This window comes from Mesorhizobium sp. WSM4307 (assembly GCF_007003945.1).
Taxonomy (GTDB): Bacteria; Pseudomonadota; Alphaproteobacteria; order Rhizobiales; family Rhizobiaceae; genus Mesorhizobium.
Map to the genome: position 1 here is coordinate 1 of NZ_VFTB01000017.1, position 56,982 is coordinate 56,982.

Sequence of the window (56,982 nt, forward strand, 5' to 3'; positions counted from 1 at the left end):
AGATCGGCCGCATCCTCGCCGACGCCGGCTATCGCGGCCACAACGCACCGCAGAGCCACAAGCTCAGGGTCTTCACCGCGGGCCAGAAACGCCGCGTCACCCCAGCCATCAAGCGCCAGATGCGACGGCGGTCGGCGGTCGAGCCCGTCATCGGCCACATCAAGAGCGAACACAGAATGGGCCGCAACTACCTCGCCGGCCAGCAGGGCGACACCCTCAACGCCATCCTGGCCGCCGCCGGCTACAACTTCTCCCTCCTGCTCAGGTGGCTGAAGGGGTTTTTGTCGCTCTTGATTGCCCTGCTTCAAATCCGGCCGAAGCCGGTCGCCGCTTAGGGCTCGGATTGTTCACGGTCGACGATTTGATGCGGTAGTCGCCTATGAGCGGTCAAAACGAACGCAGCTGGTTCGCCGATCGACCAAACGGCGAGCGCACTGTGCTTTGCTCAGACCGCCACCGAGTGCCTCGCCGTTCCCCCTTTGAAATATGTATCGAACTTGGCCGCGATGGTTCGAATGAAGGGGCGACTTTCAGTCCGTACGAGGAAACTGTCACCATCGAATTCAAGCGCTCGGGCAGGATCGTGGAGTGCGATGGACCTCGAGCGATGAAGGAGCTGCTCGCCGGCTTTGCCGAACCGCTCCACCAGGTCGACTGCCGAGAAGGCAAAATCACACATCAGCCGCTCGATGATCCAGCCACGGACGCGATCGTCGTCGGAAAGGGCAACGCCGCGGACGGCAGCCAACCCGCCATCCGCAACCATGCGCCCGTACCCGGCAGTCGAAGCCATGTTCTGCACGTAGCCTTGGCGAAAACGACCGATGGACGAAGGGCCAAGTCCGATCAGTGTCGGGCAGCGATCCTCAGTGTAGCCCTGAAAATTGCGATGCAAAACCCCTGCGCGGGCCGCTATGGCCAGCGCATCGTCGGGCTTCGCGAAATGATCGAGTCCTATTGCCTCATATCCCTTGGCGACAATTGCCCGCGCCGCGAGTTGAGATTGGGCGAAACGCTCAGTGGGACTCGGCAGCCATGCCTCGTCGATCATCGTCTGATGCTTCTTGAACCAGGGCACATGTGCGTAGCCGAACAGGGCCATCCGGTCTGGCTCCAAGGTCAGTGCCTGCGCCACCGTGGAACAGATCGTCTCGCGTGTCTGATTCGGGAGCCCGTAGAGCAGGTCCAGATTGACCGATTCGACGCCCCGCGAACGAACCCCGTCGACGACTGCCTTGGTCTGCAAAAAACTCTGCTCACGATTAATTGCTTTTTGCACTTGCGGATCGAAATCCTGCACGCCGAGGCTCGCCCGCGTTACGCCGATTTGAGCAAGTGCATCAAGGCGCGCCTTGTCCATGTCGTTGGTTTCGATTTCGATGCTGACCGTAGCATCCGGGAGAAGGTCGAAGCTGTCCCGCAAGGCCGCTCCAAGAGCAACCATATCATCGGGCCTCAGAATAGTTGGCGAACCGCCACCGAAGTGGATTGCACGGACATGTGCCTTGCCGCTCACCAGACCGGCAATCGTGACGATTTCGGCATTCAGCGAGCGCAGATAAGCGGCCACCGGCTCATATTGGTGCGTCTGCTTGGTGTGGCAGGCGCAGAACCAGCAGAGCTTGTCGCAGTAAGGAATGTGCAGGTACAGCGAGATTTCGTCGCCGCTTTCCAGCGTCTCCAACCAGCCACGGTAAATGGCAGCATCGATCCCCGAATGGAAATGCGGCGCCGTCGGATAGCTGGTGTAGCGTGGGACGTTCTCGCTGAGTTTGACAGCTATTTCCGATTGCATCTCGCGTTCACCGTGTTGCCCGCCGGAACACTGCACGCATCGCTGAAGCAGACCCTGATCTCGATCAGCCGCGCTCATGGACAAACCGCCGCAGGATTTCTCTACCCTGGATGGGTATCCTGCCGGCAGTTAGGATCGGGTAAGGCGAACGCATGACCTTTCGGCAAGACATTCATAGTTCCGGCATTCCTGTTCTTTGCTTCCCTTGCGAGGCACGGCGTCGCGGTGTCTGCGGTGCGCTCGATCCAGACAATTTGGTTGGGCTCGCCAAGACTTGCTCGCGTCGCCGGATCGAGTCAGGAATGGAGTTGACCGGCGAGGCACAGAACGTCGACAGCTACTCCAACGTGCTTTCAGGCGTGGTAAAGCTATCAAAGAGCCTGTCGGATGGGCGCCAGCAGATCGTCGGTCTCCAGTTTGCACCGGATTTTCTGGGACGTCCTTTCAAGGAGGAAAGCTCGATCAATGCGGAAGCGGCAACAGCAGTCACGCTGTGTTCGTTTCCGCGAGCGGCCGTCGAACGGATGATGAAGGCGTCACGGGAATTCGAGCATCGCCTGCTCAAACAGACGCTGAATGAACTCGATGAGGCGCGCGAGTGGATGGTGACGCTGGGGCGCAAGACAGCTCCGGAAAAGGTGGCGACTTTTCTCCTCATGATGGCCCGGAATATCGATTCCAGTCTCGATGCGGCTTCCGGGTCGGCCTCCTTCGATCTGCCGCTGACGCGTGCCGAAATGTCTGATTTCCTTGGAATCACCAGCGAGACCGTGAGCCGCCAACTGACGCGATTGCGGGCTGACGGGGTGATTCGGATTGAGAACGCACGCCATGTGACGGTGGACAGCATAAGCCGTCTGGAGAAGCGCTGTGGCGGCGGACGCGAGCGGCCCTAAGCGGCGAGGCCATGTCGCATGACTCCGGGGCGGGCCGTGTTTGCCTTTTAATGCGATGTCGCCGCGCCTTCGACGAAGCGGCGTCACGGTTGTCGAGACAAACAGCTTTCGGGCTTTGATAGGAACGTGACCAATCGCCAGGTGTGTTTCGGCACATACCGGCGAAGCATGGTCCTTAATCTGCCACGGCTCGGCGGAACGATCGCGTTCGTTTCCAATGGGATCCGAACAACGTTTGGCAGGGCATCGGCAATAGCATCCAACGCGCGCAGAGCCTCAGCTTTCGCCTCAGCGATCGCGTCTGCGCCCGCCCAACCCAGGGAACGCCTTCCATGAGGGAGTGAGCCCGCGCTGCGTTCCTCGTTCATTCGCCACCTGCTGATTGCGCCGCACAAAATCGTGCGGCCTGACATAGATCAGGGCGAGGGGGCGGCGGCTGCGCGATTAGTGCGCTGCGGATTTGGCATCCACCAGATTCGAGATCGGGATCTGCAATGAAATTCGGCACAGAGATCGTCCTTCTAAGCGTGTTCGCTTTTGCGGCCCTGGTGGCCGCCGGCTTCGGCGTGGATGAACCTTTCCGCCGACACATGTGGGTGTTGTTCTTCGCAGTGGCTGGTTTCACTGCGATCCTGTTGCGCAACACGGAGTTCAGGCCAGCAGCTCCGATTGACCCATCCGCTTACATGGATGGTCCGATCCGCTACGGCGCGATCGCCACCGTGTTCTGGGGTGTCGTCGGCATGCTGGTCGGCGTGGTGATCGCGCTGCAGCTCGCCTACCCCGATCTCAACATCCAGCCCTGGTTCAATTTCGGTCGTTTGCGGCCGTTGCACACATCCGGTGTCGTTTTCGCCTTCGGCGGCAACGCGCTGCTTTGCACGTCTCTGTATGTCGTGCAGCGCACCTGCCGCGCGCGCCTCTTCGGCCGTGATCTCGCCTGGTTCGTCTTCTGGGGCTACCAGCTGTTCATCGTCATGGCCGCGACCGGCTACCTGCTCGGCATCACCGAGGGCCGCGAGTACGCCGAACCCGAATGGTATGTGGATGTCTGGCTGACCATCGTCTGGGTCGCCTACCTCATTCTGTTCCTTGGCACGATCCTGAAGCGCAAGGAACCGCATATCTACGTGGCCAACTGGTTCTACCTGTCGTTCATCGTGACCATCGCGATGCTGCATGTGGTCAACAACCTGTCCATACCAGTCTCGTTCCCGGGCTCCAAGAGCTACTCCGCCTTTTCAGGGGTCCAGGACGCCTTGACGCAATGGTGGTACGGCCACAACGCGGTCGGCTTCTTTCTCACCGCCGGCTTCCTCGGCATGATGTATTATTTCGTGCCCAAGCAGGCGAACCGGCCAGTCTATTCGTACCGGCTGTCGATCGTCCATTTCTGGGCTATCATCTTTCTCTACATCTGGGCCGGGCCGCATCACCTGCACTACACCGCCTTGCCCGATTGGGCGCAGACGCTCGGCATGGTGTTCTCGATCATGCTGTGGATGCCGTCCTGGGGCGGCATGATCAACGGCCTGATGACGCTGTCCGGCGCCTGGGACAAGCTGCGCACCGATCCGATCATCCGCATGATGGTGATGGCCGTCGCCTTCTATGGCATGTCGACCTTCGAAGGCCCCATCATGGCGATCCGGGCGGTCAATTCGCTGTCGCATTATACCGACTGGACCATCGGGCACGTCCATTCGGGTGCGCTCGGCTGGGTCGGCATGATCTCGTTCGGCGCGATCTACTACATGGTCCCGAAGCTCTGGAACCGTCAACGGCTCTACTCGCTGAGGCTCGTCACCTGGCACTTCTGGCTGGCGACACTCGGGATCGTCGTCTACGCCGCGGTGATGTGGGTGTCCGGCATCATGCAGGGCCTGATGTGGCGCGAATATGGCGAGCAGGGCTTCCTGGTCTACTCCTTCGCCGAAACCGTCGCCGCCATGCACCCCTACTATGTCCTGCGCGCCATCGGCGGCGCCATGTACCTCTCCGGCGCCCTGATCATGGCCTGGAACATCACCAGGACCATCCTCGGCCACCAGCGCGAGGAGGAGCCGATGCCGAGCCCCGTCGCCATCCGACCTGCGCGATCAGGAGCCAGGTAATGGGCTTGATGGACAAACACGCAATCATCGAGAAGAACGCCACGCTTCTTCTCGTTGGCTCGCTGCTCGTGGTGACGGTCGGCGGCATCGTCGAGATCGCGCCTCTCTTCTATCTCGACAACACGATCGAGAAGGTGGAAGGCATGCGCCCCTATTCGCCGCTCGAACTTGTCGGGCGCAACATCTATATGCGCGAGGGCTGCTACCTCTGTCATAGCCAGATGATCAGGCCGTTCCGCGACGAAGTTGAGCGCTATGGCCACTACAGCCTGGCTGCCGAGTCCATGTACGATCACCCCTTCCAGTGGGGATCGAAGCGCACCGGGCCGGATCTCGCCAGAGTTGGCGACCGCTACTCGAATGCATGGCATGTCGCGCATCTTACCGACCCGCGCTCGGTGGTGCCGGAATCGATCATGCCGAGCTATGGGTTCCTGAAAGACACGCCGATCGACGTGAAGGATTTCTCGACGCATCTGGTCGCCAACAGGCTTGTAGCCGTCCCTTACACCGATGACATGATCGCCCACGCCAATGCGGATCTGGCGGCGCAGGCCGATCCCAATGCCGACACATCAGGCCTTGAGGCGCGTTACCCAAAAGCCAAGATCGGCGACTTCGACGGCAACCCGCAACAGGTCACCGAAATGGATGCCCTGCTCGCCTACCTGCAGATGCTTGGCACACTGGTCGACTTCAAAAATTACGACGAAGCCGCCGGCTACCGCTGAGGAGAACGCTGATGACCTACAATTTGATGCGGGCGTTTGCCGACAGCTGGGGCCTGGTTGCGATGGCGCTGTTCTTCGTGGGGTGCATCGCCTTTGCCCTACGCCCCGGCAGCCGAAGGCTGGCCGACGAAGCGGCCCGCATTCCGCTCGAGGACGAGTGATCATGAGCGACGAGCATATCGATGAAATCTCTGGCGTCTCGACCACCGGCCACGAATGGGATGGTATCCGGGAGCTGAACAACCCGCTTCCCAGATGGTGGGTTATCACTTTTTACGTCACCATTGTCTGGGCGATAGGCTACACCATTGCCTATCCAGCATGGCCTCTGTTGCACTCGGCGACAACGGGTGTGCTCGGCTATTCCAGCCGCAACGAGGTCAGGAACGAGCTGACCGCGGCTGAGGCCGCCAAGGGCAAATATATCTCGGCGGTGGAGTCCAAGAGCGTCTCGGAAATCGCCGCGGACGACGGCCTGCGCGAATTCGCAATCGCCGCCGGTGGCGCCGCTTTCAAGGTCAATTGCGTACAATGTCATGGCTCCGGCGCCCAGGGTTCCAAGGGCTTTCCCAATCTCAACGACGACGACTGGCTGTGGGGCGGCAAGGCCGAGCAGATCCAGCAGACGATTACGCACGGCATCCGCTTCGCATCCGATCCGGACACGCGCCTGTCGGAAATGCCGGCCTTCGGCGACATCATTACCGCCGACCAGATCGCACAAGTCAGCGCCTACGTGGCCAGCCTTTCCGGCAAGGTCCGCGATGCAAGTCTGATCCAACCCGGCGCCAAGGTCTTTGCCGAGAATTGCGTGGCCTGTCACGGCGACAATGCAAAAGGCAACAGGGAATTCGGCGCCCCCGACCTGACCGATGCGATCTGGCTCTATGGATCCGGTGAGACAGCCATCGCCGCACAGGTCCGTGCGCCAAAACAGGGCGTCATGCCGGCCTGGGTTGGCCGTCTCGGCGAGATCAAGGTCAAGGAACTTGCAGTTTATGTCCATTCGCTTGGCGGCGGAGAATAGGAATGGAAGGTCCTATTCTTCGGTCCCCCCTGCCAAGCGGACGAGGCCCGGCGTGAGCCGGGCCTCGACACCATCCCTAATGCGATCTGCACAACCCGGCAAGGCTATCCTACGGCGAGGCTTTACGACAGGTGCCCCTGACATTGGCTGGGAAAGTGGAGTTGCACATGCGTGACAAGACGCAGTTGACAGGGCTCGAAACAGAAACTGTCAATTCCGCCAAAACCCGCAAGCCGCTTTATGCCGCGCGTCAAAAGATCTTTCCGAAGCGCGCCTCGGGCAACTTTCGTCGCTTCAAATGGCTGGTGATGACGATCACACTTGGCATCTATTACCTGGCTGCGTGGCTGCCTTGGGCTCGCGGTCCATTTGCCCCGGACCAGGCAGTCCTGCTCGATCTCGCGAACCGGCGCTTCTACTTCTTCTTCATCGAGATATGGCCCCAGGAATTCTTCTATGTGGCCGGCCTCCTGGTCATGGCGGGCGTCGGTCTTTTCCTGATCACCTCGACTGTCGGCCGTGCCTGGTGCGGCTATGCATGCCCTCAGACGGTGTGGGTCGATCTGTTCCTCGTCGTCGAACGTGCGATAGAGGGCGACCGTAACGCTCGCATGAAACTCGATGCAGGCCCCTGGACCGCCCGCAAGCTGATGCTGCGCTTATCGAAGCACGCCGTCTGGCTGGTCATCGGTGCGGCGACCGGCGGCGCCTGGATTTTCTATTTTGCCGATGCGCCGACGCTGGTTGGCGAACTCTTCACCGGCACCGCGCCACCCGTCGCCTACATCACTGTCGCCGTGCTGACGGCTACCACCTACACGTTCGGCGGTCTGATGCGCGAGCAGGTCTGCACCTACATGTGCCCATGGCCGCGCATCCAGGCAGCGATGCTCGACGAAAGTTCTCTCACCGTCACCTACAATGACTGGCGCGGCGAACCGCGTTCTCGCCACGCCAAGAAGGTCCTTGCCGCAGGGCTGCCGGTCGGTGACTGCGTCGACTGCAATGCCTGCGTCGCGGTCTGCCCGATGGGGATCGACATCCGCGATGGCCAGCAGATGGAATGCATCACCTGCGCGCTGTGCATAGACGCCTGCGACGGGGTCATGGACAAGCTCGGCAAGGAGCGCGGGCTGATCTCCTATGCGACACTGTCCGACTACAACGCCAACATGATGCTGGCGACCGCGGGCGGCTCCAGTTCAGTCAACCCGTCGCAGGTCAGGACCGCTGATGGCCTGTTCTCCGACAAGGTGGCGCATTTCCATATCCGCAAGATCTTTCGGCCACGCACCTACGTCTACATGGGTATCTGGTCGCTGATCGGCCTGGGTCTGCTCTATTCGCTGCTGACGCGCGATCGGCTCGAAGTCAACGTGCTGCATGATCGCAATCCGCAATTTGTCACGCTGTCCGACGGCTCGATCCGCAACGGCTACACCGTCAAGCTGCTCAACATGATCCCCGAGCCAAGGACGATCGTTGTCGCGATTCAAGGCTTGCAGGGCGCCGAGATGAGCGTGGTCGGCGACGACATCCCGGAAGGCCGTTCTTTTGCCATTCCGGTCGAACCCGACCGCCTGAAAATGCTGAAGGTCTTCGTGCGCCAGCCGGCGGATCAAATCCAGGGCACAGCGCAGACCTTCAAGTTCCGTGTCGAGGACAAGGCGAGCTTCGAGGCGGACGAATACACCGCCACCTTCAACGCGCCGGAGACTGCCAGATGACCGCTAACGCTGAAAAACCCCGCGTATTCACCGGCAGGCACATGCTGGCCATCATCCTAGCCTTTTTCGGGGTGGTCATCGCGGTCAATCTGACGATGGCAACGCTCGCCAACACGAGCTGGACCGGCCTTGTCGTCGAAAACACCTATGTGGCGAGCCAGCAGTTCAACAAGAAGGCCGAGGAGGGGCGGGCGCAGGCAGCGCTCGGCTGGACCGGCAAGCTGACCATCGCATGGGGCGAGGTCCGCTATAGCCTTACCGACGCCGTCGGCAAGCCGATTGCCTTGCATGGCGTCAAGGTGCTGTTTCGCCATCCCGCCTACGAGAAAGAGGACAAGGCGGTCAACCTCGCCCTCGCCTCCGGCCAGGAATTCGCAGCCCAGCACATGCCGAAGGATGGCGTCTGGATCGTCGAAGTCGACGCTGACGCCGGTCTGGCCGAGCCCTACCGCGAAGTCCGCAGGATCATGATTTCCCATGGAGCGCTGAAATGAGTTGTTGTGCACCGGGCGCCGAAATGGCGCTTGATCTGGGCAGCACCACGTCGGTCCTGCCGTCTAGTCAAGAGATCAGGCTGGCGAGCCGATCGCTTGGAGATGATCTCCGCCAAACCGATCTTTCGGTGCCGAGCGTTCATTGCGCAGCTTGTATCCAGACGATCGAGACGGCGTTGGGAACGCTCGATCGCGTCGAGAGCGCCCGCGTCAACCTGTCGACGAAACGGGTCTCGGTCCGCTGGCGTGGCGACGAGGTTCCACCGTTCGTCGCCGCGCTTGGACGGCTCGGCTACCAGGCGCATCTCTTCGCCCCCGAGATTGATGAAAAGGACAGGACGCTTTCGGAGTTGATCCGCGCCGTCGCGGTTGCCGGGTTCGCGGCGGGCAATATCATGCTGCTTTCGGTCTCTGTCTGGTCCGGGGCCGAAGGGGCTACCCGCGACCTGTTTCACTGGGTCTCCGCATTGATCGCCATCCCAGCGCTCGCCTTCGCCGGCGGCATCTTCTTCCGCTCGGCCTGGAATGCACTGCGCCACGGCCGCATGAACATGGACGTGCCGATCGCGGTCGGAGTGTCGCTCGCTTACGCCATGAGCCTCTATGAGACGATCAACCATGGCGACCACGCCTATTTCGACGCGTCGGTTTCGCTGCTTTTTTTCCTTTTGATCGGCAGGACGCTGGATCACGTGATGCGCGAACGTGCCCGCACCGCGGTGAAAGGCCTGTCGCAGCTGGCCGCACGCGGCGCCATGGTGCTGCGCGGCGATGGCGCGCGCGACTATCTGCCGGTTGGCGAGATCGAACCGGGGATGCAGCTGCTGATCGCGGCCGGTGAAAGGATCCCCGTCGACGGCAAGATCATCCACGGAGCGTCTGATCTCGACTGCTCGCTGGCCTCAGGCGAAAGCGCGCCGAAAAACGTGGCGCCGGGCGAAGCCGTGCAGGCCGGCGTGCTCAATCTTACCGGCCCGCTGACGATCGAGGCGACCGCCGCCGCGAAGGATTCGTTCCTCGCCGAAATGGTTCGGCTGATGGAAGCCGCAGAGGGCGGTCGCGCGCACTATCGCCGCATCGCTGATCGCGTGTCGGCACTCTACGCGCCCGTGGTTCATCTCACCGCCTTCGTGACATTCCTGGGTTGGATGGCGGCGACGGGCGACTGGCACCGGGCGATGACGATCGCCATTGCCGTTCTGATCATCACCTGCCCGTGCGCGCTCGGCCTCGCCGTACCGATCGTTCAGGTGGTCGCCGCGCGGCGTCTGTTCGAGAACGGCATCATGGTCAAGGACGGTTCGGCCATGGAGCGCCTGGCGACGATTGATAACGCAGTGTTCGACAAGACCGGAACGCTCACGCTCGGACAACCCCGGCTCCTCAATGCATCGTCGATCGATCCGGCCATGCTGGCAATCGCGGCAGACATGGCCGCGCACTCGCGTCACCCGTTTTCAAAGGCCATAACCGGCTTTGCCGCTCCTGGCGGGCAACACAAATTCGATGCCGTCACAGAGCATCCGGGGTTCGGGATCGAAGCCACTGTCGCCGGAAGCATCTGGCGGCTGGGTCGACGCGGATGGGCTGGATGGAAGGCCCGGACCGGTGGTGAAGGCAACCATGGCTATGGCGGAACGGTGCTGACAAAAGACGGGTTCATTGTCGCGACCTTCGATTTCGAGGATGCGCTGCGCGCCGACGCGGCGGCGGCGATCAAGCGATTGAACGATACTGGGGTGTCGATGCAAATGCTGTCGGGCGATACCGCAGGTGCCTGCGGTGAAGTTGCAAGAATGCTGGGTGTCGAGGACTTCGTTCCGTGCCTGCTGCCGTCGGGCAAGGTCGAGCGCATCGAGACCCTGGCGAAAGACGGACACAAGGTTCTGATGGTTGGCGACGGCCTCAACGACACGCCGGCGCTGAGCGCGGCGCATGTCTCGATCGCTCCGGCCACCGCCGCCGACATTGGCCGCAATGCCGCCGACTTCGTATTCCTGCGCGAAAGCCTTCTGGCAGTGCCTCTCGCGCTGGACGTCTCGCGCAAGGCGGGACACCTGATCCGCCAGAACATCGCGATTGCGATCGTCTACAATGCCGTCGCCGTGCCGATCGCCATCCTGGGCCACGCCACGCCTTTGTTAGCGGCGATTGCCATGTCTGCCTCATCGGTGCTTGTTATTGGAAACGCATTGCGCTTGCACGGCTTCGGGGCGAATGCGACGCTGCAAGTTATTCAAAAAGTCGGACGCTCCGCAGTCAGCTATTCGGCATAATCCTCGTGACGACGTTGCTCTATCTCATACCAGTGGCCCTTTTTCTGGGTGCACTGGGTGTGTCCGGCTTCGTCTGGGCATTGCGAAGCGGTCAATACGAAGATCTCGACGGAGCCGCCGAGCGGATACTAATTGATCGGGACGACAAACCGGAACGCTGATTTCAATCCGCTGTGCATAAGATGCGCGGATCGCGCTCGTCAGTCGAGCCGGCTCGGTCGGGAACAAGCTGTCCATGCTCCATGCTCCATGCTCCATGCTCCATGCTCCATGACCATCTTGACCTAAGCTGCACACTACATTTGTGAAAAGCCTCTGTCGTGCGAAGGACTGCCTCCCATTGCACCCAGTATGAGGCGTGTGATGCCACGAGAGTACCTCGCGTGGCCGGACGAGAGCTTGGCAATGTGCGCACGGGTTCCAAAGTGGAACGTCACGGTCGATCACCTGACCGTGAACCGCCAGTGCCGATTGGTCATGTCTGGCTGATCCAGATCAGGGTCATACTCATCGGCGTGGTCTATTGACCAGTCTTCGACGGAGAAATGCATGACTTACGGAAAGATTGGTCGTCATTATCAGCACCTTCACGGTTCTGGGTTTTCTGTCGTGTGGTCGGCCATGCCTTGTGCTTACGGCGCAGCCATTAGCTGACCGGCGTCGTGTGTATCTCGCTTGCTGGCTGACCATCCGCGTGGCTTGCGCGGACAGGGGGCCGATCAACAGCTTTCGCCTTTGATGGGTTGTGTGCGTCGTTGCCGATCCATCCCGATTCCCGGCCCGCGCCTTGAGGCTATGCGACGGTACCGGAACCCAGCGCACGTCACGCGGTTCCGCGCGCGTGGTGTCCGCTCGTCACGACGATGAACGAACAAGCGGCTGGAGTACCATGAACACCGTACACATCATCGACTGCCACAATGCAAATGACTACTTCGCCGACAGGCAAGAGGGACCGATCGTGCAGCACTTGTTAAAGGCTGTCAACATCCGCGCGGAGCTCCAAATGGCGTTGAACCGAACGAAATTTGGTGAGGCTGTAGTACGAGCGATGGAGGCGGAGTGCGACGTGCTTCACATCGCCGGGCACGGCAATGGTGACGGGATCGCTTCGTCCAGTGGGCGAAGTGGCCTTCTTTGGGCTGACTTCGTAAAAATGTTCCAGGGCTCGCATCCAGCGCCGAAGATCCTCGTGATGTCAACGTGCTGCGGAGCATCATCGGGGTTGGGACGTGCGTTTTCGAAATCGATCAACCGTCCGAAGTTGATCATTGGTTCGAGTGACGCGCGCTATTTCGACGACTATGTCGCCGCGTGGGCTTTGCTCTATCGGCGACTGAATTGCAAGGACATCGACATCGAAGCCATGCAGCAGGTTCTTGATGAGATATGCGCGGTCGTGGATAAAAGTTTCCGCTACCTTGGCTGGGATGACGAGAGAGAGCGCTACGTTCGATACCCTCACCCTCGCAAGAGAGCCCGCTTCGACGTCGTGGAGCGTGAGTAGTATGCGCAAGGGTTCCAGGTGGAATGTGGCGATCGATGCGGCGCGGCCGTCGCTGACCAGCGTCGCGAGTGTCTCGCTTGCTGGCGGCGATCTGCGCGGCTGCGCGGCGAAAGGGCGGGATCGGTTAGCCGCATCCACCTCTGAGCGCTTTGAGTGCTTCGTTGCCGATCGATGCGAATCTCCCGGCCCAGCGCCTTTAGGCAATGCGGCGGGCACGGAGCTCATGTCACTCGGCTCAGTTCCACCGTTACACGAGGATAGGCGACCGGATGGCGGCACGCTGATGGGCTCTGACGATAATTTTGACATCGTTGTCGTTGGAGCCGGCCCGGTCGGCCTTTCGTTCGCTGCGTCGCTTGCCCAAAGCGAACTCAAGGTGGCAGTTGTTGAACAGAACACATTCGATAGTCTGGCGAATCCGGCTTTCGATGGTCGCGAAATCGCGCTGACCAACGCTTCGATCAGAACCCTTCGCGAGCTCGGCGCCTGGGATGTCATCCCGGCTTCGGACAAATCAGCACTTCAAGGCGCGCGCGTGCTCAACGGCTCGAGCGCATTCGCTCTTCGTTTCGATCCTCCCAGCAACTCTGGAGAACCGCTGGGGGTTTTGGTTCCAAATTGCCGGATCCGCGAGGCGCTGTTCAAAATCGTCCGCTTGCAGGATCGCGCCCGGCTGTTGTGCGGCCACTCGGTCGTCGATGCAACAAACAGCCAAGAAGGAGCAGTCGTAACGCTCTCTAATGGCGCGCGTTTAACTGCTCGGCTGGTTGTTGCCGCGGATTCGCGTTTGTCCGCCACGCGTGATCTGCTAGGCATCGGCGCCGATATCAACCGGCTTGGCCACTCGATGCTGATTTGCCGAGTGAGGCACGAGCGCGCCCACCACCAGATCGCCATCGAATGGTTCGATCACCATCAGACGATAGCGATATTGCCCCTCGCGGAGGGCATGTCGTCGCTGCTGCTCACATTGCGCTCAAACGAGGCCTATAGACTGCTTGCCTTCGATGATGATTTGTTCCTGTCGGAGTTGACGAAACGGTGTCGAGGGCGCCTTGGAAAAATGACCTTGGCAAGCAAGCGCCACACCTATCCGCTGGTCACGACCTGGGCGCACAAATTCCGGGCGCCGAGCGCCGCACTCATCGGCGACGCTGCCATCGGCATGCACCCGGTGACCGCTCACGGATTCAACATCGGTCTCAGCAGCCAGAAGCAACTCGCCCGTGGAATCATGACTGCGTGCCGCGACGGCCGCAATGTTGGCGACCCCGACATGCTGCATATATACGAAAGGCGGCTGCGCCTGTCGGCGGCGCCGCTCTACCATGCAACGAACATATTGGTTGGACTCTACTCCAGAGACCACCTGGCGGCACGGCTTGCAAGGCATCTGGGGCTTCGCTTTGCCCAACATGTTCCCCTTGTCCGGCATGGGATTTCGGCGGAGCTCCAGCGGTGATACTGCACCAGCAGTCGCATTTTTGCGCGTGCTGGGCGAGCGATGAGAGAGTGCATGATGCACCGGAGTAATCCTGCTCCCCGACGCTGATCTCCGATTGAAGAATTAACCCGTCCTTCAGGGGGGCTGCATAGGCTGCGGACAAGCAGGAGTAAGCAAGCTGACCCGTCCAGCCTTGGAAAAAGAAGATCCGCTGGAGGCGAGAATCCTTCAGGACCAGCTCGCTGATCTGAGGGCAGGCCTTTTCGTCTCAATGCCGATAAGCATTGTGCTGTCCGGGCTGATTTTGACCGTGCAGGCCCTTTCCGGGAACGGTCTTGCTGGCGCGGCCTGGTTTTCGGTCGTTAATGCGATAAATGCCGCCCGCCTTGCACTCGCCCGTCATCAGCTGAAGGAACCCGGAGTCCAGGATGATCTGACACGGGTTTGGCTGCGGCTTCGCTGGTTTGGCAGGCTTGCTCTTCTGGCGGGATTCACCTGGTCATTCCTTGCCGTCCTAACGGCTGGATACACGACGTCTCAAGCATCGCTGCATCTAATAATTCTGGCGGGCATTTCAGCTGGCGCGGTCACGTACGGCAGCTCATATGCTGCGGCAGCGATATGCTTCATCACACCGCCACTCCTCATTGCCGCCGCATGTTTGCTGACGAAGGGAGCCCCGGAAAACTACATTCTGGCTTTTGCCGTCCTGCTTTTCGAGGGCGGCCTGGTTCGATCCTCGTTCGTTGGACAAGCGCGCTTCCGTGACGCGAGCCGCCTGAGACATCAAGCCGAGCGGCTTGCCGCGGAAATGGAGCGCAATTCCAGGGAGGACCATCTTACCGCGCTCCTCAACAGGCGGGGCCTCGAACATGCAATCGATCAGTTTGAGAACACCGATGGACCCTTTGTGGCCATGCTGATTGATCTGGACGGGTTCAAATCTGTCAACGATACCTACGGTCACAGAACGGGTGACGAGCTGCTTGCCAGGATCGCCCGCCGAATAGAGGAAGAAGCACCGGAGGGCTCAACGCTCGCCCGCATCGGTGGGGATGAATTCGTGCTGGTTTTTTCTTCGCGAAAGAATTCTCCTTCTCCCACCAATCTCGCGTCCAATCTCATAGCCAAGCTTGCTCGCCCCTATCCTGGGATCGCATCAGTCCGCATTGGAGCGTCTATAGGAATCTACTTGGCTGAAAACCCCGGACTAACGGAAATGTTGTTGCGGGCCGACATCGCCCTTTACACAGCTAAGCGCCGCGGCAGGAATGAATTTTGTCTGTTCGATGCCGAGCTAGCCCGGGAGTTGCAACGCCGCCAGTCAATCGAACGCGATCTTCATTCGGCGATAACGATGAGAAGCTTGGTCGCTTGGTTTCAGCCAATCGTAAGACTCGAAACTGAAGCCGTCGTCAGTTTTGAAGCCTTGCTAAGATGGTCTCACCCGCTTCACGGTCCCATTTCTCCGCCCGAGATCATGACAGCGGCACGCGAAACTGGAATGCTTCAGCTGCTAACTCAAACGGTATTCGCCGACTGTTGCGCTCTTATCGAGGGCTTGGTCAAAGCTGACCGTCGTGATGTTCGTGTGGCGATGAATGTTTCACCGTGCGAGTTGGAAGCTGGCGATATTGACGAGATGATTCTTAATGGTCTGGCGGCAAAAGACCTCCCTGCAACGATGTTCGACATCGAGATTACCGAAGAAGCCCCAGTGGATCCGGACAGAGTGGATGAAAAGCTCGCCCGGCTTTCACATGCTGGCATTTCTATCGCGCTCGATGACTTCGGCACCGGTTTTTCGACGTTGGCATCGCTCAAGGACAGTCGGATCAGGAAGGTGAAAATAGATCAGGGCTTCGTTCGCGGCTTAGCCAAGTCCCGGGAGAATCGGCTGCTTGTCAAAGCGGTGATTGATCTTGGTAGGACGCTCGGGATCGAGGTCATGGCCGAGGGCGTTGAAACAGAGGCAGATCGGCAAACTCTGTACAAGCTTGGCTGCAGAACCGCGCAGGGCTTCCTGTTCTCTAAGGCAGTGCCTCTCCATTTGGCACTTGATTCGGTAGTAAAAGAGCACGCGAAGGAGTTGTGACCGGCCTCTCCGTCCGTGCTGCTCGCGGAACTTTCATGTGGGGTGGACCTGACGCGCGAAAGCCGTTTCGGACGGTAGAGTTATTACGGGGGCGAAACTGAGCACGTGGTTTGGATAGCAGCAATCCGGTCCACCGGCGCACATGCAGCGGCTTCATACAAGCGTTCAAGTTGCGAGATGAGCTTGAGTGAACGACGTCGGAGAATTGCGTCCTTTGGACGCTGGTTTCGCGGTTCCCGTAGGATTCGATTACGGGAAGCGTTCTTGGCTGCTTCTCGGCTCAGCGCTCATCGGGATGAACAACGTACCCGCGGTCAAGGTCTTCGCGACCTCAACCCAGTCACCATCCCGCAACAGCAGCGGTCGGGTCCTGATCAAGCGCTCAGCCTCAGCACAGGTGCTGGAGCAACGGTAGAGCGCGGAAAACGTGTATCGGAATGCGCTGGCTCACCATAGGAAGCTGCCACGGCATGTCGAATGTCCCCAGGGGGCGGACCGTTCCCTTGCATTTGTCTCGATGACGGGCTCTCAAAGCTAAAGCCAAGAGAGCTTTATAAAAATCGCACCCGATCGGCTGCGCAACGACGACCAGCTGAGGCCCGATCGGGTGCTAAGGTCGTGCCAAAAAAGGCGCGTCACTGTCGCATTTCTAGCCGGCTTGCGATCGGACGTCATCTCTTGGCGATCGCTGCCCCTTCTCTCAAATGCGCTTAGCGGCGCCGATGGCGAATAGCGCAAGCTTTTCCACCCGTTTCTACTCCACTACCGAGACTCGTCACCAACCTCCTTTTATTCGCTTCCATATGGCCCATCCTGTCTCCAATCGAGGAGGAGCGCGAACATGGGCCAAGCCGTAGAACGTCTCAGTCTCGGGAATTCTTCTGCTCGCCAAACTGCCGTTGTCGCCGGCACCATATTTGGCAGGGTGACAGTGCACGACAAGATATCAGGCGTTCTTGTCTGGGCTGAACTATGCTTGCAAGCCATAACCCAAAAATCGCCGATCCCTTTGAATTCGAGCCGGATGAATGGGTGTTTCAAAATTTTTGGCGGTTTTAGGCAGAACCCTCCGATGGCCCGCGTACCGGTCAAGCTTCGTGAGCACTTTAGGTTCGTCGATCAGGCATAGGTTTCTTTCCCATGCCACATGCTGGCCGTTTGCCTAGTTCGGAAGCCCTCGAGAGGCGTTGCTCGTCTTGGTATGGCGTCGCCCCTTTTTCCGATCCATCGGCCACGGAGCTAGAATGGTGTCTAGCTGTTGCCGCCTACTTGGTCATCCGGCATGGAGATGCCTATATACCGACCTTCGAAAGGCTGGAATACGAGGTCGAACAAATGCGGCGGAAGCTCGGAAATCGCGAGCGAGCGCAGCGCGTGCTGGCCACGCTCAACCTAAATGGCTCGGACAGCTGGAGCCGTGAGGTTGGTTCTCAAGGCCTGGATGGCGCCGCAATCACATTCGCCCGGGCGGGGTAAAAGCGATTTTTTGGAGCCACTCGCGCTTTTGCGCTAACGAAGGTCCCGCGCCGTATTTGGGCCGGATCCATTTGTGGCCCATCAGAGAAGCAATTACCTTCTCCGGCGCCTCAACTGCCGTCAGCCGGTCCTCGAAAGTGTGTCGCAGGCTATAAAGACTATGCTCGGAAGTCGGCAGAAGTTCCTTGCTGGCGAGCACCTTGTTGACGAGCGCTGAAAGTGACGCGGCCTTGTCGCGATAACGAGGAAAGCCGTCCGGATGGAGCTTGATGGCTGCAAGTGCGCCGCCAACCAAGGGAATGTCACGGGCTGAATGACCGGTCTTCAAGCGACGGCCATTGGGGCGCACCCGCACATGCGGGATTTCTCGATCGAGGTGGATTGTTTCGGTGGTGAGGTTTGCCGCTTCAGAAAGCCTGAGTCCGGTATCGGCAATCACATAGATTAGATGGCGGGCTTCGTCATTGAGTCCGTCGAGCGCGCCTTCAGCGAGTATCTTCTCCTGAATGAACTCCGCTGTGAACGCAGCGCGTTGCCCGGGGACGGCGCCGGAAAGACGCAGGTTTCGAAAAACCGGCTCCAGCTTGAGCTGGTGAGTCAGATCGACGACGCGCAGCATTTTCGAAACATGGCCGATGTCCTTGTTGGCCGTACCGATATCAAGTCCATCCTCAACGATCCGCTTTTGCCACCACTCGCGGAACGCGATTGCGTCGTCCCGAGTGAGGCTTGCGATCTCCTTGTCGCCAATGACTCCAACCAGATTGGCAACTGCGCGCTTTTTGGGGTTACGCCATTTCTTGATTTGGTTGGGCGACATGGTCAGCAAGTTCTGTTGCTCGATCGTCTCGAATTCCTTGATAAGACCGCTCAGGCGGACCGCTGGCCGCTTCTCCCCACCCATGACGGCCGAGACGTCCTGCGCGTCCTCGATCGATTTTTTGTCGAGGAGCAGCTTGATACGGGCCATGAGTTCGTCGAGCGGCCCCGCTGCTAGTTCCTCGTTAGTGCGATAGGCCAATCCAAATGACCGCGCGCGCTTCCTCGCGGCTTCGAAACGCAGCCCCGCCTCGGCGGATTGGCCTTCCCGCAGTCTACGCCAATACGCCTCCAGCCCCGCGCCGAGGCTTTGCACTGCATCTCGCGCCCGTACACCGCGGGGATCGTCAGCCACGGCGACGCCCGTGGAAATGCGTACTAGGCAGCGGCGATCAAACGCCGCGAATTCCTTCGGCACCCTGCGGACGAGATACCAGATGCCTTCACGTTTATGCGGCTTTGGCGCTGCGGAACGTCGCATTATCTTTCTCTAATGTTACACAGTTTGTTACACAGTCTAAGATATGTTTCGCTTCGTGCTGGTCAAGCGCAACAAGGAAGCTTTTGAAAGGAAAGGATTTTTATGGAAGCTAAATGGCGGAGAGGGAGGGATTCGAACCCCCGATGGGCTTGCACCCATGCCGCATTTCGAGTGCGGTGCATTCGACCACTCTGCCACCTCTCCGCGGTCATGGTCGGCCGTTGCCGGCGCGGCGCACTAGATAACGGCTGAACGGGCAGGTTACAAGGCCAAATCCACCGATATTTGGCTTGTCATCCAGCCTGCCGGACAAGCGGCTGAAACAGGGCAGGTCTTTGCAGGCGAGCCGATGCGGTTTCATGGGCCAACCTCGCATCCTCGCCGCCAGGCGACGGCGACGCCGGGCGGTCATGTCGACATGCCTGGTCCTTGCCGGCCAATGACGGTCCCGGCAACGGCTGTTGCCTTGACTCCGACGCAACCTTCGGTTAGGGACAGCGCGCAATCGGCGTGGAGGGTTCTTCCGCGCCGCTTGTTTTTTGAACCCGCAGACTGACAAAAAGACGGCCGATTCGCCTCAGGCGGTTCATCAAGGCCGACCGAACAGCGAAAGGCAAAAAATGTTCGCAGTCATTAAAACGGGCGGTAAGCAGTATCGCGTTGCCGCCAACGATCTTCTGAAGATCGAAAAAGTCGAAGCCAATGTCGGCGATATCGTCGAGATCGGCCACGTGCTCGCGCATGGCGAGGGCGAGAATGTCACTTTCGGCGCGCCGTTCGTCGATGGCGCTCTGGTCACGGCCGAAGTCGTCGAGCAGGGCAAGAACCGCACGGTCATCGCTTTCAAGAAGCGCCGCCGCCAGAACTCGCGCCGCAAGATCGGCCATCGCCAGCTTTTGACCACCGTGCGGATCGCCGAGATCCTGCTGGGTGGCGCCAAGCCGGCCAAGAAGGCCGCCGTGAAGGCGGAAGCCAAGGCCGAGGTTGCTGCCGACGCCGCGCCGAAGGAGGCCAAGGCCAAGAAGGAAGCCGCCCCCAAGGCGGAAGTGACGGCCGAGACGGCCGCCGCGCCGCTGTTCAAGGCGCCGAAGGGCGAGCCGGACGACCTGACCGTGATCAAGGGCATCGGCCCGGTCGCCGCCAAGGACCTCAACGAGCAGGGCATCATCACCTTCGCGCAACTCGCCAAGCTGACCGACAAGGATGTCGCCAAGATCGACGAGCACCTGCCGTTCAGCGCCGACCAGATCAAGGACTGGCGCGAGCAGGCCAAGGAACTGGCGAAGAAGTAATTTTTCCGGCGAAACATCCGCCGGATCGGACTTGAAACGGAACGCGAACGCGTTCATAAGGCCTTTTAGGCGCCTTGCGGCGCAACGGAGTTAGTTAGATGGCACACAAGAAAGCTGGCGGCTCGTCGCGCAACGGTCGCGACTCGCATTCCAAGCGTCTGGGCGTGAAGAAGTTCGGCGGCGAAGCCGTCATCCCGGGCAACATCATCATTCGTCAACGCGGCACCACGTGGCATCCCGGCGTCAATGTCGGCATGGGCACGGACCATACGCTTTTCGCGCTCGAATCAGGCGCGGTCACCTTCAACAAGAAAGCCAACGGCCGAACCTACGTATCGGTCAATCCGATCGCCAAAGCCGCGGAGTAGCCGGTTCCGCACTAGAACACCGGCACCCATCTCGGGAACCGGTGTCTGGCAACGCCAGGAAAAGGATCAGGGGAGATGGGTTTCCATCTCCCCTTTTTCTTGTGCCTGGAGGACTTTGAAATGGTTGCCGAAGCGGAAGACTCAGAAGACGAAAGTTACGCGATAGACTGCCCGGTGCTGGCCACCGAGCGGCTGGTGATGCGGGCGCCGCGCGAGAGCGACATCGCGCAACTGGTCGAGCTTGCCGACAACCGTCACGTCGCCGAGATGCTGGCGCGCATGCCGCACCCCTATGGTGAGGCCGAGGCCCGCGCATTCCTGGCCATGACACGGTCGCGCCGCGCCGGCATCGCCTACGCCTTGACGCTGGCCGGCACCGACACGTTCGTCGGCTGCGCGGGGCTCAACACCACCGATCGCGGGCTGGAGCTCGGCTACTGGATCGGCGAACCCTACTGGAAGCGCGGCTATGCGACGGAAGCCGCCCACGCGCTGGTCGACCTCGCCTTCCAGCAGACGTCGGTCCAGGTGCTGCATGCCTCGACGCGGGTGATCAATCCGGCCTCGCGCCGGGTCATCCACAAGTGCGGCTTCCAGTATGCCGGGCAGGGCATGCTGAATTCGATCGTCGCCGGCCAGGTGCCGGTCGAGCGTTACAGGCTCGACAGGAAGACGTGGATCAGCCTGCGCAACTGGGTGCATTTTTGATGAATGGCGCCGGGCAAGCCAATGGTCGATGACAGCAACGATGTCGAAACGATCGCGATCGCGCCGATAACGCCGGATCACATCGACAGCTTTCATCGCGCGCTCGATCTCGTTGCGCGTGAGCGGAAGTACCTGTCCTTCCTCGAGGCGCCGCCACTGGATCAAACGCGGCGCTTCGTATTGGACCGTATCGCGGCCGGAGATCCAGGTTTCGTGGCCGTTGTTCGCGGCGAGGTTGTCGGCTGGTGCGATATCTCACGCCATGACCGGCCCATCCATGCGCATCGCGGCAGCCTTGGAATGGGGATTGTTGCTTCCCATCGCGGGCGTGGCCTCGGACTGAGGCTTATCAATGCGACCTTGGCGCAGGCACGCAAGGTGGGCCTTGTCCGCGTCGAGCTGTTCGTACACGCCGACAATGCCCGCGCCATCGCTCTTTACGACAAGGTCGGGTTTGTCAGGGAGGGTCTGCAGCACGACGCTATCCATATCGACGGGCAATACGGCGATACGATCATGATGGCGATCGTCGAACGCGAAAACGCAGCCTGATGAAGTGCGTCAGCCCAGTTCGGCCCACACCGGCAGGTGGTCCGAACCGGTCGCCTGCCGGTCGACCCACAGGCGCCGCAGCGATCGGGCCAGCGATGCGCTGGTGAAGACGTAGTCGATGCGCTTGTGGCGGCTGGTGTTGGTAGGATCCTTGGGGTCGACCCAGCTGGCGAGATCGTCGCCGGTGACATCGAGGCGCACGGCGGCGTCAACGGCGAAGTCGGCGGTCAGCGGCATGCCGAATTCATGGTCCGGCCGGCCGGCGAGTTCGACATATTCGGGCGAGCCGGCCAGCATGTTGAAATCGCCCATGGCGACAAAGGCCTCGGGATGGGGCAGTTCCGGCAGGCCGATCTCGGCGACGCCGGACAATGCGCCGCCTTCGAGCGCATAGTTCAACAGGCGCCGGCGCAGGAACTGGATCTGCCTGGCGCGTTCGACCGGGCTGCGGTGATCGAGATGGATGGAATAGAAACGGATGAAACCAAGCGGCGTCTCGATCAGCGCCTCCAGCGCGCCGCGCTGGAAATTCATCATCTCGAAGCTGCGGCTGCGCGGCAAAAGCAGGTTGCGCGACAGATGAATGGGCGTCTTCGACAGCATCATGTTGCCGAGCTGGAAGGTGGTGGTGATGGCGCGGCCGTTCTCGATGCGCGAGCCGATATTGGCCTCGAAATTGCTGCCATAGACGGCGAAATAGTCGGGCAGCGCCTTGCCGATCTCGGCGACCATGTCGCGCCCGCCGTTCCTTGGATTGTTGCGGGTGACCTCCTGCAGCGCGATCACATCGGCGCCGCGCACCGTGTCGGCAATGCGGGCGACATCGTATTGTCCATCAAGGCCGATGCCGTACTGGATGTTGTAGGTTACAAGTTTCATCCCGACATGTCTCCGGCCGACCCCACGCGGCCAATGTCACAAAACGGTCTCGCCCTTGACCGCGCCTTGGTTTAGAGCAAGGCCCAAGGTTTAGAGCAATGCCGCAAGGCCAATAAAAGAAACTGCAATCCCATGAAATTTCTCGATCAAGCCAAGGTCTATGTCCGCTCGGGTGACGGGGGCGCCGGTTCGGTGTCGTTCCGGCGCGAGAAATTCATCGAGTTCGGCGGGCCGGACGGCGGCGATGGCGGCCGCGGCGGCGATGTCTGGCTGGAAGCGGTCGACGGGCTGAACACGCTGATCGATTATCGCTACCAGCAGCATTTCAAGGCCAAGACCGGCGTCCACGGCATGGGCCGCAACATGACCGGCGCCAAGGGCGCCGACGTGACGCTGAAAGTGCCGGCCGGAACGCAGGTGTTCGAGGAAGACAATGAGACGCTGATCTGCGACCTCACCGTGGTCGGCCAGCGCTTCCTGCTCGCCAAGGGCGGCAATGGCGGCTTCGGCAACCAGCATTTCAAGACCTCGACCAACCAGGCGCCGCGCCGCGCCAATCCCGGCCTTCCCGGCGAAGAGCTCAACATCTGGCTGCGGCTGAAGCTGATCGCCGATGCCGGGCTGGTCGGGCTGCCCAATGCCGGCAAGTCGACCTTCCTGGCCGCGGTCACCGCGGCCAAGCCGAAGATCGCCGATTATCCGTTCACGACGCTGCATCCCGGCCTCGGCGTCGCGCGCATCGATGCGCGCGAATTCGTCATTGCCGACATTCCGGGCCTCATCGAGGGCGCGCATGAAGGCGTAGGCATCGGCGACCGCTTCCTCGGCCATGTCGAGCGCACGCGCGTGCTGCTGCACCTGGTCTCGGCGCAGGAGGAAAACCCGGGCAAGGCCTACAAGACCGTGCGCGCCGAGCTCGAGGCCTATGGCCACGGCCTGACCGACAAGGTCGAGATCCTGGCGCTCAGCCAGGTCGACACGCTCGATGCCGATGAACGCAAGAAGAAGGTCGCCTCGCTGAAGCGCGCCGCGGGCCGGGCGCCGATGCTGCTGTCCGCCGTCACCGGCGAAGGCGTGGAGGCCGTTCTGCGGGCGCTGATGACAGTGATTGCCGAGGCGCGGGCGCAGATTGCCACGCCGGTCGAGACGCGCTGGGAAAAGTAAGGCCATGCAGTCGCTGAAAAAATACCGGCGCATCACCGTCAAGATCGGCTCGGCGCTGCTCGTCGACCGCGCCAGTGGCCTGAAGCGCGACTGGCTGGACTCGCTCGCCGACGACATCGCGGTGCTTGCCCAGGGCGGTGCCGAAATCCTCGTCGTCTCCTCTGGCGCCATCGCGCTTGGCCGCACCATCCTTGGCCTCGGCAAGCGCGCGCTGAAGCTCGAGGAAAGCCAGGCGGCGGCTGCCGTCGGACAGATCGCGCTCGCCGGCGCCTGGTCGGATGCGCTCGGCAGGGGCGCCCTGAAGTCAGGCCAGATTCTTCTGACGCTTGGCGACACGGAGGAGCGCCGCCGCTATCTCAATGCGCGGGCGACGATCTCGACATTGCTCAAGATGAAGGCGGTGCCGGTCATCAACGAGAACGACACGGTGGCCACCTCAGAAATCCGCTATGGCGACAATGACCGGCTGGCCGCGCGCGTTGCCACCATGATGGGCGCCGACCTCCTGGTGCTGCTCTCCGATATTGACGGGCTCTACACCGCGCCGCCGGTGCGCGACCCCCAAGCCAAGTTCATTCCGGTGGTCGACCGCATCACATCAGACATCGAGGCGATGGCGGGGGCTGCCGCGTCCGAACTGTCGCGCGGCGGCATGCGAACCAAGCTCGATGCCGGCAAGATCGCCACCGCCGCCGGCACGGCGATGATCATCACCTCGGGCACGCGGCTGTCGCCGCTGATGGCGATCGAGCGCGGGGAACGCGCCACCTTCTTCCGGCCGAGCGCCAATCCGGTCAAGGGCTACAAGACCTGGATCGCCGGCCAGCTCGAACCGGCCGGCCGGCTGACGGTCGACGCCGGCGCCGTCGGTGCGCTGGCATCGGGCAAATCGCTGCTGCCGGCCGGCGTCAAACTGGTCAGCGGCAATTTTTCGCGCGGCGATACGGTGGCGATCCTGTCGCCCGAGGGCCGCGAGATCGCGCGCGGGCTGGTTGCCTATGATGCCGCCGATGCCGTAAGGATCGCAGGCCTGAAGACGGCCGAGATCGAAACCGTGCTCGGTTACGAAGCGCGTTCGGCGATGATCCACCGCGATGATCTCGTGGTGAGTCACGCGGGAGGCGACATAAGCGGAGGATGAGCCATGCTGAAGCTGCATGAAAAATCCGGGGATGACACCGTGGCGCTGATGGCCGATATCGGCCGCCGCGCCCGCGCCGCCGCCCGACCGCTGGCCATCGCCGCCACCGCCGCCAAGAACGCCGCGCTGCTTGCCATGGCAGAGGCGATCGTCGCCGGGCAACAGGACATCCTCGACGCCAACGCCATCGACATCTCGAATGGCCAGGAGTCAGGGCTTTCCGCCTCCTTCATGGACCGGCTGAAGCTCAATCCGGCGCGCATCCGTGCCATGGCCGACGGCATCCGCGAAATCGCTGAACTCAACGATCCGGTCGGCGACGTGATCGCCGCATGGGAACGGCCGAATGGCCTGCGGATCGAGCGCGTACGGACGCCGCTCGGCGTCGTCGGCGTCATCTATGAGAGCCGCCCGAATGTGACGGCCGATGCCGGTGCGCTCTGCCTCAAGGCCGGCAATCCGGTGATCCTGCGCGGCGGTTCGGATTCGCTCAATTCGTCCGCTGCCGTCCATGCCTGCCTGGTCGAGGGTCTGAAGGCCGCCGGCCTGCCGGAAGACGCCATCCAGCTGGTGCCGACCACCGATCGCGCCGCCGTCGGCGAGATGCTGAAGGGGCTCGGCGGCACGCTCGACGTCATCATCCCGCGCGGCGGCAAAAGTCTGGTCGGGCGGGTGCAGAGCGAGGCCCGCGTGCCGGTCTTCGCCCATCTCGAAGGCATCTGCCACCTCTACATCGACCGCTCCGCCGATCTCGACATGGCGGTCAAGATCGCAGTCAACGCCAAGATGCGGCGCACCGGGGTCTGCGGCGCCGCCGAGACGCTGCTGGTCGACCGCGCGGTGGCGTCAACGCACCTGGTGCCGATCCTCGATGCGCTCCGCGCCGCCGGCTGCGAGATCCATGCCGATCAAGAGGTGCTGAAGGTGTTTTTCGACGCCAAGCCGGCGACCGATGCCGACTGGGTGACCGAATATCTCGACGCCATCATCGCGGTGAAGCTGGTCGACGGCATCGGTGGCGCGATCGAGCATATCGAGACCTTCTCCTCGCATCACACCGAGGCGATTATCGCCGAGGATCCGAAAGCCGTGGAGCGGTTCTTCAACGAGATCGATTCGGCGATCCTGCTGCACAATGCCTCGACGCAGTTCGCCGATGGCGGCGAGTTCGGCATGGGCGCCGAGATCGGCATCGCCACCGGCAAGATGCATGCGCGCGGGCCGGTCGGCGTCGAGCAGCTGACCTCGTTCAAATATCGCGTGCGCGGGTCGGGACAGGTGAGGCCTTGACGTTTTTCGTTATCAGAGCCTGAGCCGATGCTGGCATCTTCCGGACCGCCAGTGCACTCCGCCTACCTGAAAATGCCGCATGCCGAGAAAGGCCTGGCCGTCGGCCTGTTCGGCGGCTCGTTCAATCCGCCGCATGCAGGCCATGCACTGGTCGCCGAGATCGCGCTGAGGCGCCTGGCGCTCGACCAGCTGTGGTGGATGGTGACGCCGGGTAATCCGCTGAAGAGCACCAGGGAATTGGCGCCGCTGGCCGAGCGGCTGCAACTGTCCGAGCAGATCGCCAAGAACCCGAAGATCAAGATCACCGCCTTCGAGGCGGCGCATCATGTGCGCTACACCGCCGACACGCTGGCGCTGGTCAAGGCGCGCAATCCGGGTGTCGACTTCGTTTGGATCATGGGCGCGGACAGTCTGCGCGATTTCCACCGCTGGCAGCGCTGGCGCGAGATCGTGCTGACGTTCCCCATCGCGGTCATCGACCGGCCGGGCGCGACGCTGTCGTTCCTGTCGTCGGTGGTCGCCAAGACCTTCGATTATGCCCGCATCGACGAAGGCGACGCGCCGCTGCTCGCCCACATGAAGGCGCCGGCCTGGACCTTCATCCACGGCCCGCGCTCATCGCTGTCGTCAAGCGCGATCCGCAAGATGGCGAAGGGGTAGGGCTTGCACGGATCTTCCTTCTTCCCTTGCGGGAGAAGGAAGATCGCTGATGTCGTTTTTGCAGGGGCTTTTCGCCGCCGAATGGGCGATCGTGTCTGAACATGGCCACTCCCGTGAAGCACCATACCAAAATCGAACCGGAGCATGGCAGCGCGCCGACGCCGCTGATCGCGATCGCCAGTGTCATCGTGTCGATGGCGCTGATCGCCATCGGCAACGGGCTGATGTTTGCCTACATCCCGGTCCGGCTCGGCGTCGAAAGCTTCGATCCGACCTGGGCCGGGCTGATCGTCACCGGCCTGTCGGCCGGCGGTCTTGCCGGCTGCATCCTGACCGGGCCGCTGGTGCGCAGGGTCGGCCATGCCCGCGCCTTCATGGTGCTGTCTGCGCTGATCGCGCTGTCCAACGCGGCCATCGGCGCCGGTCCGCATCCCGTGCCGTGGATCGGCGCGCGCGCTCTCTACGGCTTTGCCATATGCGGCCTGTTCATCGTCGCGCAGAGCTGGCTGAACGATGCCGTGGCCAACACCATACGCGGCCGGGTGATGGCCTTTTTCTACGTCGCCTATGTCGCCGGGCTCGGCGTCGGCTATGCGACGCTGGCGCTGGTCGACATCAAAACCGCGGAAGCGCCGTTGATCGGCATTGCCTTCACCGCTTTGTCGATCCTGCCCGTCGGCATGACACGGCTGGCGCAGCCACCGGCGCCGCAGGCCGCCTCCGTGGCGCTGCGCCGGGCATGGCGGATTTCGCCGGTCGGCGTTGCCGGCATGCTGGCGGTCGGCGGCCTGTCGATGTCGATTTCAGGTTTTGCGCCGATCCATGCCACGGCCAAGGGCTACAGCCAGGCCGATGTGGCGTTGCTGCTTTCGGTGATGCCGCTCGGCACATTGATCCTGCAGCTTCCCTTCGGCTGGATTTCCGACCGCACCGATCGCCGTTACGTGCTGATCGGGGCATCCGCGCTGGCCGCGGTGGCCGGCATGTTCGCGCTCGGTTTCGACGGCGGCGCGCTGCCGGCGCTGCTGGTGATCTATGTCTTGTGGGACGGCGCCTCGGAATCGATCTATTCGCTGTCCAGCGCGCACGCCGCCGACCGGGCCGGCAAGGACGATATGGTGGCGCTGTCCAGCTCGCTCCTGTTCGCCTGGTCGCTGGCCGGGTTCGTGGTGCCGGGTATCGTCACGGCGCTGTCGGCCGTCTTCGGCACGCAGGCCTTCATCTATGTTACTGTCGTCATCGCCTGCGCCTTCTGCCTGTTCGTGCTGTTGCGTGTGTTCACCACACAGGCGGTACCCGCCACCGACACCGGCAGCTTCGCGCCGATGACGGCACAGGCGCCGCTGCCGGTCGAACTCGCTTATGCGCCGGACGAGACCGCAGGCCGGACCAAGGACTGAACCGGTTTCCTTCGCACGGCCGGGGGGAAAGCGCTCTGGACGCCTCGCGGCTGCTTACTGCTTACGGGTCTCTTGTGCAGGCGCTTCCGGCGGCGGCAGCGGGATGGAGATGCCCTCGCTGTCGAAAGCCTGCTTTGCGCGCTTCGTCATGTCGATATTCGTGGAGAAATAGTCGGCCGCCGAGGTCCAATAGCGCAAGGTAAGCGAAACGGTCGTATCACCGAGGCTGGCCACGAAGGCGATCGGCGCCGGTTCACGACGGATGCGCTTGTCGGCACCGGCAAGGGCAAGCAATGTCTTCTGGGCGCCGTCGATGTCGTTCCACGAGCCGATGCTCAGGCTGATGTCGGAGCGGCGCACCCCGTTGCGCGAAAAGTTGCGGACCGGCTGGTTCCACAGCGTCGAATTGGGCGCCAGTATGTAGACGCCGTCGGCGGTCCTGAGCCTGGTGGCGAACAGACCGATTTCCTCGATCGACCCTGAAATGGCGCCGACCTCGACGGATTCGCCGATGCGGAACGGCCGCAGCGCCAGAAGCATGATGCCGGCGGCGATGTTCTGCAGCGTGCCTTGCAGCGCCAGGCCGATGGCCAGGCCGATGGCACCGATCGCGGCGATGATCGAGGCGGTCTGCACGCCGAATTGGCCGAGCACCATGATGACGACCAGGATCAGGATGGCGTAGCGGACGATCTTGGAAAAGAAATGCCGCAGCGTGGCGTCGAAACCGTGGATATGGCCGAGGCCGGCAAAGATCGAGCGCTCGGCGAGGCCGGCGACGATGTAGCCGACCACCAGCAGGATGATGGCGCCGATAGCCGAGAAGGAATAGGAGACGATCAGCGTACTGAGCTGCGCCAGGCCGGCCTGGACTGTGAGAAGCGTGTTTTGCGGGTCGATCGGCATGGCGGGATTCCGGTTGGTCGGTCAGCCGATAACCCATGCCAGACGCCAGGGTTCCGATCTTTTTTGCGCCCCGCATGGAACAGGCTGGCAATCGGCGAGTTCGCGTCAGTTGTGGCTGCGTCTTGAAACTGCAACGGAACTCTGCCTATCTAAGTGGTGTCACCTGCTTTTGGGGTGATTTGGTTGTTCTTGCTGCGAAAGGAAATACACTGAGAACAGCACTGCGGAAGAAGGCCGACATCGTGCCTTCGCCGGCCGGGATCAGCGTAAACGACGCCGTGTCCCGCGCCATCAACACAGTCCTTGCCAGTCTGGAAGACTCCAAGGCCGAAAACATCGTCTCAATCGACATTCAGGGGAAATCGAGCCTCGGCGACTACATGGTCGTCGCGTCGGGCCGATCGCACCGGCATGTCTCGGCTGTCGCCGACCATCTCCTCAAGGCGCTCAAGGATGCCGGCCTCGGCACGGCGCGCGTCGAAGGGCTGTCCGGCGCCGACTGGGTCCTGATCGATTCGGGCGACATCATCGTCCACGTCTTCCGCCCCGAAGTCCGCGAATTCTACAATCTCGAAAAGATGTGGCAGGCGCCGGATCTCGAGGAAGAGACCCTCCACTAAGCCGCCTTTGTTTTGATGCATGTCATTGCCCCAAAACCGCTTCCCACTTTTGGGTGACATGCATTAGCGGCTTATAGAGGCGAGGATGAAGATTTCAGTTCATGCCGTGGGCCGAATGAAAGCCGGCCCCGAGCGGGAGTTGGCCGACCGCTATTTCGAGCGCTTCGCCAAGAGCGGGCCGGCGGTCGGGCTTGAATTTACCGGGATAACCGAGATCACCGAGGGCCGGGCGCAGAGCGCTATCGAGCGCCAGCGTGACGAAGGCTCCCGACTGCAGGCGCAGCTGCAGCCGGGCACGGCGCTGATCCTGCTCGACGAGCGCGGCAAGAGCCTTTCCTCTCAGGATTTAGCCAATCGCATCGGGCAGTTGCGCGACGGTGGGCGCAAGGCGCTGGTTCTGGCCATAGGGGGCGCCGACGGCCACGATCCACCGCTGCGCGACCAGGCCGATCTGGTGCTGTCGTTCGGTGCGCTGACCTGGCCGCATCAGCTGGTGCGGGTGATGCTGGGGGAGCAACTCTACCGAGTGGCGACGATCCTTTCCGGCCACCCCTATCATCGCGCGTGAGCCTGCCGCTAGAGTTGCAATCAGCAGTGATTCGTCGCCCATTGCCCGGATTTCCGCCCCAATGCCGAGCTAGATTGAGAATCTGTGGTTTTGATGCATGTCGTTGCCCAAAACGGGGACCACTTGGGGCAACATCCATTCGGGGACGGGCTGGTCAAACATGGTTGATGGTTCGTTAACGAAGCCGCGGATAGTATAGATCGCGAATGTTTGAGGGCTGGAAATCGACAACGGGCCCGACAGGGGGCTCCTGGCGCGCGCGCTGCGGCATGGCTGCGGTGGCGATGTTCCTGTCGCTCCACTCGGCGCGGGCCGAAAACACGCTCGACATGGCGCCCGATCCGGACCAGAGCCGCGCCGAGTACGAGCAGGTTTCCAAGGAAATAACGCTGTCGTCCGAACGGCTTGCCAAGCTCGCCGCCGATATCGCCGCGGTCAAGAAGGACCATGCCTCGATTACCGCCGCGCTGATCCAGTCGGCGATGACCGAGCAGAAGCTTGGCCAGGACATCGAGGATATCGGCGCCAAGCTGGAAGGGCTGAAGAACCAGCAACAGAAAATCCGCGGCTCGCTCATGGCGCGACGCGATGTGCTGGCCGAAGTGCTGGGCGCGCTGCAGCGCATGGGGCTCAACCCGCCGCCGGCGATCCTGGTCAAGCCGGAGGACGCGCTGTCGTCGGTGCGCAGCGCCATCCTGCTCGGCGCCGTGGTGCCGGAATTGCGCCAGCAGACCGACAGCCTGCTGGCCGACCTCAAGGAGCAGACCCGGGTGACGGCCTCGATCGAGGCCGAGCGGGCGCGGCTGACGGACGCTGTCGGCGAGCAGGTGGCGGAAAAGAAGCGGCTCGGCATGCTGCTGGAAGCCAAGCAGAAGCTCGAGGCCGATACGCAGGCGCAAATGGCGGCCGAACAGCAGCGTTCCGCGCAGTTGGCGGCCAAGGCCTCCAGCCTGAAGGACCTGATCGCCTCGCTCGAAGCGCAGGCCGACAAGGCCCGCAAGGCCGCGGATGCCGCAAAGGCAGCCGCCGCGGGCCAGCCGGGTGACGTTCAGACGGACAGCGACAAAACGGCATCGTTGGCGTCGCTGCCGGTTCCCGAAGGCAACCGGCTCACCGCGACCGCGCCCTTTTCGGCGCTGCAGGGGCAGATCGCGCTGCCGGTCACCGGCCGCATCAAACGCCGGTTTGGCGCGGACGACGGTAATGGCGCGGTGATGCTTGGCGACATGCTTGCGACACAATCGGGAGCCATCGTCACCGCTCCGGCGGATGGGAATGTGCTTTATGCGGGGCCGTTTCGCTCCTATGGTCAACTCTTGATCCTCAATGCTGGCGACGGTTATCATGTCGTTCTGGCGGGGATGAGCAGAATCAGCGTCGTGACTGGCCAGTCAGTGCTCGCAGGAGAGCCGGTCGGTGCGATGGGAGAGGCCCGGGTGGCAAGCACCTCGGTTTCGAAGAATGGAAATGCCACGCCGGAACTCTACGTCGAGTTCCGCAAGGATGGAAAACCCGTCGATCCGACCCCATGGTGGGCGGACCGTTTTTCTGGAAGGACGTGAAATGATGCGGAAACTGTCGCTTCTGTTTGCCGGTGCGCTGATGGGCGCATCCGCCATGAGCCTTGTCTATGGTGCTCCTGGCTCGTCGGCGAACGCTGCGGGATCGGAGACCTACAAGCAGCTGGCGATCTTCGGCGACATCTTCGAGCGGGTGCGGGCACAATATGTCACGCCGCCCGACGACAAGTCGCTGGTCGAGAACGCCATTAACGGCATGCTTTCCTCTCTCGATCCGCACTCCTCCTACATGAATGCCGAACAGGCGCAGGATATGCGCGTGCAGACCAAGGGCGAGTTCGGCGGCCTCGGCATCGAGGTCACCATGGAGAATGACCTGGTCAAGGTGATCACGCCGATCGACGATACGCCGGCCGCCAAGGCTGGCGTGCTGGCTGGCGACTACATCGCCAAGATCGACGGCGAAGAGGTTCGCGGCCTGACGCTCAACGACGCGGTCGAAAAGATGCGTGGCCTGGTCAACACGCCGATCAAGCTCACCATCCTGCGCCAGGGCGCCGACAAGCCGATCGAGCTGACGGTGGTGCGCGACATCATCAAGGTCAAGGCGGTCAAGTTCCGGGTCGAGAACGACATCGGCTACATGAAGATCACCTCCTTCACCGAAAAGACCTATGACGACCTCGAGAACGCCATCGAGACCATCAAGAAGCAGGTGCCGGACGACAAGCTCAAGGGTTATGTGCTCGACCTGCGCCTCAATCCGGGTGGCCTGCTCGACCAGGCGGTGAGCGTGTCTGACGCCTTCCTGAAGCGCGGCGAGATCGTCTCGACGCGCGGCCGCGATCCGAAGGACGTCACCCGCTTCGACGCCAAGCCGAAGCAGACCGACGACATCAACGGCAAGCCGATGATCGTGCTCGTCAATGGCGGCTCGGCCAGTGCGTCCGAAATCGTCGCCGGCGCGCTGCAGGATCTGCGCCGCGTCACGGTGGTGGGCACGCAGTCCTTCGGCAAGGGTTCGGTGCAGACCATCATTCCGCTCGGCGAGAATGGCGCGCTCAGGCTGACGACGGCGCTCTATTACACGCCGTCAGGCAAGTCGATCCAGGGCAAGGGTATTACGCCCGACATCAAGGTCGACCAGCCGCTGCCGCCGGAACTGCAGGGCAGGGACCTGACGCGCGGCGAATCCGACCTCAAGGGCCACATCAAGGGCGCCGACGAGAGCGCGACCGGCTCGGGCTCGGCCGCCTATGTGCCGCCGGATCCGAAGGACGATCTGCAACTGATCTTTGCCGAGAAGCTGCTGCGCGGCGAGAAGACCGATCCGGCCTTCCCGCCCAATCCGGAAAAGGCCGTGCTCAACCAGTAATGGTTTGGTCGGCCGGGTCTGGCCGCCCGAACGAAGCAATGCGATGCTGCCGGGACCGAAAGGTTCCGGCGGTTTGATTCGGGGAGGCAAGATCAAGCCTCCGGATGCGGCGCCAGGGGCGCCAGGGTTGATGAATTCGCGCATGTCGTCGAAGGGATCGCCTTCGCAACCATGCGTGCGGGGACAGGGCTTGGCTGATATCGGCAAGGACTTCGAACGCCCGCTTGGACAGTCGCTCCGGGCGCCGCGCGCTGCCCGCAAGGTCAGCACTGGCGTGGTCGCGTCGACCGTTGTCGTGCTGGCGCTGGTCGGCGTCTCGGCCGCGATCGCGCTCAGGGAAAAGCCGTTTCGCAAGCCGCAAGAGGTCGCCGTTTCGACGCCGAAAGTGACTGCTGCGGGCCCACCCGCCGCCGCGCCATCCGCTCTGGCCCCGGTCGCGGCGCCAAAGGTTGAAGCGCCGTCCAAGACCGGTGGTCCCCAGATCATCCATATGCAGAAGGAGGAGGGCGATGGTCCTCCGCAGGCGGCCATCGTCATCCGCGATCCGTCTGGTATCGGGCAGAACCTGAAGATCGCGCATCTTCCCGACAAGGCGCTGATCGAAGCCAGCGACGCCGGACCCTTGCCGATACGCTCCGCCGATGGAAGGCGGCCGTTCGACGTCTATGCACGGCCGTGGTCCGGTGGGCGCGGGGCGCGGGTGGCGATCGTCATCGGCGGGTTGGCCGTCTCGCAGACCGGCACCCAGGCTGCGATCGCCAAGCTGCCGGCGGAAGTGACGCTCGCCTTCGCGCCGCAAGGCAACAGCATCGGCCGCTGGATGCAAGCCGCCCGGCAGAGCGGCCACGAGATCGTCATGCAGGTACCGCTCGAACCGTTCGACTATCCCAATGTCAATCCCGGCCGCAACACGCTGACCGTGGCGGCGAGCGCCGAGGAGAACCTCAAGAGTTTGCACTGGGCGCTGTCGCGGACGACGAACTATACCGGCGTGATGAACTATATGGGCGCGCGTTTCTCCGCCGACCCGGCGGCGATGGAGCCATTCATGGCCGAACTCGGCAAACGGGGTCTCGCCTATATAGACGACGGCTCGTCGGCGCGCAGCCTGGCGCCCGACCTGGCGCTGAAGGACGGCGTGCCCTTCGTCGCCGGCGATACGGCGATCGACGCCGTGCAGGATCGCGGCGCCATCCTGAAGAAACTCGACGGTCTCGAAGCCACGGCGCGGGCCAAGGGCACTGCCGTCGGCATCGGCTCGGCCTTTGATCTCACGGTCGACATCGTCTCATCCTGGATTGCCGAGGCCAGGAAGCGCGGCATCGAGATCGTGCCGATTTCTGCGGTGGCGATCGATCCACAAAAGGGTTAGCCATCGCAAGATGGCTGGAGAGACTGACTGATGCCGAAGACGAAAATGGTCGACCGCGAAACGCTGCCCTACCGCCCCTGTGTCGGGCTGATGATCCTCAATGGCGAGGGCCTGGTCTGGGTCGGGCATCGCATTGCCGAACCCGACAGCGAATTTGCCGGTACGACGCAGCTATGGCAAATGCCGCAAGGCGGCATCGACAAGGGTGAGGAACCGTTGCAGGCGGCCGAGCGCGAGCTTTATGAGGAGACCGGCATGCGCAGCGTCTCGCTGCTCGCCGAAGCGCCGGACTGGATCAATTACGACCTGCCGGACCATCTCGTCGGCATTGCCTTCAAGGGCCGGTACCGCGGCCAGACGCAGAAATGGTTCGCCTTCCGCTTCCATGGCGAGAGCAGCGAAATCCAGATCAATCCGCCGCCCGGCGGCCACACCGCCGAATTCGACAAATGGTCGTGGCGGACGATGCAGGACCTGCCCGACCTGATCGTGCCGTTCAAGCGCAAGGTCTATGAAGACGTGGTGGCGGCGTTCAGCCATCTGGCGCGGTAATCGCGCGTCGAGGTTGCCGCGTTGGTGCGAGGGTCGTATTGATGGCCGATGCAATGAGGGTCGCCATGAACGCCGCCGTCAACCGGTCCGCTGCGAAAACCGTCACCGGTTGGCCGGTCAGCGAAGCGGCGGCCGGAGCGATCCTGACGATCGATCTCGGCGCGGTCCGTGAAAACTACCGGCGGCTGAAGGCGCGGCTGGGCGGCGTGGCCTGCGCCGGCGTGGTCAAGGCCAATGGCTACGGCCTCGGCGCGGCCCAGGTGGCTGCGGCCCTGATCCGGGAAGGCTGCGACATCTTCTTTGTCGCGCTCCTGGCAGAAGGCGTTGCGCTGCGCAAGACGATCGGAACCGGACCGGACATCTACGTGCTGAACGGGCTGCCGCCGGGCTCCGAGCCGGAAGCGGTGGCGGCCGGGCTCTTCGCGGTCATCAACAGTGGCGCGCAGTTGAAAGCCTGGCGCGCGGCGGCGCACGATGCCGGTCGCCGGCTGCCGGCTGCCATCCAGGTCGACAGCGGCATGTCTCGGCTCGGCTTGGCGCCGACCGAGGTCGAGGCGCTGGCCGGGGATAGCAGTGCGTTCGACGGCATCGACGTTAGATATGTCATGAGCCATCTGGCCTGCGCCGACGAGCCGCGCCATCCGGCCAACGAACAGCAGAGGCTGGCCTTTGAACGGCTGCGCGCCATGCTGCCTGAGGCGCCCGCCTCGCTCGCCAATTCTTCCGGCATCTTTCTCGGACCGTCCTATCAGCACGATCTCGCTCGGCCGGGAGCGGCGCTCTACGGCATCAACCCGACGCCCGGCGAGCCCAATCCGATGCTGCCCGTGGTGTGGCTGCAGGCCAAGGTGGCGCAGACGCGCCGCGTCGAAAAGGGCGCCGGCATCGGCTATGGCCACAGCTATCACGCGGACGCTCCGCTGGGCCTGGCGACGATTTCGTTCGGCTATGCGGATGGCTGGCTGCGCCGCTCCGCTTCGGCGGGCTGGTTCGAGGGCGTGCGCCTGCCTTTCCTCGGGCGTGTGTCGATGGATTCGATCATTCTCGACATATCGGCCCTGCCGCCCGGCAGGCTGCGCGAGGGCGATCTGGTCGAGTTGCTCGGTCCCTCGCAGAGCGTCGACGACGCCGCCGGCCATGCCGGCACCATCGGCTATGAAATCCTGGCCAGTTTCGGCCCGCGCTTTCACCGCCGCTATGTCGGCGGTTGAGCGGTTTGGCCGCGCTTGACAAGCGTGCGCCTGTCGGCAAGGTTCGGGGCATGAGCAACTTCGCTTACACCAGAACCTTGTTCAGGGTCTGCCCGATCGCGGGATCGTAGCCCCGGCGCGGTCGCCTTCCGGCGTCCGTCCGTATCGGGGCATCCATACATCCAAAACCGCCATCAAGCCGTACAGCCCTTCGCGGCTGCCGGCCTTTCATCACGCCGCCGTCAGTGCGGTGGCAAGCGCGCATCCATTCGATGCGCCGATCCAAGAGGTTTGCCATGCAATATGCAACAGGACTGCGTCCGCCGAGCCGGATTCTGATCAGCGACACCGACCATGACAGGTTGACCGGCCTGGCGAGAGCCTTGCTCGACCGCGCCCCGGAGACGGCCGAGGAACTGCTCTTCGAAATGGACCGCGCCATCGTCACGGACGCGGCGGCGATGCCGGCCGACGTGGTGCGTATGGGTTCGATCGTGACGGTCCGCAGCGAAGGCGGGGAGACCCAGCGCGTCATGCTGGTCTATCCCGGCGAAGCCGACATTGCCGAAAACAGGATCTCGGTGCTGACGCCGATGGGAACGGCGCTCATCGGAGCGGCGATCGGGCAGGCGGTGTGCTGGAGCAGTCGTGGCGGGCGTGAACTGTCGGTGACGGTCGAGGCCGTCGACACGCCGGCCTCCGGCGCGCAGCGGCGCTGAACGTGGAGGCGGTGATGAAAAGCACGAATTGCTGCCTGACGACGAAGGACCGCGCCGTCCTCGAAATCATGCTGGAGCGCCGGCGGGCATTCGCGGACCCGATCGTGCAGATGCTCGAACACAAGCTTTCAAGCGCCGATATCGTCCCGATCGATTCGGTCGGCCCCGATATCGTCACGCTGAACAGCAGGGTGGTGTTCAGCGTCGATGCCGGTCACGCCGAGACGCGCACCCTGGTGCAGAACGAGGTGCGCGGACCGGTGGGCTCCAGCCTGTCGGTGGCAACCAGGCGTGGGCTGTGCATGCTTGGCATGGCGCAGGGCCAAGCGGCTTCGATCGAGCATGCCGACGGCCGGCGGGAGTCGATCCTGATCAAGGCCGTGCTCTACCAGCCGGAGGCTGCCCGGCGCGCGGTCAGGCAGAAAGACCGGACCGACGGGCGGCGACCGCACGGGCTCACTCTCGTCTACAGCGCCGCAGACGATTGGCGGCCTCTTGGCGAGACGGCCGGAATGCGGCAGACAGAAGATGACGACCCCGGTCCCTCGGCGGCGTGAATGGGCAACGGCGCATGGTTCTCGAAAATCGGCATCGATTTTCATTTGGGATCATGCGCAAATCGAGAAATGCGGTGGCGTCCACGGGCGTCCTGAGGACGCGCGGCGCGGCAAGGAGTGAACGATGCAGATCATGGTGCTGGGCGGCGGCGTCATTGGGGTGACCACGGCCTATTATCTTGCCGAGGCCGGTCACGAGGTGACGGTGCTCGACCGCCAGAAAGGCCCGGCGCTGGAAACCAGTTTCGCCAATGCCGGCGAGATTTCGCCCGGCTATGCCTCGCCCTGGGCCGGGCCCGGCATTCCGCTGAAGGCGATCAAATGGCTGTTGATGAAGCATGGCCCGCTGGTGGTGCGGCCGGCCTTCGATCCGCACATGTGGACCTGGCTGGTCAAGATGCTGCGCAACTGCACCGCGGAGCGCTATGCCCTCAACAAGTCGCGCATGGTGCCGCTGGCCGAATACAGCCGCGACACGCTGAAGGCGCTGCGCGAGGCGACCGGCATCACCTATGACGAGCGCAGCCGGGGCACGCTGCAGCTGTTTCGCACGCAAAAACAGCTCGACGGCACCGGTGGCGATGTCGATGTGCTGAAGAAATATGGCGTGCCCTACGAGATCCTCGACCAGGACGGCTGCATCGCGGCGGAGCCGGCGCTGGCCGGCGTGCGCGAGAAATTCGTCGGCGGGCTCAGGCTGCCGCATGACGAGACCGGCGACTGCAAGATGTTCACCGAGAAACTGGCCGAGCTCTGCGTGGCGCGCGGCGTCAAGTTCGAATACGACACGACGATCTGGCGCGTCCTGCGCAGCCGCAACCGCATTGCCAATATCAGCACCAGCAAGGGGTTCAAGGCCTCCGAAGCCTATGTGATGGCGCTGGGCAGCTACTCGGCCGGCTTCATGCGCCGGATGAAGCGGTCGATCCCGGTCTATCCGGTCAAGGGCTATTCGATCACCGTGCCGATCAAGGATGCCGCCCTGGCGCCGGTGTCGACAGTGATGGACGAAACCTACAAGGTGGCGATCACCCGGCTGGGCGACCGCATCCGCGTCGGCGGTACGGCCGAGATTTCAGGCTTCGATCTCAGGCTGCACGAATCGCGGCGGCGCACGCTCGAACATTCGGTCGGCGATCTCTTTCCGGGCGCCGGCGCCATGCGCGAGGCGACCTTCTGGTGCGGCCTGCGGCCGATGACGCCGGACGGGCCGCCGCTGATCGGCCGCACGGAGCTTTCCAATCTCTTCCTCAACACCGGCCACGGCACGCTCGGCTGGACCATGGCGTGCGGCTCGGCCAAGGTGCTGGCCGACGTCATGTCGAACAAGGTGCCCGACATCGATGCCCGAGCGCTGGCGCAGGAGCGCTACCTGAAATAGGCGCGGCGCAGGGAGATCAGAATGCCTGCCTGACCCAGGCCTCGTCGAACAGCAGCCGGTAGGCCCAAGGGATCGTCACGTTGCTGGCGACCGGGTTCGAATGGGCGAGATAGTCGTCATAGATCGGCTTCATCCTGACGTAGAAGGCGGGATCGAGCACCATCATGCCGTTCTCTGAATCGTGGAAGAAGCTGCGGTTGTTGAGATTGACCGAGGAGATGGCGACCAGCCTTTCGTCGATCATCATGATCTTGGAATGCAGCACCACGTCGGGCGCCTTGAACTCGCGGATGTTGATGCGGTCGCCATATTTCTCGACGAACAGCTTGTTGAGCGCGGTGAGGAACCTGCCGCCAATGTCGCCCTTGAGGTCGATGCGGCCGACAATGTCGATCTTGACGCCGCGGGCGAGCGCCCGGTCGAAGGCCTGGGCGAGGCTCGGCGTCAGATTGAGGTAGGGGTTTACGATCTGGATATGGTGGCGGGCGGCGTCGACCAGTTCGACGAAATAGTCCTCCAGCGCATGTTCGTCCTCATAGGGCACGGAAATGAAATGCCGGGCATTGCCCCGGTCGTGGCCGCCTCCATGAACCGGGATGGAGAAGGGGCGCGCCAGATTGGTGTCGGCGTCGCGCAACCATATCGTCGACAGATGCGCGGCGAGCGTCTCGACCGTCGCCCTGTCGGCGAACTCGATGTCGAAGTCGCTCCAGTTCGAATAGTAGTTCAGCGAAAAGCCATCGGTCTTACCGTATTGCTGCAGGTCCGGATAGCGCGACAGGTCGATCGGGCTATGGAACAGGAAACCGTCATGGATGTTGCGGCCGCCGATGATGACGCGCGAGCGCGCAGGGTCCAAAGCCAGCGTCGCCAGCATCTTGATATGATGGGTCTTGTGCAGCTGTGAGATCTGCTCGTCGATCGGCGCGCCGTGATCGGCGCGCCAGCGGTATTCCTGCAATTCGACATTGGGGAACTCCGCCGCCAGCCGGTGCAGCATGGAGTCGTCCTTTTCGCGCTCCAGCACGTCCGTGACCAGGATGCGCACCTTGGTGCCAAGGGCGGCATGATGGCGGATCAGCCGCTCGATGATGCGGCCGGAAAAGTCGGCCTTGAATTCGAGCGACGACAGATAGATCAGCTTCAGCCTGGGCGCCCTGGAGAAATCGAGAGGCAGCTCCGGGTCGCCCTTGTCTATCGCCGCATCGGACAGCGGTGCGCCCATCAGCGCCTCGACCTTGGCGTTGAAGCCGTCGCGCGACTTGCGCAGCAGCCGAGGCTCGCCGATTGGCAGGGCGCAGGTCTGCGACAGCCAGCGGCTGGCATAGAAGGCACGCTCGAGCGCGTCGAGGCCGGCGCTGTCGGGGACCGGGCAGCGCTCGTAGCGGCTGTCGAAGCTGGCGAGTGAGGGATCCGCGGCCTCTTCGCGCCGGATGGTGAGCGGCGCGCCGGCCGGGGCAAGGCTGGAGCGGACCCTTGCCGTGCAGCGGTTCAGGCTGTCGCTTGGAAACAGGCTGACCGTGTCGTCCTCACCCGACAGGCGGAAGCGAAATGCCGCGCCGACGGCGATGGTGCGCGCGGCGCCGGCGGCGCGGATCGCCAACGCGCCGTCGCAAGTAGCCTCGATCTCAGCCGGCTGCTCGCCGGCCTGGCGCACGACGATCTCGGTACTGCGCGCCTGCAGGCCGGAGAAATCGAAACTCTTGGGTGACGAGGGCCGTGCGGCCGCATCGATGTAGAGGGTCTGCCGCGACACCCGCCAGCGTCCGTTGAAATGGCCTTCGCCGCTGCCGCCATTGGCCGGCGGCAGATGCGTCCTGCTGACCGGTCCGGCCAGTTGCTGCAGCTTCGAATAGGTCGCCTGAAAGTCGCTGTTCCGCACGTCGCGGCGGTTGCGCCCGAACGGGCCGGTGCCGTTGGCGCGGTCCATGGCGCCGAGCTGATTGTGGGCGAGCAGCGCCAGGAAGCGCCTTTCGTAGTCGCTGGCGCCGGCGTCGTCAAAAAACTGCGACGCCGCGACCTGCGGCCCAGGCATGCTTGCTGACAGCCAGGGCCGCGCACAGGCCGCCTCTCCCAGCAGGAGATCGCAGGAATCGCGGCCTGTTCCGGCACAACCGGCAAGGGCGATCAGCCCGAACAGGGCAAGGATGACAAATGCGTGGCGATTCACCCGGTGGCTCCGGCCTTCATGACGCTCAACTGAGCCGGGTCGCGCGGCGGCATGAAGCCTTGGGGAAACACCTTGCAGACGGGAATGGCGAAGGTAGCGATCAGCAATTCCGCCTCGCCGCGCATCTTGCGTGGCGCCGTCTTGTCATCACGGATCGCCCTGGCGGAGGCGACGAGCGCGCCGTCGCAATCGCAATGATCGTGGCGCGCGATGTAGCAGGCGTCGTGGGTCCGGCACACCGCGTCGAGGCGGTCGACCGGCCGGGCCGACAGATCGCCGGTGCGGGTGCCGGGGCCGCAATAATTGCCGAAGACGAAAGGCGAGGGGCGCGCCATGGCGTAGCGGATCGGCTTGGGCAGTTCGGGTTCCGGCACTTTTGCCCACGGGTTGGCGCAGGCCGAAACGAAAATCAGCGGCAGGATGGCAAGAACGGCTCGCATGTCTATCCGCGCCAGCTTTCTGAACGATATTCCCACCCGGCGACCTGCCCGTGGTCGGCGCTGCACGCCTGATGCCACAGTGGCCGGTTTTGTGGCAAGGAAAAGGCGTCGCCTATTGACCGATCCTGATATATCGTGGCGGCACAACCTGCCCATGGCGCCACCTGCGCCTCACATTCGCGAGCGGTGATGCGTATCTGCTTCCTGGTTACGGCCGTCGGATTTCTATTCTGCGCAACAGCGGCCAATGCCGCCGACAAGACCGTCCACGACCGGGAAAATGGGTTCGCACTAACCTTTCCACCGGAATGGATCAATGAGCCGCCTTCCGGGGAAGCGATGCGGCTGAGCGTGCAATCCCCCGATCGGGCCCTTACCTGCATGGTGTCGACCTCGCTTTACGATGCATCCGCACCGGATTCTCCGTCCGATCCGAGCAAGTTCATCGAGGGCTGGTCCATGGAAACATGGACGATGATGATGGGCAAATCGTTCAGCACAGCCGATTTCAGCAATGACAAGCTTGCAAGGTTTCCCGACGGCTACCCGGTGCGACTTGCCGACCTGGATTTTACGGTTATCGACAACGATGTTCGCGTGCACGGCCATTCCAGATTTGCGTTCTCGTTGCGGGGAGCGCGCTATGGCTATGTCAATTGCAGCGTGATGAGCGAGAGCGCCGAGCAGGTGAAGCAGATGTGGGCGCCGCTGGCGGACAAGGCCGAGCGTGTCGTGAATTCGTTCGTTCTCGACCCACCTTGAACAGCGCATTGCGTCTGCCGGTTTGCGAAATCAGGCAAAGAGGCCCCGCTCCCGCTCCACCGCCTTGGTGATGAAGCCGGCGACGATCTGGATGCGGCGCAGCGGCCTGACCGATTCGTGATAGACCAGCCAGTAGGCGCGGCGGATGGGCGCCACCACGTCGACAGCCACCAGTTCCGGCATCGACCGCGCGACGAAGGTGTGCAGGATGCCGATGCCGGCGCCCGAGCGCACCGCTTCGGCCTGGCCGAGCGCCGAGGAGATGGCGAAGCTGGTGCGCCAGTCCGCGCTGAATTCGGCCGCGTAGTCGAGTGAAGGGCTGACGATGAGGTCGGGTACATAGCCGATGAGTGTGTGCCGGCCGAGTTCGGCTGCGGTTTTGGGCAGGCCATTGGCATCGGCATAGGCGCGTGAGGCAAACAGGCCCAGCGAATAATCGACCAGCTTTCCCGCCACCAGCCGGCCCTCGGTCGGCCGCTCGACGGTGATGGCGATGTCGGCTTCGCGACGGGACAGGGAGAAGGAGCGCGGCACCGGCACGAGCTGGATCGTAAGTTCGCGATGCAGCGCGGTCAGTTCGCCGAGGCGCCTGGCCAGGAAGGCGACGCCGAACCCGTCCGGCGCGCCGATGCGCACGGTGCCGGAGATATCGTCGCCTTCGCCTGATATGGTCGAGCGCGCGGCGATCATGTCGCCCTCCATGCGCTCGGCAATATCAAGGAATCGCTCGCCGGCCGGCGTCAGTTCGCTGCCGGTGGTCAGCCGGCGGAAGAGCTTCGTGCGCAGTGCTTCCTCGAGCGCTGCGATGCGGCGCGAGACTGTGGCGTGGTTCAGCTCCAGCCGCCGGGCGGCGCCGAGGATCTGGCCGGCGCGTGCCACGGCGAGAAAGATGCGGACGTCATCCCAGTTCATGGGAATCCCCAGGAGATATCTTGTCGTCATTCATTTGCGAGAATTGATGCTCGCCCGTCAACCGATATCTAATTTTCGCACAACGGTTGCGTTCTCCCTCGCGTTGCCTTCGCCACCGCAAAGGCGGACAATGCGCCATCACAAACAAGGGAGAGATATCATGATCGAATACGGTCATTTCATCGGCGGCAAGCGTGTCGCCGGCACCAGCGGCCGCAAGCAGGACGTCATGCAGCCGATGGACGGCTCAGTGCGCGGCACGGTGGCGCTGGCCTCGCAAGCGGAACTGCGCGCGGCGGTCGAGGATGCCAAGGCGGCGCAGCCGAAATGGGCCGCCACCAACCCACAGCGCCGCGTGCGCGTGCTGATGAAATTCCTCGAACTGGTCGCCCGCGATTATGACGAACTGGCCGACATTCTGGCGCGCGAGCACGGCAAGACCATCGCCGACGCCAAGGGCGACATTCAGCGCGGCCTGGAGGTGGTCGAAGTCTGCATCGGTGCGCCGCACATGATGAAGGGCGAATTCACCGATGGCGCCGGCCCCGGCATCGACGTCTATTCGATGCGCCAGCCGCTCGGCGTCGTCGCCGGCATCACGCCGTTCAATTTCCCGGCGATGATCCCGCTGTGGAAGATCGCGCCGGCGATCGCCTGCGGCAATGCCTTCATTCTGAAACCGTCGGAGCGTGATCCGGGCGTGCCGATCCGCATCGCCGAACTGTTCCTCGAGGCCGGCCTGCCCGCCGGCATTCTCAACGTCGTCAACGGCGACAAGGAAGTCGTCGACGCCATCCTCGACGATCCCGACATCAAGGCCGTCGGCTTTGTCGGCTCGACGCCGATCGCCCACTACATCTATTCGCGCGGCACCGCGGCGGGCAAGCGGGTGCAGTGCTTCGGCGGCGCCAAGAACCACATGATCATCATGCCCGACGCCGACATGGACCAGACCGTCGACGCGCTGATCGGCGCCGGCTACGGCTCGGCCGGCGAGCGCTGCATGGCGATCTCGGTGGCCGTCCCGGTCGGCAACGACACCGCCAACCGGCTGATGGAAAAGCTGGTGCCGCGCGTCGAGAGCCTGAAGGTCGGTCCGTCGACGGATTCGGCCGCCGATTTCGGCCCGCTGGTGACGGCTCAGGCGCTGGAGCGCGTGAAAGGTTACGTCGATACCGGCGTTAAGGAAGGCGCCACGCTGGTCGTCGATGGCCGCGGCTTCAAGATGCAGGGCTATGAGAACGGCTACTATATGGGCGGCTGCCTGTTCGACAACGTCACGGCGGACATGCGCATCTACAAGGAAGAAATCTTCGGGCCGGTGCTCTCGGTGGTTCGTGCTCCGACCTATGAGAGCGCGATCAAGCTCGCCAACGACCATGAGATGGGCAATGGCGTCGCCATCTTCACCCGCGACGGCGACGCCGCGCGTGACTTTGCAAGCCGTGTCCAGGTCGGCATGGTCGGCGTCAACGTGCCGATCCCGGTGCCGATCGCCTATTACACGTTCGGCGGCTGGAAGGCGTCGTCCTTCGGCGACCTCAACCAGCACGGCCCGGACGCCTTCCGCTTCTACACCAAGACCAAGACGGTGACCTCGCGCTGGCCGTCCGGCATCAAGGACGGTGCGGAATTCGTCATCCCGACGATGAACTGAGCTGACGGTTTTCTTGCTTGCGCGCCTCTCGCCCTCGGCGGCGGGCGCGCGGCAACATATCCGACATCGAAGGCCCGGGCTGCATGCCCGGGCCTTTTCGTTGTGGTCGCGGCGTTATCCGCCAAATCGCTAATGTGATGGAACCAAGCGGGCGCCATACGTCTTACGCTGTATCCTGCAGCGCTTGCAGGCCAATCAACAGCGCCGGTAGCAGCTGGGGTTTTGCGTCTGGCGCAGGGAGGTCTCAGATGACACGAGGTCTTGTGGCGACGATGATCTTGATGTCGCTTGCGATATCAGCCGGTGCGGCGCAGGCGAATGCGGCTGGACAATGCGCACCGCGGGCCGATCTGATCAAGGCACTTGGCGAGAAGTTCCATGAGATCGAGGCCGGGCGTGGCCTGATCAATTCCAGCGTGGTTCTCGAGGTCTTTGTTTCCGAGCAAGGCAGTTGGACCGTTCTGGCCTCCGATACCAAGGGCCAGAGCTGCATACTGTCCGTCGGTGAAGGCTGGGACAGTACAATGATGAAAGCGGCCCTGCCGGGTGCTTGAGCGACCCGGCGCGTTCGCGGCCCCTCGGCAGGTCACGCCGTGACGGCAGGCCCTTTTTGCAGCGGTCTGAGTGTGGCTTGTTTTCAGATCGGGGCCTCACCATATCGATTCCAGGGAAATGATAAAATTCCCTGACGACAGACCGGAAACCAGAAGGAGTGACGTGATGAAGACGTCGAACCCGGCCTGGAGCGTCCCGGTGTATTGAGGCTGCCCCATGTGCCTCCCTTTGCCGGAACGCCAAGGCGAAGGAGGTGCCAAATGGCACACAAATTTTCGTTTCGATGGATCAGGATAGCCGCGATCGGCGCCGTGCTGGCGTTGTCGACGCTATCGGCGCAGGCGCAATTTATCTGCGGCGGCCACAGTGACCTTGTCACGGGACTGGCGCAGGCCTTTGAACAAAAGCAGATCGGCTACGGTGTGGTCGGGCAATCCGCCATTGTGGAGATCTATGTCTCGGCAAGCGGGACCTGGTCGATGCTGGTGACCGACGTGCAGGGTCGAAGCTGCATTTTCGCGACCGGTGAGGGATGGGAGAATACCGCCATCGCCGCCGCGCGAGGGATTTGATCGCCCGATCAGCGTGTCGCGGCGACCTCGGCATGGCCGCGCAGCAGCGCCATCAGCCGCTTGGCATCCTTGGCGGCTGCATCCTCGTCGCCGTCGAGGATCGAGCGGATCAGCGCGACGTGATGCTCGGCTGACTCGGCGAGGCCCGTGTCCGCCTTGTAGCGGAACCAGAAGCGGCGGCTGTGGGTCTGCAGCGGCGCCGCCAGCCGCGCAGCGAAGGGGTTGTCGGCGGCCATCGCCAGCACCTCGTCGAGCGCCTTGTCGGCCTGGATGAAGGCAAGCACATTGCCCGAGATGACCGCCTTCTGCATGGCGAGCGCCGCCTCGTGAAACAGGTCGGCCGCCTCGCGGGTGACGAAGCGGGCGGCCGAACGGGCCAGCACCACCTCGACACCGCGCCGGGCGTCGAGCACGCGCAGCCAGTCGCCGGGATGCAGCGGCGCGATCGCGATGCCGGCGCGCGGCCTGACATCAAGCAGCCCTTCCCAGGCCAGCCGCTGGATCGCCTCGCGCACCGGCGTGCGGCCGAGGTCCAGCTTCTCGATAAGCGCCCCCTCGGTGACAAAGCTCGACGGCGCCAGTTCCAGCGTAACGATCATATGCTCGAGCACGCGATAGGCCCTGGCCGCCGCCGGCTCGGAGGTCATAGTTGCTTCCATGGATATCAAAGGCGATCTCCTGATATATTCAAAATATATCATAACGGATTCCGCATTGACAGTGAGTTTCTTAACAGATATACGACTGATATATCAGATGGAGACACGACTATGTGGACCGGAGTTTTCCCCGCCGTCACGACCAAATTCACCGCCGACGACCGGCTCGACCATGCCGAAATGGAGCGCTGCTTCGGCCTGCAGATGGAGGCCGGTTGCGATGGCATCATCGTCTGCGGCTCGCTTGGCGAAGGGCCGATGCTGTCGCCTGACGAGAAGATCGAGGTGCTGAAGACAGCGCAGAAAGTCGCCGGCAAGAAGCCGGTACTGCTGACCGTCAATGAGGCGGGCACCCGTGAGGCCGCCGCTATTGCCAGGCGCGCCGCCAGGGAAGGCGCCGATGGCCTGATGGTGGTGCCGAGCCCGATCTACCACACCAATGCGGAAGAGACCGTCGCCGCGCTGCGCGCGGTCGCCGAGGCCGGCGACCTGCCGGTCATGATCTACTCCAACCGGCTCGCCTATCGCGTCGACGTCACCGTCGACCAGATGGAGGAGTTGGCGTCGGACAAGCGCTTCGTCGCCATCAAGGAATCCTCCGACGATATCAGGCGCTCGACGGAGATCATCAACCGGCTTGGCGACCGCTACGATCTGTTCACCGGTGTCGACAATCTTGCTTTCGAGGCGCTGTCGGTCGGCGCCATCGGCTGGGTGGCCGGCCTGGTCACCGCCTTCCCGCGCGAAACCGTCGCCATCTTCCAGCTGATGAAGCAGGGCCGCCGCGAGGAGGCGCTCGCCATCTACCGCTGGTTCCGGCCACTGCTCGACCTCGACGTCTCGACCTATCTGGTACAGAACATCAAGCTTGCCGAAGTGCTGGCAATCGATACCAATGACCGCGTGCGCATGCCACGCCAGCCGCTGTCGGGCGAGCGCCGCAAGGCGGTCGAGAAGATCATACGGGATGCGCTGGCGGCGCGGCCGAAGCTGCCTTCGCTCCAGACGTCTCCTCTATCGGCGGACAGACTGGTGGCAGCCGAATAAGGGACAGCATCGACGTGCCAGGAAATCCCAAATCCCCGGAACAGGAGCAGCGCTCCGCCACTGGGGCACCTTCTCCGCGTGAATGGGGAGAAGGGAAAGATATCGCCATTGTCGGCGGTGGCATTATCGGCATCTGTGCCGCGGCCTTCCTCGCCGAGGCGGGGCGCGGCGTAACAATCTTCGACCGCACCGGCATCTGCGAGGAGACGAGCTCCGGCAATGCGGCCGCCTTCGCCTTTTCGGACGTGCTGCCGCTGGCGCACAAGGGCATGATCAAGCACCTGCCGAAATGGCTGGCCGATCCGCTCGGCCCGCTCAGCATTCCGCCCGCCTACCTGCCGCGGCTTCTGCCCTGGCTGATCCGCTTCTGGCGCGCCGGCGAAATACGAAGCCAGCCTCGCCGCCCAGGCCGGCATGATGAAGCTCGCCGAAACCGAATGGATGGGGCTGCTCGATCGCTCCGGCACGCGGCCGATGCTGCGCGAGGACGGCTCGCTGGAGCTCTACGAGAGCGAAGCCGAGTTCCGAGCCTCGCTGTCCGGCTGGGCCGCGCGCGAGCGCTTCGGCATCGGCCTTCGCCATGTCGAGGGCGAAGGCCTGGCGGGTCTGCAGCCGGGCCTGTCCCCGCGCTTCATCAAGGGCACCTTCGTGCCTGGGTGGAAGACGGTCGCCGATCCAAAGCTGCTCGGCAAGGCGGTGTGGGCTTACGCCGAGGCCAGGGGTGCCCGCTTCGAAAGGGCTGGGATCGACCGGATCGCGGCGGACCAGCATGGCGCGACGCTGACGCTGGCCGACGGCACGACCAGGCAGGCAAGGCACCTGATCGTCGCCGCCGGCGCCTGGTCGCACCTCCTGGCACAGCAGCTTGGCGACCGCATTCCGCTGGAGACCGAGCGCGGCTACAACACGACGCTGCCCAAAAGCGCCTTCGATGTGAAGCGGCAGCTGATCTTCTCCGGCCATGGCTTCGTTATCACGCCGCTGGAGACGGGCCTGCGCGTCGGCGGCGCCGTCGAGCTCGGCGGCATAGAGCGGCCGCCCAATTTCAACAGATCGAAGGCGCTCCTGCAGAAGGCGCAGCAGTTCCTGCCCGGGCTCAATCCCTCGGGCGGGCGCGAATGGATGGGGTTCCGGCCCTCGCTGCCGGATTCGGTGCCCGTCATCGGCAAGGCATCGGGAAGCCGGCCGGTCGTCTATGCCTTCGGCCACGGCCATCTCGGCCTGACCCAGGCCGCGGCGACCGGACGGTTGATCCGGGAAATCATCCTGGGGCAGGTTGCGTCTGTTGATCTCGCCCCCTTCAGTCCACAACGGTTTTGAATTTTCGAGGAACGACATGGCCAAGAAATCCTTCTTCTGCATCGACGGCCACACATGCGGCAATCCGGTGCGGCTGGTCGCCGGCGGCGGCCCGCTGCTCGAGGGCTCGACGATGATGGAACGGCGCGCGCATTTCCTCGCCGAATATGACTGGATCCGCACCGGGCTGATGTTCGAGCCGCGCGGCCATGACGTGATGTCGGGTTCGATCCTCTATCCGCCGACGCGCGAGGATTGCGACATCGCCATTCTGTTCATCGAGACCTCCGGCTGCCTGCCGATGTGCGGCCACGGCACCATCGGCACGGTGACGATGGCCATCGAACACGGGCTGATCAAGCCGAAGACGCCGGGTGTGCTGAGGCTCGATACGCCAGCCGGGCTGGTCATCGCCGAATACAAACAGGTCGGCGAATATATCGAAGAGGTGCGCATCACCAATGTGCCGTCGTTCCTCCATGCCGAAGGTTTGACGGTCGAATGTCCCGGGCTCGGCGAGATCACCGTCGATGTCGCCTATGGCGGCAATTTCTACGCCATCGTCGAGCCGCAGGAGAACTACCGCGACATGGCGGATCATTCCGCCGGCGACCTCATCGCCTGGAGCCCGGTGGTGCGGCAGCGCCTCAACGAGAAGTATTCCTTCGTGCATCCGGAGAACCCCGGCATCAACAGGCTGTCGCACATGTTGTGGACCGGCAAGTCGACGGTGGAAGGGGCCGACGCCCGCAACGCCGTATTCTATGGCGACAAGGCGATCGACCGCTCACCGTGCGGCACCGGCACCTCGGCGCGCATGGCGCAGCTCCATGCCAAGGGCAAGCTCAAGGCAGGCGACGCCTTCGTGCATGAATCGATCATCGGTTCGCTGTTCAAGGGCAAGGTCGAAAAGGAGATCACCGTGGCGGGCAGACCGGCGATCATTCCTTCGATCGGCGGCTGGGCGCGGATGACCGGACTGAACACGATCTTCATCGACGACCGCGATCCGTTCGCGCATGGTTTCGTGGTCAAGTGAGGAGAATCCTGACGCTGCGGAAAGGAGTGTGACGAAAAGACCAACCTTGTCAGGAACGCAACGATTCCTCTTGTCACCTAATTTTGACGATGATTTCTTCGAAACGGGGCGCATGATACGGCCGAATCGTCAAAGACATTGCGTTATGCCAATGATAGGGTCCGCGATAGTCCAGGGGTCGGGTGCAGAAAACGGGCGGTCGGAACGACGTGAATCGGAAACACGCGGGGCGGTCAAAAAAATCACGTTGCAATCCGGGCTCGAAACTTTACGACTAGGGGAAATACGAAAAGGAATGCGTCTGCATGGGCGACATTCCAGGGGAGCCACGTACACATGCAGTATTTTGTCCAGCAGCTTATCAACGGGCTGACGCTGGGATCGATCTATGGGCTGATCGCAATCGGCTACACGATGGTCTACGGCATCATCGGCATGATCAACTTCGCCCATGGCGACATTTTCATGGTGGGCGCCTTCACGGCGCTGATCGTCTTCCTCATCCTCGGCGCGCTGTTCTATTCGGTGCCCGTGGTCATCGCTCTGCTGGTCATGATGATCGTGGCGATGCTGCTCACCAGCCTCTACAACTGGACGATCGAGAAGGTGGCCTACCGGCCGCTGCGCGGTTCGTTCCGGCTGGCGCCGCTGATCACCGCCATCGGCATGTCGATCGCGCTGTCGAACTTCGTCCAGGTGACGCAAGGTCCGCGCAACAAGCCGATCCCGCCGATGGTCAGCCAAGTCTACAACATCGACGGCGTCAGCGTGTCGCTGAAGCAGATCATCATCGTCATCGTCACCGCGCTGCTCCTGGTGGTGTTCTGGTACCTGGTCAACAGGACCTCGCTTGGCCGGGCGCAGCGCGCCTGCGAGCAGGATCGCAAGATGGCCGCACTGCTCGGCATCGACGTCGACCGCACCATCTCGATCACCTTCATCATGGGTGCCTCGCTTGCCGCCGTCGCCGGTACGCTGTTCCTGATGTACTATGGCGTGGTGGCTTTCTCCGACGGTTTTGTGCCGGGTGTGAAGGCATTCACCGCGGCGGTGCTTGGCGGCATCGGCTCGTTGCCGGGCGCCGTGCTCGGCGGGCTGCTGATCGGCTTCATCGAGAGCATGTGGTCGGCCTATTTCTCGATCGACTACAAGGACGTCGCGGCGTTCTCGATCCTGGCCATCGTGCTGATCTTCCTGCCTTCCGGCATATTGGGCCGGCCTGAAGTCGAAAAGGTCTGAGATCATGGCCGTGACCGTATCTCGCGAGAGCGACAGCGTCGCCACCCCCACCCAACGCGCGCTTAAGGAAGCGTTCTATGCCGGCGCCATCGCGCTTGGCCTGTTCGTGCTGTTCATCGGGCTGAAGACCGGTCAGAACATGTCCAATGAACTGGTCCTGACTCAGCGCTGGGGCCTGCTCGCCGCCGTGGTGATCGCCACGGCCGTCGGCCGTTTCCTCTATGTCGCCTATGGCCAGCCCTTCATGGCCAACCAAAAGATCGCCAACGTCGCCACCGGTCTGTTGCCGGCCAGCGTGGGGTCACGGTTCTTCACGCTGCCGGCCTTCATCGTGGCTGTCGTCGCGGCGGTGCTGCTGTTCGTGTTCAACAGCTCCCTCGCCGGATGGGTGGGAGCAGAACCGGCCGGCTATCTGCAATTCCTGCGCGCCCTGGCGGTCATCTATCTGCTGGCTTGCGTGATCTACTACTTCCGCGCCTTCATCCATGCCAACTTCACCAAATTGGGCATCACCGCGCTGGTGCTGTACCCGATCCTCGTGGTCGCGGTGCTGTCGCTGAACGCGTGGTCGATTGCTGGAGGGCTGCAGGGCTCGCTGAAATGGGTCGACAATTTCGGCATCCAGATCCTGATCTATGTGATGCTGGCCTGGGGACTGAACATCGTCGTTGGCCTCGCCGGCCTGCTCGACCTCGGTTACGTCGCCTTTTATGCACTTGGCGCCTATGCCTATGCGCTTCTTGCCACGCATTACGGCCTGTCGTTCTGGATCCTGCTGCCGGCTGCGGGCTGCATGGCCGCCCTGTGGGGGGTGCTGCTCGGCTTCCCCGTGCTGCGCCTGCGCGGCGATTATCTGGCGATCGTGACGCTCGCCTTCGGCGAGATCATCCGCCTGGTGCTGATCAACTGGCGCGACGTCACCAACGGGTCGGCCGGTATCTCCGGCATTCCCAAGGTTTCCTTCTTCGGCCTGATGACCTTCAACGTGTCGGACCCCAACTACATTGCCAAGGTTCTGCATCTGGCGACATCGAGCGCCTACTACAAGATCTTCCTCTACTATCTGATCCTCGGCCTGTGCCTGCTTACCGCCTTCGTCACCATCAGGCTGCGCCGTCTGCCGGTCGGCCGCGCCTGGGAAGCCTTGCGTGAGGACGAGATCGCCTGCCGCTCGCTCGGCATCAACACCACCACCACCAAGCTGACCGCCTTCGCCACCGGCGCCATGTTCGGTGGCTTCGCCGGCTCGTTCTTCGCCGCGCGGCAAGGCTTCGTCAGCCCGGAATCCTTCGTTTTCCTGGAATCGGCCATCATCCTCGCCATCGTCGTTCTCGGCGGCATGGGCTCGCTGGTCGGCATCGCGGTCGCCGCGATGGTGATGATCGGCGGCACCGAGGCGCTGCGCGAACTCGATTTCCTCAAGCAGATCTTCGGGCCGGACTTCACCCCCGAACTCTACCGCATGCTTCTGTTCGGCATGGCCATGGTCATCGTCATGCTGTGGAAGCCGCGCGGCTTCGTCGGCAGTCGTGAACCGACCGCCTTCCTCAAAGAGCGAAGGGCTGTCTCAAGCTCCTTCACCAAGGAGGGCCACGGCTGATGAACGCGACCACGCAAATGAACGACGCCATCCTGCAGGTCGAACATCTGTCGATGAAGTTCGGCGGGCTGGTCGCCATCGGCGACCTCTCCTTCACAGCCAGACGCGGCGAGATCACGGCGCTGATCGGGCCTAACGGCGCCGGCAAGACCACCGTGTTCAACTGCATCACCGGCTTCTACAAGCCGTCCGAAGGCATGATCACGCTCAACCGTTCCGACGGCTCGACCTATCTCTTGGAACGGCTGCCCAACCATGAGATCCCGGCGCGCGCCAAGGTGGCGCGCACCTTCCAGAACATCCGCCTGTTCTCGGGCATGACGCTGCTGGAGAACCTTCTGGTTGCCCAGCACAACAAGCTGATGAAGGCCTCGGGCTATACGGTGCTCGGCCTGTTCGGCTTCAGCGGTTACCGCAAGGCATCGGCAGAGTCGATGGACCTGGCCAGGCATTGGCTGGAGAAGGCCGATCTCGTCGATCGCGCCGACGATCCGGCCGGCGATCTGCCCTATGGCGCGCAGCGGCGCCTCGAGATCGCGCGTGCCATGTGCACGGGTCCGGAACTTCTGTGCCTCGACGAGCCGGCGGCCGGCCTCAACCCGAAGGAATCGGCGGCACTCAACGAGCTCTTGATGGACATCAAGAACAACACCGGCACCTCGATCCTGCTGATCGAGCACGACATGTCGGTGGTCATGCAGATTTCCGACCATGTCGTGGTGCTGGAGTATGGCCGCAAGATCTCCGACGGCAATCCGCAGTCGGTGCGCACCGATCCACGCGTCATCGCCGCCTATCTCGGCGTCGACGACGAGGAGGTCGAGACCGTGCTGACCGAGGTCGGCGACGAGGACGTCATCGAGCAGCTCGACATTGGGCCGGATGCCGCACATGGCCCGGGGACATCGTCGTCATACCTGGCCGGACCCGTGACCGACACCGTCGGACACAGCGATGGCGAGCGCGTCACGGTGTCGAAAGGCGCCTCGAAGGCGGCACAGGTCGATGCCCGCGCGGCTACCGTGGCGAGTAAACCCGTCGCAAAACCGGCCGCGCCGGCCAAGCCGGCGGCGAAAGCGGCACCGAAGAAAACGGCCGCCAAGGCGCCCGCGGCAAAGGCCGAAGGCATTTCCAACCGCCTCGCCGCCCCTCGTGGCGGCAAGGCCGACAACCTGACCCGCATCAAGGGCATCGGCACGGTCAACGAGAAGAAGCTCAACGAGCACGGCATCTTCCACTTCGACCAGATCGGCGCCTGGAAGAAGGCCGATGTCGAGGCTGCCGAAGCCTATCTCGCCTTTGACGGACGCATTGCGCGCGAGGAATGGGTCAAGCAGGCCAAGCTGCTCGGTCAGGGCAAAGACACGGAATTCTCGCGCCGCGTCGACGCCGGCAAGGTGGCGACCAGCCATGCTTCCGCCAAGACTACCGGTGCGGCCAAGCCTGTGTCGGGCAAGCGTGGAGGGGGCAAATAATGGCCAGGACAACGCTGCTCGATATCAAGGGCGTGGAGACCTATTACGGCAACATCCGGGCGCTGAACGGCGTCGATGTCACCGTCAAGGAGGGCGAGATCGTGGCGCTGATCGGCGCCAACGGCGCCGGCAAATCGACGCTGATGATGACCATTTTCGGCGCTCCCCGCGCCCGCACGGGGACCATCACCTTCGCCGGCACCGACATCACCCAGTTGCCGACGCACGAGATCGCCCGCATGCGCATCGCCCAGTCACCCGAAGGCCGGCGCATCTTCCCGCGCATGACGGTGATGGAAAACCTGCAGATGGGCGCCAGCCTCGACAACCTCAAACACTATGACGAGGACGTCGAGAAGGTGTTCGCGCTGTTCCCTCGGCTCAAGGAGCGCATCGCGCAGCGCGGCGGCACGCTGTCGGGCGGCGAGCAGCAGATGCTGTCGATTGGACGCGCGCTGATGGCGCGGCCGAAGCTGCTTCTGCTCGACGAGCCGTCGCTGGGCCTGGCGCCACTGATCGTCAAGCAGATCTTCGATGCCATCCGCGAGCTGAACCGCACGCAAGGGCTGACCGTGTTCCTGGTCGAGCAGAACGCGTTCGGCGCGCTGAAGCTCGCCACGCGCGGCTACGTCATGGTCAACGGCAATGTGACGATGAGCGGCACCGGCAAGGAACTGCTCGCCAATCCGGAAGTGCGCGCCGCCTATCTCGAAGGCGGACATCACTGAGTTTGGAGCGGAATGTGCATCCGGTATCCCGCTCCAACTTGTTTGTTTGTCGCATGATCCTTGTCCGAAAAGTCTGCAACTTTTCGGGATCATGCTAGGGAGACTTCATCATGCAGGGCATTCTCTATGAGGAACCCTCGATCTGGCAGTTCTTCTTCGTCACCTGTCTGCTCGGCGGCTGGGCGGCCTGGATGACTGGCAAGGCCAGCGCCCAGACATGGCGCTCCTTCATCCAGCTTTTCGCCTATCTGCTGGGTCTCGGCATCGGCATCCGCTTCATCCATCACGCGCTGTTCGACGGCACGATGTTCTCGCTGCAGTACTATATCGTCGACACCGTCGTGCTGATGATATTGGGCTTCGTCGGCTATCAATACACACGAACCAACCAGATGGTCACACAGTATAATTGGCTCTACGAAAGAGCTTCAATCTTGAGCTGGAAACCGAAAGGTTGACGTTCATCATTAACGCCGGGTCAGGGATGAATCGGCGTGACAAGTGCCTGAAAATCGGCAAACTATGCTTTCTGCGATAAGGGTGGGCATCGCATGAAAGCTTCATCCACGCCCACTCCGTTAATGGGAGCGTTTAAATGAAAAAGTCACTTTTGTCCGCCGTCGCCCTGACCGCGCTTGTCGCGTTCGGCGGCAACGCGTGGGCTGATGTAATGTTCGGCGTTGCCGGTCCGATCACCGGTCCGAATGCGGCCTTCGGCGCACAGCTGCAGAAGGGCGCAGAGGCGGCGGTCGCCGAGATCAATGCCAAGGGCGGCATCAACGGCGAGCAGATCAAGCTCGAAGTCGGCGACGACGTCTCCGATCCGAAGCAAGGCATCTCGGTCGCCAACAAGTTCGTCGGCGACGGCGTCAAGTTCGTGATCGGCCACTTCAACTCGGGCGTCTCGATCCCGGCCTCGGAAGTCTACGCCGAAAACAACATCGTCGAAATCACGCCGGCCGCGACCAACCCGAAGTTCACCGAGCGCGGTCTGTGGAACGTGTTCCGCACCTGCGGACGCGACGATCAGCAGGGCAGCATCGCCGGCGCCTACATCGCCGCGAACTTCAAGGATGCCAAGGTCGCCGTCGTGCACGACAAGACCCCTTATGGCCAGGGCCTCGCCGATGAAACCAAGAAGGCGATGAACGCCGCGGGCGTCAAGGAAGTGATGTATGAAGGCGTCAATGTCGGCGACAAGGACTTCTCGGCGCTCATCGCCAAGATGAAGGAAGCCGGCGTCACCCTGATCTACTGGGGCGGCCTGCATACCGAAGCCGGCCTGATCATCCGCCAGTCGGCGGACCAGGGCCTCAAGGCGCCGATGATGTCGGGTGACGGCATCGTGACGGACGAACTCGCCGCGATCGCGGGCGACGCCGTCGCCGGCACGCTCAACACGTTCGGACCCGATCCGCGCCTGATCCCGGCCAACAAGGAACTCGTCGAGAAGTTCCGCGCGCAGGGCTTCGAGCCGGAAGCCTACACGCTCTACGCCTACGCCGCCGTGCAGGTGGTCGCCGAGGCGGCCGCTGCCGCCAAGACGAACGACCCGCAGGCCGTCGCCAAGGCGATGCATGAAAGCGGCCCGTTCCCGACCGTGCTGGGCGATCTTGCCTATGACGCCAAGGGCGACCCGAAGCTGCCGGGCTACATCATGTACGAGTGGAAGAAGAAGGACGACGGCAAGTATTCCTGGTTCCCGAAATAAGCTGCTCTGGCAGGTCTGAAA

General features: G+C 62.7%; 52 protein-coding genes, 1 tRNA gene and 1 pseudogene. 45 read left to right on the forward strand and 9 right to left on the reverse strand.

What is annotated here, in order from left to right; translation table 11 throughout:
- The coding region (locus FJV83_RS31870) for a transposase (RefSeq protein ID WP_185976827.1) at positions 1-335 on the forward strand (335 nt) is incomplete at its 5' end.
- A gap of 110 nt (positions 336-445) precedes the next feature.
- On the opposite strand, the gene hemN is transcribed toward FJV83_RS31870, so the two are convergent.
- Complete coding sequence (gene hemN, locus FJV83_RS31875; RefSeq protein WP_063169226.1) at positions 446-1,795, reverse strand: oxygen-independent coproporphyrinogen III oxidase; 1,350 nt, start codon at positions 1,793-1,795, stop codon at positions 446-448.
- A 152-nt stretch (positions 1,796-1,947) separates the two neighbouring features.
- Between hemN and FJV83_RS31880 the strand changes: the two genes are divergently transcribed.
- From FJV83_RS31880 to FJV83_RS31935, 12 genes are all read left to right on the forward strand, one after another.
- Positions 1,948-2,691, forward strand: coding sequence for a Crp/Fnr family transcriptional regulator (locus FJV83_RS31880; RefSeq protein WP_024502861.1), 744 nt, complete (start codon positions 1,948-1,950; stop codon positions 2,689-2,691).
- Between the two features lie 494 nt (positions 2,692-3,185).
- Positions 3,186-4,805, forward strand: a complete 1,620-nt coding sequence (ccoN, locus tag FJV83_RS31885) for a cytochrome-c oxidase, cbb3-type subunit I (RefSeq protein ID WP_063169225.1) — start codon at positions 3,186-3,188, stop codon at positions 4,803-4,805.
- Complete coding sequence (gene ccoO, locus FJV83_RS31890; protein WP_063169224.1) at positions 4,805-5,536, forward strand: cytochrome-c oxidase, cbb3-type subunit II; 732 nt, start codon at positions 4,805-4,807, stop codon at positions 5,534-5,536. The genes ccoN and ccoO overlap by 1 nt, the downstream gene beginning before the upstream one ends.
- 11 nt (positions 5,537-5,547) lie before the next feature.
- On the forward strand, positions 5,548-5,697 hold the full coding sequence (locus FJV83_RS31895; RefSeq protein ID WP_024502864.1) for a cbb3-type cytochrome c oxidase subunit 3: 150 nt from the start codon (positions 5,548-5,550) through the stop codon (positions 5,695-5,697).
- A 2-nt stretch (positions 5,698-5,699) separates the two neighbouring features.
- Positions 5,700-6,563: a cytochrome-c oxidase, cbb3-type subunit III gene (gene ccoP, locus FJV83_RS31900; protein ID WP_063169223.1), complete on the forward strand. Its 864-nt coding sequence runs from the start codon at positions 5,700-5,702 to the stop codon at positions 6,561-6,563.
- Between the two features lie 167 nt (positions 6,564-6,730).
- Positions 6,731-8,290, forward strand: a complete 1,560-nt coding sequence (ccoG, locus tag FJV83_RS31905; RefSeq protein WP_063169222.1) for a cytochrome c oxidase accessory protein CcoG — start codon at positions 6,731-6,733, stop codon at positions 8,288-8,290.
- Complete coding sequence (locus FJV83_RS31910) at positions 8,287-8,784, forward strand: FixH family protein (protein ID WP_063169221.1); 498 nt, start codon at positions 8,287-8,289, stop codon at positions 8,782-8,784. Before ccoG ends, FJV83_RS31910 begins: the two co-directional genes overlap by 4 nt.
- The gene (locus FJV83_RS31915) at positions 8,781-11,060 is read left to right on the forward strand and encodes a cation-translocating P-type ATPase (RefSeq protein WP_063169220.1); all 2,280 of its coding nucleotides are present in this window, start codon (positions 8,781-8,783) and stop codon (positions 11,058-11,060) included. The genes FJV83_RS31910 and FJV83_RS31915 overlap by 4 nt, the downstream gene beginning before the upstream one ends.
- Positions 11,061-11,065: 5 nt before the next feature.
- Positions 11,066-11,221, forward strand: a complete 156-nt coding sequence (ccoS, locus tag FJV83_RS31920; protein WP_081714250.1) for a cbb3-type cytochrome oxidase assembly protein CcoS — start codon at positions 11,066-11,068, stop codon at positions 11,219-11,221.
- A 728-nt stretch (positions 11,222-11,949) separates the two neighbouring features.
- A complete protein-coding gene (locus FJV83_RS31925) occupies positions 11,950-12,567 on the forward strand; it encodes a hypothetical protein (protein WP_063169219.1) in 618 nt (205 codons plus the stop codon).
- A 280-nt stretch (positions 12,568-12,847) separates the two neighbouring features.
- Positions 12,848-14,029, forward strand: a complete 1,182-nt coding sequence (ubiM, locus tag FJV83_RS31930) for a 5-demethoxyubiquinol-8 5-hydroxylase UbiM (RefSeq protein WP_024502870.1) — start codon at positions 12,848-12,850, stop codon at positions 14,027-14,029.
- 175 nt (positions 14,030-14,204) lie between these two features.
- The gene (locus tag FJV83_RS31935) at positions 14,205-16,106 is read left to right on the forward strand and encodes an EAL domain-containing protein (RefSeq protein ID WP_082826564.1); all 1,902 of its coding nucleotides are present in this window, start codon (positions 14,205-14,207) and stop codon (positions 16,104-16,106) included.
- A gap of 1,453 nt (positions 16,107-17,559) precedes the next feature.
- Here the strand turns inward: FJV83_RS31935 and FJV83_RS31940 are convergent.
- Both FJV83_RS31940 and FJV83_RS31945 read right to left on the reverse strand, forming a co-directional pair.
- Positions 17,560-18,882 carry an integrase gene (locus FJV83_RS31940; protein WP_063169217.1) on the reverse strand — a complete coding sequence of 441 codons (1,323 nt, stop codon included), beginning with the start codon at positions 18,880-18,882 and terminating at the stop codon, positions 17,560-17,562.
- Positions 18,883-18,996: 114 nt separating this feature from the next.
- Positions 18,997-19,086: transfer RNA gene (locus FJV83_RS31945), tRNA-Ser, on the reverse strand.
- Positions 19,087-19,502: 416 nt separating this feature from the next.
- Here FJV83_RS31945 and FJV83_RS31950 point away from each other — a divergent pair.
- From FJV83_RS31950 to FJV83_RS31965, 4 genes are all read left to right on the forward strand, one after another.
- Positions 19,503-20,174 carry a 50S ribosomal protein L21 gene (locus FJV83_RS31950; RefSeq protein ID WP_142886800.1) on the forward strand — a complete coding sequence of 224 codons (672 nt, stop codon included), beginning with the start codon at positions 19,503-19,505 and terminating at the stop codon, positions 20,172-20,174.
- Between the two features lie 98 nt (positions 20,175-20,272).
- Entirely contained in the window at positions 20,273-20,542 is a 270-nt protein-coding gene (rpmA, locus tag FJV83_RS31955; protein ID WP_095771984.1) for a 50S ribosomal protein L27, read from the forward strand.
- A gap of 120 nt (positions 20,543-20,662) precedes the next feature.
- Positions 20,663-21,250, forward strand: a complete 588-nt coding sequence (locus FJV83_RS31960) for a GNAT family protein (RefSeq protein ID WP_179301136.1) — start codon at positions 20,663-20,665, stop codon at positions 21,248-21,250.
- 21 nt (positions 21,251-21,271) lie between these two features.
- Positions 21,272-21,802: a GNAT family protein gene (locus tag FJV83_RS31965; protein ID WP_142886801.1), complete on the forward strand. Its 531-nt coding sequence runs from the start codon at positions 21,272-21,274 to the stop codon at positions 21,800-21,802.
- 9 nt (positions 21,803-21,811) lie between these two features.
- Here FJV83_RS31965 and FJV83_RS31970 read toward each other — a convergent pair whose 3' ends face one another.
- Positions 21,812-22,681, reverse strand: coding sequence for an endonuclease/exonuclease/phosphatase family protein (locus FJV83_RS31970; protein ID WP_142886802.1), 870 nt, complete (start codon positions 22,679-22,681; stop codon positions 21,812-21,814).
- A 132-nt stretch (positions 22,682-22,813) separates the two neighbouring features.
- Between FJV83_RS31970 and obgE the strand changes: the two genes are divergently transcribed.
- From obgE to FJV83_RS31995, 5 genes are all read left to right on the forward strand, one after another.
- A complete protein-coding gene (gene obgE / locus FJV83_RS31975) occupies positions 22,814-23,845 on the forward strand; it encodes a GTPase ObgE (protein WP_142886803.1) in 1,032 nt (343 codons plus the stop codon).
- Between the two features lie 4 nt (positions 23,846-23,849).
- Positions 23,850-24,986: a glutamate 5-kinase gene (proB, locus tag FJV83_RS31980; RefSeq protein ID WP_095771988.1), complete on the forward strand. Its 1,137-nt coding sequence runs from the start codon at positions 23,850-23,852 to the stop codon at positions 24,984-24,986.
- A 3-nt stretch (positions 24,987-24,989) separates the two neighbouring features.
- Positions 24,990-26,276 carry a glutamate-5-semialdehyde dehydrogenase gene (locus FJV83_RS31985; protein WP_142886804.1) on the forward strand — a complete coding sequence of 429 codons (1,287 nt, stop codon included), beginning with the start codon at positions 24,990-24,992 and terminating at the stop codon, positions 26,274-26,276.
- A 72-nt stretch (positions 26,277-26,348) separates the two neighbouring features.
- Complete coding sequence (locus FJV83_RS31990) at positions 26,349-26,936, forward strand: nicotinate-nucleotide adenylyltransferase (RefSeq protein WP_095771990.1); 588 nt, start codon at positions 26,349-26,351, stop codon at positions 26,934-26,936.
- Positions 26,937-27,037: 101 nt separating this feature from the next.
- Positions 27,038-28,336 (forward strand): MFS transporter, encoded by a 1,299-nt coding sequence (locus FJV83_RS31995; protein ID WP_142886805.1) that lies wholly within the window; start codon positions 27,038-27,040, stop codon positions 28,334-28,336.
- A 54-nt stretch (positions 28,337-28,390) separates the two neighbouring features.
- Here the strand turns inward: FJV83_RS31995 and FJV83_RS32000 are convergent, their stop codons facing one another.
- Complete coding sequence (locus FJV83_RS32000; protein WP_095771992.1) at positions 28,391-29,242, reverse strand: mechanosensitive ion channel domain-containing protein; 852 nt, start codon at positions 29,240-29,242, stop codon at positions 28,391-28,393.
- 242 nt (positions 29,243-29,484) lie between these two features.
- On the opposite strand from FJV83_RS32000, the gene rsfS reads away from it, so the two are divergent.
- From rsfS to FJV83_RS32050, 10 genes are all read left to right on the forward strand, one after another.
- Positions 29,485-29,862: a ribosome silencing factor gene (gene rsfS, locus FJV83_RS32005; protein WP_010912111.1), complete on the forward strand. Its 378-nt coding sequence runs from the start codon at positions 29,485-29,487 to the stop codon at positions 29,860-29,862.
- Positions 29,863-29,947: 85 nt separating this feature from the next.
- Positions 29,948-30,430 (forward strand): 23S rRNA (pseudouridine(1915)-N(3))-methyltransferase RlmH, encoded by a 483-nt coding sequence (gene rlmH / locus FJV83_RS32010; RefSeq protein WP_142886806.1) that lies wholly within the window; start codon positions 29,948-29,950, stop codon positions 30,428-30,430.
- A gap of 206 nt (positions 30,431-30,636) precedes the next feature.
- Positions 30,637-31,992, forward strand: a complete 1,356-nt coding sequence (locus FJV83_RS32015) for a murein hydrolase activator EnvC (protein ID WP_095771994.1) — start codon at positions 30,637-30,639, stop codon at positions 31,990-31,992.
- A gap of 1 nt (position 31,993) precedes the next feature.
- Positions 31,994-33,325 (forward strand): S41 family peptidase, encoded by a 1,332-nt coding sequence (locus FJV83_RS32020; protein WP_095771995.1) that lies wholly within the window; start codon positions 31,994-31,996, stop codon positions 33,323-33,325.
- A 190-nt stretch (positions 33,326-33,515) separates the two neighbouring features.
- Positions 33,516-34,697, forward strand: a complete 1,182-nt coding sequence (locus tag FJV83_RS32025; protein WP_142886807.1) for a divergent polysaccharide deacetylase family protein — start codon at positions 33,516-33,518, stop codon at positions 34,695-34,697.
- Between the two features lie 30 nt (positions 34,698-34,727).
- The gene (locus FJV83_RS32030; protein WP_095789936.1) at positions 34,728-35,249 is read left to right on the forward strand and encodes an RNA pyrophosphohydrolase; all 522 of its coding nucleotides are present in this window, start codon (positions 34,728-34,730) and stop codon (positions 35,247-35,249) included.
- A gap of 65 nt (positions 35,250-35,314) precedes the next feature.
- The gene (alr, locus tag FJV83_RS32035; RefSeq protein WP_142886844.1) at positions 35,315-36,460 is read left to right on the forward strand and encodes an alanine racemase; all 1,146 of its coding nucleotides are present in this window, start codon (positions 35,315-35,317) and stop codon (positions 36,458-36,460) included.
- 275 nt (positions 36,461-36,735) lie between these two features.
- Entirely contained in the window at positions 36,736-37,158 is a 423-nt protein-coding gene (gene rnk / locus FJV83_RS32040; RefSeq protein ID WP_142886808.1) for a nucleoside diphosphate kinase regulator, read from the forward strand.
- 14 nt (positions 37,159-37,172) lie between these two features.
- The gene (locus FJV83_RS32045) at positions 37,173-37,715 is read left to right on the forward strand and encodes a nucleoside-diphosphate kinase (protein WP_095772326.1); all 543 of its coding nucleotides are present in this window, start codon (positions 37,173-37,175) and stop codon (positions 37,713-37,715) included.
- Between the two features lie 124 nt (positions 37,716-37,839).
- A complete protein-coding gene (locus FJV83_RS32050; RefSeq protein ID WP_142886809.1) occupies positions 37,840-39,096 on the forward strand; it encodes a D-amino acid dehydrogenase in 1,257 nt (418 codons plus the stop codon).
- 16 nt (positions 39,097-39,112) lie between these two features.
- Here the strand turns inward: FJV83_RS32050 and FJV83_RS32055 are convergent, their stop codons facing one another.
- Complete coding sequence (locus FJV83_RS32055) at positions 39,113-41,266, reverse strand: phosphatidylserine/phosphatidylglycerophosphate/cardiolipin synthase family protein (protein WP_142886810.1); 2,154 nt, start codon at positions 41,264-41,266, stop codon at positions 39,113-39,115.
- The gene (locus FJV83_RS32060; protein ID WP_142886811.1) at positions 41,263-41,706 is read right to left on the reverse strand and encodes a hypothetical protein; all 444 of its coding nucleotides are present in this window, start codon (positions 41,704-41,706) and stop codon (positions 41,263-41,265) included. The genes FJV83_RS32055 and FJV83_RS32060 overlap by 4 nt, the downstream gene beginning before the upstream one ends.
- Before the next feature lie 189 nt (positions 41,707-41,895).
- Between FJV83_RS32060 and FJV83_RS32065 the strand changes: the two genes are divergently transcribed.
- Entirely contained in the window at positions 41,896-42,468 is a 573-nt protein-coding gene (locus FJV83_RS32065; protein ID WP_095772002.1) for a hypothetical protein, read from the forward strand.
- 30 nt (positions 42,469-42,498) lie between these two features.
- Here the strand turns inward: FJV83_RS32065 and FJV83_RS32070 are convergent, their stop codons facing one another.
- Positions 42,499-43,380 carry a LysR family transcriptional regulator gene (locus FJV83_RS32070; RefSeq protein ID WP_095793471.1) on the reverse strand — a complete coding sequence of 294 codons (882 nt, stop codon included), beginning with the start codon at positions 43,378-43,380 and terminating at the stop codon, positions 42,499-42,501.
- 160 nt (positions 43,381-43,540) lie between these two features.
- Between FJV83_RS32070 and FJV83_RS32075 the strand changes: the two genes are divergently transcribed.
- From FJV83_RS32075 to FJV83_RS32085, 3 genes are all read left to right on the forward strand, one after another.
- Positions 43,541-45,037 carry a CoA-acylating methylmalonate-semialdehyde dehydrogenase gene (locus FJV83_RS32075; RefSeq protein ID WP_095789930.1) on the forward strand — a complete coding sequence of 499 codons (1,497 nt, stop codon included), beginning with the start codon at positions 43,541-43,543 and terminating at the stop codon, positions 45,035-45,037.
- Positions 45,038-45,285: 248 nt separating this feature from the next.
- Positions 45,286-45,591, forward strand: coding sequence for a hypothetical protein (locus FJV83_RS32080; protein ID WP_095772005.1), 306 nt, complete (start codon positions 45,286-45,288; stop codon positions 45,589-45,591).
- Positions 45,592-45,852: 261 nt separating this feature from the next.
- Positions 45,853-46,164, forward strand: a complete 312-nt coding sequence (locus tag FJV83_RS32085; RefSeq protein ID WP_095789929.1) for a hypothetical protein — start codon at positions 45,853-45,855, stop codon at positions 46,162-46,164.
- 8 nt (positions 46,165-46,172) lie between these two features.
- On the opposite strand, the gene FJV83_RS32090 is transcribed toward FJV83_RS32085, so the two are convergent.
- The gene (locus tag FJV83_RS32090) at positions 46,173-46,865 is read right to left on the reverse strand and encodes a GntR family transcriptional regulator (RefSeq protein ID WP_185973452.1); all 693 of its coding nucleotides are present in this window, start codon (positions 46,863-46,865) and stop codon (positions 46,173-46,175) included.
- Positions 46,866-46,934: 69 nt separating this feature from the next.
- On the opposite strand from FJV83_RS32090, the gene FJV83_RS32095 reads away from it, so the two are divergent.
- The 9 genes and pseudogenes from FJV83_RS32095 to FJV83_RS32135 all read left to right on the forward strand — a co-directional run bounded on the left by FJV83_RS32095 (position 46,935) and on the right by FJV83_RS32135 (position 56,961).
- Positions 46,935-47,870 carry a dihydrodipicolinate synthase family protein gene (locus tag FJV83_RS32095; protein WP_095789927.1) on the forward strand — a complete coding sequence of 312 codons (936 nt, stop codon included), beginning with the start codon at positions 46,935-46,937 and terminating at the stop codon, positions 47,868-47,870.
- 14 nt (positions 47,871-47,884) lie between these two features.
- A pseudogene (locus FJV83_RS32100) lies at positions 47,885-49,190 on the forward strand (FAD-binding oxidoreductase).
- A 16-nt stretch (positions 49,191-49,206) separates the two neighbouring features.
- Positions 49,207-50,208, forward strand: coding sequence for a 4-hydroxyproline epimerase (locus tag FJV83_RS32105; protein WP_142886813.1), 1,002 nt, complete (start codon positions 49,207-49,209; stop codon positions 50,206-50,208).
- Between the two features lie 336 nt (positions 50,209-50,544).
- Positions 50,545-51,447 (forward strand): branched-chain amino acid ABC transporter permease LivH, encoded by a 903-nt coding sequence (locus tag FJV83_RS32110; protein WP_095772009.1) that lies wholly within the window; start codon positions 50,545-50,547, stop codon positions 51,445-51,447.
- Positions 51,448-51,451: 4 nt separating this feature from the next.
- On the forward strand, positions 51,452-53,047 hold the full coding sequence (livM, locus tag FJV83_RS32115) for a high-affinity branched-chain amino acid ABC transporter permease LivM (RefSeq protein ID WP_095789925.1): 1,596 nt from the start codon (positions 51,452-51,454) through the stop codon (positions 53,045-53,047).
- The gene (locus FJV83_RS32120; protein WP_095789924.1) at positions 53,047-54,522 is read left to right on the forward strand and encodes an ATP-binding cassette domain-containing protein; all 1,476 of its coding nucleotides are present in this window, start codon (positions 53,047-53,049) and stop codon (positions 54,520-54,522) included. The genes livM and FJV83_RS32120 overlap by 1 nt, the downstream gene beginning before the upstream one ends.
- Positions 54,522-55,250, forward strand: a complete 729-nt coding sequence (locus tag FJV83_RS32125; protein WP_095772012.1) for an ABC transporter ATP-binding protein — start codon at positions 54,522-54,524, stop codon at positions 55,248-55,250. The genes FJV83_RS32120 and FJV83_RS32125 overlap by 1 nt, the downstream gene beginning before the upstream one ends.
- A 110-nt stretch (positions 55,251-55,360) precedes the next feature.
- Positions 55,361-55,708, forward strand: a complete 348-nt coding sequence (locus tag FJV83_RS32130; RefSeq protein WP_142886814.1) for a DUF6867 family protein — start codon at positions 55,361-55,363, stop codon at positions 55,706-55,708.
- Between the two features lie 137 nt (positions 55,709-55,845).
- A complete protein-coding gene (locus FJV83_RS32135; RefSeq protein ID WP_095772013.1) occupies positions 55,846-56,961 on the forward strand; it encodes a branched-chain amino acid ABC transporter substrate-binding protein in 1,116 nt (371 codons plus the stop codon).
- Positions 56,962-56,982 lie beyond the last annotated feature (21 nt).

What these genes read in the sequence shown, in the direction of transcription:
- FJV83_RS31960 (WP_179301136.1), top strand. Translation starts at nt 20,663, where the DNA reads ATGGTTGCCGAAGCGGAAGACTCAGAAGACGAAAGTTACGCGATAGAC.
- FJV83_RS32000 (WP_095771992.1), bottom strand. Translation starts at nt 29,242, where the DNA reads ATGCCGATCGACCCGCAAAACACGCTTCTCACAGTCCAGGCCGGCCTG.
- FJV83_RS32015 (WP_095771994.1), top strand. Translation starts at nt 30,637, where the DNA reads ATGTTTGAGGGCTGGAAATCGACAACGGGCCCGACAGGGGGCTCCTGG.
- FJV83_RS31880 (WP_024502861.1), top strand. Translation starts at nt 1,948, where the DNA reads ATGACCTTTCGGCAAGACATTCATAGTTCCGGCATTCCTGTTCTTTGC.
- FJV83_RS32075 (WP_095789930.1), top strand. Translation starts at nt 43,541, where the DNA reads ATGATCGAATACGGTCATTTCATCGGCGGCAAGCGTGTCGCCGGCACC.
- ccoP (WP_063169223.1), top strand. Translation starts at nt 5,700, where the DNA reads ATGAGCGACGAGCATATCGATGAAATCTCTGGCGTCTCGACCACCGGC.
- FJV83_RS32070 (WP_095793471.1), bottom strand. Translation starts at nt 43,380, where the DNA reads ATGAACTGGGATGACGTCCGCATCTTTCTCGCCGTGGCACGCGCCGGC.
- FJV83_RS31990 (WP_095771990.1), top strand. Translation starts at nt 26,349, where the DNA reads ATGCCGCATGCCGAGAAAGGCCTGGCCGTCGGCCTGTTCGGCGGCTCG.
- FJV83_RS31910 (WP_063169221.1), top strand. Translation starts at nt 8,287, where the DNA reads ATGACCGCTAACGCTGAAAAACCCCGCGTATTCACCGGCAGGCACATG.
- FJV83_RS32125 (WP_095772012.1), top strand. Translation starts at nt 54,522, where the DNA reads ATGGCCAGGACAACGCTGCTCGATATCAAGGGCGTGGAGACCTATTAC.
- FJV83_RS32050 (WP_142886809.1), top strand. Translation starts at nt 37,840, where the DNA reads ATGCAGATCATGGTGCTGGGCGGCGGCGTCATTGGGGTGACCACGGCC.
- FJV83_RS32130 (WP_142886814.1), top strand. Translation starts at nt 55,361, where the DNA reads ATGCAGGGCATTCTCTATGAGGAACCCTCGATCTGGCAGTTCTTCTTC.
- ccoO (WP_063169224.1), top strand. Translation starts at nt 4,805, where the DNA reads ATGGGCTTGATGGACAAACACGCAATCATCGAGAAGAACGCCACGCTT.
- FJV83_RS32090 (WP_185973452.1), bottom strand. Translation starts at nt 46,865, where the DNA reads ATGATATATTTTGAATATATCAGGAGATCGCCTTTGATATCCATGGAA.
- FJV83_RS31995 (WP_142886805.1), top strand. Translation starts at nt 27,038, where the DNA reads ATGGCCACTCCCGTGAAGCACCATACCAAAATCGAACCGGAGCATGGC.
- FJV83_RS32120 (WP_095789924.1), top strand. Translation starts at nt 53,047, where the DNA reads ATGAACGCGACCACGCAAATGAACGACGCCATCCTGCAGGTCGAACAT.
- FJV83_RS31915 (WP_063169220.1), top strand. Translation starts at nt 8,781, where the DNA reads ATGAGTTGTTGTGCACCGGGCGCCGAAATGGCGCTTGATCTGGGCAGC.
- FJV83_RS32030 (WP_095789936.1), top strand. Translation starts at nt 34,728, where the DNA reads ATGCCGAAGACGAAAATGGTCGACCGCGAAACGCTGCCCTACCGCCCC.
- rnk (WP_142886808.1), top strand. Translation starts at nt 36,736, where the DNA reads ATGCAATATGCAACAGGACTGCGTCCGCCGAGCCGGATTCTGATCAGC.
- obgE (WP_142886803.1), top strand. Translation starts at nt 22,814, where the DNA reads ATGAAATTTCTCGATCAAGCCAAGGTCTATGTCCGCTCGGGTGACGGG.
- FJV83_RS31970 (WP_142886802.1), bottom strand. Translation starts at nt 22,681, where the DNA reads ATGAAACTTGTAACCTACAACATCCAGTACGGCATCGGCCTTGATGGA.
- FJV83_RS31925 (WP_063169219.1), top strand. Translation starts at nt 11,950, where the DNA reads ATGAACACCGTACACATCATCGACTGCCACAATGCAAATGACTACTTC.
- ccoN (WP_063169225.1), top strand. Translation starts at nt 3,186, where the DNA reads ATGAAATTCGGCACAGAGATCGTCCTTCTAAGCGTGTTCGCTTTTGCG.
- hemN (WP_063169226.1), bottom strand. Translation starts at nt 1,795, where the DNA reads ATGCAATCGGAAATAGCTGTCAAACTCAGCGAGAACGTCCCACGCTAC.
- FJV83_RS32085 (WP_095789929.1), top strand. Translation starts at nt 45,853, where the DNA reads ATGGCACACAAATTTTCGTTTCGATGGATCAGGATAGCCGCGATCGGC.
- rpmA (WP_095771984.1), top strand. Translation starts at nt 20,273, where the DNA reads ATGGCACACAAGAAAGCTGGCGGCTCGTCGCGCAACGGTCGCGACTCG.
- FJV83_RS32110 (WP_095772009.1), top strand. Translation starts at nt 50,545, where the DNA reads ATGCAGTATTTTGTCCAGCAGCTTATCAACGGGCTGACGCTGGGATCG.
- alr (WP_142886844.1), top strand. Translation starts at nt 35,315, where the DNA reads ATGAACGCCGCCGTCAACCGGTCCGCTGCGAAAACCGTCACCGGTTGG.
- FJV83_RS32095 (WP_095789927.1), top strand. Translation starts at nt 46,935, where the DNA reads ATGTGGACCGGAGTTTTCCCCGCCGTCACGACCAAATTCACCGCCGAC.
- FJV83_RS31895 (WP_024502864.1), top strand. Translation starts at nt 5,548, where the DNA reads ATGACCTACAATTTGATGCGGGCGTTTGCCGACAGCTGGGGCCTGGTT.
- FJV83_RS31950 (WP_142886800.1), top strand. Translation starts at nt 19,503, where the DNA reads ATGTTCGCAGTCATTAAAACGGGCGGTAAGCAGTATCGCGTTGCCGCC.
- rlmH (WP_142886806.1), top strand. Translation starts at nt 29,948, where the DNA reads ATGAAGATTTCAGTTCATGCCGTGGGCCGAATGAAAGCCGGCCCCGAG.
- FJV83_RS32135 (WP_095772013.1), top strand. Translation starts at nt 55,846, where the DNA reads ATGAAAAAGTCACTTTTGTCCGCCGTCGCCCTGACCGCGCTTGTCGCG.
- FJV83_RS32060 (WP_142886811.1), bottom strand. Translation starts at nt 41,706, where the DNA reads ATGCGAGCCGTTCTTGCCATCCTGCCGCTGATTTTCGTTTCGGCCTGC.
- ccoG (WP_063169222.1), top strand. Translation starts at nt 6,731, where the DNA reads ATGCGTGACAAGACGCAGTTGACAGGGCTCGAAACAGAAACTGTCAAT.
- FJV83_RS32080 (WP_095772005.1), top strand. Translation starts at nt 45,286, where the DNA reads ATGACACGAGGTCTTGTGGCGACGATGATCTTGATGTCGCTTGCGATA.
- FJV83_RS31985 (WP_142886804.1), top strand. Translation starts at nt 24,990, where the DNA reads ATGCTGAAGCTGCATGAAAAATCCGGGGATGACACCGTGGCGCTGATG.
- FJV83_RS31965 (WP_142886801.1), top strand. Translation starts at nt 21,272, where the DNA reads ATGGTCGATGACAGCAACGATGTCGAAACGATCGCGATCGCGCCGATA.
- proB (WP_095771988.1), top strand. Translation starts at nt 23,850, where the DNA reads ATGCAGTCGCTGAAAAAATACCGGCGCATCACCGTCAAGATCGGCTCG.
- FJV83_RS32020 (WP_095771995.1), top strand. Translation starts at nt 31,994, where the DNA reads ATGATGCGGAAACTGTCGCTTCTGTTTGCCGGTGCGCTGATGGGCGCA.
- FJV83_RS32105 (WP_142886813.1), top strand. Translation starts at nt 49,207, where the DNA reads ATGGCCAAGAAATCCTTCTTCTGCATCGACGGCCACACATGCGGCAAT.
- FJV83_RS32045 (WP_095772326.1), top strand. Translation starts at nt 37,173, where the DNA reads ATGAAAAGCACGAATTGCTGCCTGACGACGAAGGACCGCGCCGTCCTC.
- livM (WP_095789925.1), top strand. Translation starts at nt 51,452, where the DNA reads ATGGCCGTGACCGTATCTCGCGAGAGCGACAGCGTCGCCACCCCCACC.
- FJV83_RS32065 (WP_095772002.1), top strand. Translation starts at nt 41,896, where the DNA reads ATGCGTATCTGCTTCCTGGTTACGGCCGTCGGATTTCTATTCTGCGCA.
- FJV83_RS31940 (WP_063169217.1), bottom strand. Translation starts at nt 18,882, where the DNA reads ATGCGACGTTCCGCAGCGCCAAAGCCGCATAAACGTGAAGGCATCTGG.